Annotated in this window: 54 protein-coding genes and 1 tRNA gene (1 of these 55 cut by a window edge); 17 read left to right on the forward strand and 38 right to left on the reverse strand. The window is 63.4% G+C overall.

Annotated elements, in window-relative coordinates; translation table 11 throughout:
* The 7 genes from FDP28_RS16260 to FDP28_RS20850 all read right to left on the reverse strand — a co-directional run.
* Positions 1–344, reverse strand: partial view of a peptidoglycan D,D-transpeptidase FtsI family protein gene (locus tag FDP28_RS16260; protein WP_144662579.1) — the start only. 1453 nt of this gene lie to the left of the window's left edge; the window shows 344 of its 1797 coding nt (coding positions 1–344); its start codon is at positions 342–344; its stop codon lies beyond the left edge, outside the window.
* A 42-nt stretch (positions 345–386) separates the two neighbouring features.
* The gene (gene ftsL / locus FDP28_RS16265; protein WP_144662580.1) at positions 387–1049 is read right to left on the reverse strand and encodes a cell division protein FtsL; all 663 of its coding nucleotides are present in this window, start codon (positions 1047–1049) and stop codon (positions 387–389) included.
* Positions 1046–2074: a 16S rRNA (cytosine(1402)-N(4))-methyltransferase RsmH gene (rsmH, locus tag FDP28_RS16270; RefSeq protein ID WP_186313660.1), complete on the reverse strand. Its 1029-nt coding sequence runs from the start codon at positions 2072–2074 to the stop codon at positions 1046–1048. Before rsmH ends, ftsL begins: the two co-directional genes overlap by 4 nt.
* Positions 2075–2208: 134 nt before the next feature.
* Entirely contained in the window at positions 2209–2640 is a 432-nt protein-coding gene (gene mraZ / locus FDP28_RS16275; RefSeq protein WP_018779285.1) for a division/cell wall cluster transcriptional repressor MraZ, read from the reverse strand.
* Positions 2641–3102: 462 nt separating this feature from the next.
* Positions 3103–3471, reverse strand: coding sequence for a DUF3040 domain-containing protein (locus FDP28_RS16280; RefSeq protein ID WP_144662582.1), 369 nt, complete (start codon positions 3469–3471; stop codon positions 3103–3105).
* A 251-nt stretch (positions 3472–3722) separates the two neighbouring features.
* Positions 3723–4985, reverse strand: coding sequence for a DNA polymerase IV (dinB, locus tag FDP28_RS16285; protein WP_144662583.1), 1263 nt, complete (start codon positions 4983–4985; stop codon positions 3723–3725).
* Positions 4986–5077: 92 nt separating this feature from the next.
* Entirely contained in the window at positions 5078–5347 is a 270-nt protein-coding gene (locus tag FDP28_RS20850; RefSeq protein ID WP_260842504.1) for a hypothetical protein, read from the reverse strand.
* On the opposite strand from FDP28_RS20850, the gene FDP28_RS20855 reads away from it, so the two are divergent.
* Positions 5346–5636, forward strand: a complete 291-nt coding sequence (locus tag FDP28_RS20855) for a hypothetical protein (RefSeq protein WP_260842505.1) — start codon at positions 5346–5348, stop codon at positions 5634–5636. The genes FDP28_RS20850 and FDP28_RS20855 overlap by 2 nt on opposite strands.
* Positions 5633–6727 carry a polyprenyl synthetase family protein gene (locus tag FDP28_RS16295; RefSeq protein ID WP_144662585.1) on the forward strand — a complete coding sequence of 365 codons (1095 nt, stop codon included), beginning with the start codon at positions 5633–5635 and terminating at the stop codon, positions 6725–6727. Before FDP28_RS20855 ends, FDP28_RS16295 begins: the two co-directional genes overlap by 4 nt.
* A gap of 121 nt (positions 6728–6848) precedes the next feature.
* On the opposite strand, the gene FDP28_RS16300 is transcribed toward FDP28_RS16295, so the two are convergent.
* On the reverse strand, positions 6849–7202 hold the full coding sequence (locus FDP28_RS16300; protein ID WP_144662586.1) for an Rv2175c family DNA-binding protein: 354 nt from the start codon (positions 7200–7202) through the stop codon (positions 6849–6851).
* Between the two features lie 257 nt (positions 7203–7459).
* Between FDP28_RS16300 and FDP28_RS16305 the strand changes: the two genes are divergently transcribed.
* Together FDP28_RS16305 and pknB are read left to right on the forward strand one after the other, a co-directional pair.
* Positions 7460–8797, forward strand: a complete 1338-nt coding sequence (locus FDP28_RS16305) for a lytic transglycosylase domain-containing protein (RefSeq protein ID WP_144662587.1) — start codon at positions 7460–7462, stop codon at positions 8795–8797.
* A 90-nt stretch (positions 8798–8887) separates the two neighbouring features.
* On the forward strand, positions 8888–10927 hold the full coding sequence (gene pknB / locus FDP28_RS16310; RefSeq protein ID WP_144662630.1) for a Stk1 family PASTA domain-containing Ser/Thr kinase: 2040 nt from the start codon (positions 8888–8890) through the stop codon (positions 10925–10927).
* An 86-nt stretch (positions 10928–11013) separates the two neighbouring features.
* Here the strand turns inward: pknB and FDP28_RS16315 are convergent, their stop codons facing one another.
* Both FDP28_RS16315 and FDP28_RS16320 read right to left on the reverse strand, forming a co-directional pair.
* On the reverse strand, positions 11014–12417 hold the full coding sequence (locus FDP28_RS16315) for a class II 3-deoxy-7-phosphoheptulonate synthase (RefSeq protein ID WP_144662588.1): 1404 nt from the start codon (positions 12415–12417) through the stop codon (positions 11014–11016).
* Between the two features lie 83 nt (positions 12418–12500).
* Complete coding sequence (locus tag FDP28_RS16320; protein ID WP_144662631.1) at positions 12501–13274, reverse strand: lysophospholipid acyltransferase family protein; 774 nt, start codon at positions 13272–13274, stop codon at positions 12501–12503.
* A 110-nt stretch (positions 13275–13384) separates the two neighbouring features.
* Between FDP28_RS16320 and FDP28_RS16325 the strand changes: the two genes are divergently transcribed.
* Genes FDP28_RS16325 through FDP28_RS16335 form a run of 3 tightly spaced genes read left to right on the forward strand, consistent with a single transcriptional unit; the run spans position 13385 to position 15469 of the window.
* Positions 13385–14170, forward strand: a complete 786-nt coding sequence (locus tag FDP28_RS16325) for an alpha/beta hydrolase (RefSeq protein WP_144662589.1) — start codon at positions 13385–13387, stop codon at positions 14168–14170.
* The gene (locus FDP28_RS16330; RefSeq protein WP_144662590.1) at positions 14167–14970 is read left to right on the forward strand and encodes an alpha/beta hydrolase; all 804 of its coding nucleotides are present in this window, start codon (positions 14167–14169) and stop codon (positions 14968–14970) included. Before FDP28_RS16325 ends, FDP28_RS16330 begins: the two co-directional genes overlap by 4 nt.
* Positions 14957–15469, forward strand: a complete 513-nt coding sequence (locus tag FDP28_RS16335) for a hypothetical protein (protein WP_144662591.1) — start codon at positions 14957–14959, stop codon at positions 15467–15469. The genes FDP28_RS16330 and FDP28_RS16335 overlap by 14 nt, the downstream gene beginning before the upstream one ends.
* A gap of 30 nt (positions 15470–15499) precedes the next feature.
* Here the strand turns inward: FDP28_RS16335 and FDP28_RS16340 are convergent, their stop codons facing one another.
* Entirely contained in the window at positions 15500–16558 is a 1059-nt protein-coding gene (locus tag FDP28_RS16340) for an ROK family protein (RefSeq protein ID WP_144662592.1), read from the reverse strand.
* A 187-nt stretch (positions 16559–16745) separates the two neighbouring features.
* On the opposite strand from FDP28_RS16340, the gene FDP28_RS16345 reads away from it, so the two are divergent.
* On the forward strand, positions 16746–18560 hold the full coding sequence (locus tag FDP28_RS16345; protein WP_144662593.1) for an AMP-dependent synthetase/ligase: 1815 nt from the start codon (positions 16746–16748) through the stop codon (positions 18558–18560).
* An 87-nt stretch (positions 18561–18647) separates the two neighbouring features.
* Here the strand turns inward: FDP28_RS16345 and FDP28_RS16350 are convergent, their stop codons facing one another.
* Positions 18648–22043: a pyruvate carboxylase gene (locus tag FDP28_RS16350; protein WP_144662594.1), complete on the reverse strand. Its 3396-nt coding sequence runs from the start codon at positions 22041–22043 to the stop codon at positions 18648–18650.
* 301 nt (positions 22044–22344) lie between these two features.
* Between FDP28_RS16350 and FDP28_RS16355 the strand changes: the two genes are divergently transcribed.
* On the forward strand, positions 22345–23154 hold the full coding sequence (locus FDP28_RS16355) for a ParA family protein (protein ID WP_144662595.1): 810 nt from the start codon (positions 22345–22347) through the stop codon (positions 23152–23154).
* A gap of 85 nt (positions 23155–23239) precedes the next feature.
* Here FDP28_RS16355 and FDP28_RS16360 read toward each other — a convergent pair whose 3' ends face one another.
* From FDP28_RS16360 to FDP28_RS16385, 6 genes are all read right to left on the reverse strand, one after another.
* A complete protein-coding gene (locus FDP28_RS16360; RefSeq protein WP_011774391.1) occupies positions 23240–23833 on the reverse strand; it encodes a MerR family transcriptional regulator in 594 nt (197 codons plus the stop codon).
* Between the two features lie 234 nt (positions 23834–24067).
* Entirely contained in the window at positions 24068–24571 is a 504-nt protein-coding gene (locus FDP28_RS16365; RefSeq protein WP_144662596.1) for a bifunctional nuclease family protein, read from the reverse strand.
* A complete protein-coding gene (ftsR, locus tag FDP28_RS16370) occupies positions 24571–25287 on the reverse strand; it encodes a transcriptional regulator FtsR (protein WP_144662632.1) in 717 nt (238 codons plus the stop codon). Before ftsR ends, FDP28_RS16365 begins: the two co-directional genes overlap by 1 nt.
* Before the next feature lie 20 nt (positions 25288–25307).
* Entirely contained in the window at positions 25308–25784 is a 477-nt protein-coding gene (locus FDP28_RS16375) for an FHA domain-containing protein (RefSeq protein WP_144662597.1), read from the reverse strand.
* A 138-nt stretch (positions 25785–25922) separates the two neighbouring features.
* Positions 25923–26309, reverse strand: coding sequence for a glycine cleavage system protein GcvH (gcvH, locus tag FDP28_RS16380; RefSeq protein WP_144662598.1), 387 nt, complete (start codon positions 26307–26309; stop codon positions 25923–25925).
* Positions 26310–26516: 207 nt separating this feature from the next.
* Positions 26517–27725 (reverse strand): MFS transporter, encoded by a 1209-nt coding sequence (locus tag FDP28_RS16385; RefSeq protein WP_144662599.1) that lies wholly within the window; start codon positions 27723–27725, stop codon positions 26517–26519.
* A 172-nt stretch (positions 27726–27897) separates the two neighbouring features.
* On the opposite strand from FDP28_RS16385, the gene FDP28_RS16390 reads away from it, so the two are divergent.
* Complete coding sequence (locus tag FDP28_RS16390; RefSeq protein ID WP_144662633.1) at positions 27898–28344, forward strand: MarR family winged helix-turn-helix transcriptional regulator; 447 nt, start codon at positions 27898–27900, stop codon at positions 28342–28344.
* Positions 28345–28459: 115 nt separating this feature from the next.
* Here FDP28_RS16390 and FDP28_RS16395 read toward each other — a convergent pair.
* From FDP28_RS16395 to FDP28_RS16440, 10 genes are all read right to left on the reverse strand, one after another.
* Positions 28460–28536 (reverse strand) — tRNA-Pro (locus tag FDP28_RS16395).
* Positions 28537–28677: 141 nt separating this feature from the next.
* Positions 28678–30228 carry a ribosome biogenesis GTPase Der gene (der, locus tag FDP28_RS16400; RefSeq protein WP_144662600.1) on the reverse strand — a complete coding sequence of 517 codons (1551 nt, stop codon included), beginning with the start codon at positions 30226–30228 and terminating at the stop codon, positions 28678–28680.
* 10 nt (positions 30229–30238) lie between these two features.
* Positions 30239–30973, reverse strand: coding sequence for a lysophospholipid acyltransferase family protein (locus FDP28_RS16405; RefSeq protein WP_186313661.1), 735 nt, complete (start codon positions 30971–30973; stop codon positions 30239–30241).
* On the reverse strand, positions 30963–31676 hold the full coding sequence (gene cmk / locus FDP28_RS16410) for a (d)CMP kinase (protein ID WP_144662601.1): 714 nt from the start codon (positions 31674–31676) through the stop codon (positions 30963–30965). Before cmk ends, FDP28_RS16405 begins: the two co-directional genes overlap by 11 nt.
* Positions 31676–32782 carry a prephenate dehydrogenase gene (locus FDP28_RS16415; RefSeq protein WP_144662602.1) on the reverse strand — a complete coding sequence of 369 codons (1107 nt, stop codon included), beginning with the start codon at positions 32780–32782 and terminating at the stop codon, positions 31676–31678. Before FDP28_RS16415 ends, cmk begins: the two co-directional genes overlap by 1 nt.
* A gap of 3 nt (positions 32783–32785) precedes the next feature.
* Positions 32786–33991, reverse strand: a complete 1206-nt coding sequence (locus FDP28_RS16420) for a pseudouridine synthase (RefSeq protein ID WP_144662603.1) — start codon at positions 33989–33991, stop codon at positions 32786–32788.
* A gap of 150 nt (positions 33992–34141) precedes the next feature.
* Positions 34142–34798, reverse strand: a complete 657-nt coding sequence (scpB, locus tag FDP28_RS16425) for an SMC-Scp complex subunit ScpB (RefSeq protein ID WP_144662604.1) — start codon at positions 34796–34798, stop codon at positions 34142–34144.
* Entirely contained in the window at positions 34791–35675 is an 885-nt protein-coding gene (locus FDP28_RS16430) for a segregation and condensation protein A (protein ID WP_144662605.1), read from the reverse strand. Before FDP28_RS16430 ends, scpB begins: the two co-directional genes overlap by 8 nt.
* 6 nt (positions 35676–35681) lie before the next feature.
* Positions 35682–36581 (reverse strand): ParA family protein, encoded by a 900-nt coding sequence (locus tag FDP28_RS16435; RefSeq protein ID WP_144662635.1) that lies wholly within the window; start codon positions 36579–36581, stop codon positions 35682–35684.
* 254 nt (positions 36582–36835) lie between these two features.
* A complete protein-coding gene (locus FDP28_RS16440) occupies positions 36836–38182 on the reverse strand; it encodes a cation:dicarboxylate symporter family transporter (protein WP_144662606.1) in 1347 nt (448 codons plus the stop codon).
* A gap of 138 nt (positions 38183–38320) precedes the next feature.
* Between FDP28_RS16440 and FDP28_RS16445 the strand changes: the two genes are divergently transcribed.
* The 6 genes from FDP28_RS16445 to FDP28_RS16470 all read left to right on the forward strand — a co-directional run bounded on the left by FDP28_RS16445 (position 38321) and on the right by FDP28_RS16470 (position 45048).
* The gene (locus tag FDP28_RS16445) at positions 38321–39967 is read left to right on the forward strand and encodes a sensor histidine kinase (RefSeq protein ID WP_144662636.1); all 1647 of its coding nucleotides are present in this window, start codon (positions 38321–38323) and stop codon (positions 39965–39967) included.
* Positions 39964–40677 (forward strand): response regulator, encoded by a 714-nt coding sequence (locus FDP28_RS16450; protein WP_144662607.1) that lies wholly within the window; start codon positions 39964–39966, stop codon positions 40675–40677. The genes FDP28_RS16445 and FDP28_RS16450 overlap by 4 nt, the downstream gene beginning before the upstream one ends.
* A gap of 77 nt (positions 40678–40754) precedes the next feature.
* Entirely contained in the window at positions 40755–41393 is a 639-nt protein-coding gene (locus FDP28_RS16455) for a GntR family transcriptional regulator (RefSeq protein WP_144662608.1), read from the forward strand.
* Between the two features lie 10 nt (positions 41394–41403).
* The gene (locus tag FDP28_RS16460; protein ID WP_144662609.1) at positions 41404–42924 is read left to right on the forward strand and encodes an MmgE/PrpD family protein; all 1521 of its coding nucleotides are present in this window, start codon (positions 41404–41406) and stop codon (positions 42922–42924) included.
* Positions 42925–43830 (forward strand): methylisocitrate lyase, encoded by a 906-nt coding sequence (gene prpB, locus FDP28_RS16465; protein WP_144662610.1) that lies wholly within the window; start codon positions 42925–42927, stop codon positions 43828–43830. It abuts the gene before it with no gap.
* 78 nt (positions 43831–43908) lie between these two features.
* Positions 43909–45048 (forward strand): bifunctional 2-methylcitrate synthase/citrate synthase, encoded by a 1140-nt coding sequence (locus FDP28_RS16470; RefSeq protein ID WP_144662611.1) that lies wholly within the window; start codon positions 43909–43911, stop codon positions 45046–45048.
* Between the two features lie 69 nt (positions 45049–45117).
* On the opposite strand, the gene FDP28_RS16475 is transcribed toward FDP28_RS16470, so the two are convergent.
* Positions 45118–45615, reverse strand: coding sequence for an 8-oxo-dGTP diphosphatase (locus FDP28_RS16475; protein WP_144662612.1), 498 nt, complete (start codon positions 45613–45615; stop codon positions 45118–45120).
* Between the two features lie 56 nt (positions 45616–45671).
* Here FDP28_RS16475 and FDP28_RS16480 point away from each other — a divergent pair, with 56 nt between their 5' ends.
* A complete protein-coding gene (locus tag FDP28_RS16480; protein ID WP_144662613.1) occupies positions 45672–46376 on the forward strand; it encodes a hypothetical protein in 705 nt (234 codons plus the stop codon).
* A 16-nt stretch (positions 46377–46392) separates the two neighbouring features.
* On the opposite strand, the gene xerD is transcribed toward FDP28_RS16480, so the two are convergent.
* The 9 genes from xerD to FDP28_RS16525 form a co-directional block, all read right to left on the reverse strand.
* Positions 46393–47382 carry a site-specific tyrosine recombinase XerD gene (gene xerD / locus FDP28_RS16485; RefSeq protein ID WP_144662614.1) on the reverse strand — a complete coding sequence of 330 codons (990 nt, stop codon included), beginning with the start codon at positions 47380–47382 and terminating at the stop codon, positions 46393–46395.
* The gene (locus FDP28_RS16490; protein WP_144662615.1) at positions 47355–48017 is read right to left on the reverse strand and encodes an NUDIX domain-containing protein; all 663 of its coding nucleotides are present in this window, start codon (positions 48015–48017) and stop codon (positions 47355–47357) included. Before FDP28_RS16490 ends, xerD begins: the two co-directional genes overlap by 28 nt.
* 29 nt (positions 48018–48046) lie before the next feature.
* Positions 48047–49792, reverse strand: coding sequence for a CTP synthase (locus FDP28_RS16495; protein WP_144662616.1), 1746 nt, complete (start codon positions 49790–49792; stop codon positions 48047–48049).
* Between the two features lie 144 nt (positions 49793–49936).
* Positions 49937–51676, reverse strand: a complete 1740-nt coding sequence (recN, locus tag FDP28_RS16500; RefSeq protein ID WP_144662617.1) for a DNA repair protein RecN — start codon at positions 51674–51676, stop codon at positions 49937–49939.
* 3 nt (positions 51677–51679) lie between these two features.
* On the reverse strand, positions 51680–52711 hold the full coding sequence (locus FDP28_RS16505; protein ID WP_144662618.1) for an NAD kinase: 1032 nt from the start codon (positions 52709–52711) through the stop codon (positions 51680–51682).
* Positions 52712–52724: 13 nt separating this feature from the next.
* Positions 52725–53537, reverse strand: a complete 813-nt coding sequence (locus tag FDP28_RS16510) for a TlyA family RNA methyltransferase (RefSeq protein ID WP_144662619.1) — start codon at positions 53535–53537, stop codon at positions 52725–52727.
* Positions 53538–53540: 3 nt separating this feature from the next.
* On the reverse strand, positions 53541–53786 hold the full coding sequence (locus FDP28_RS16515) for a hypothetical protein (protein WP_144662620.1): 246 nt from the start codon (positions 53784–53786) through the stop codon (positions 53541–53543).
* 9 nt (positions 53787–53795) lie between these two features.
* Positions 53796–54782, reverse strand: coding sequence for an HAD-IIA family hydrolase (locus tag FDP28_RS16520; protein WP_144662621.1), 987 nt, complete (start codon positions 54780–54782; stop codon positions 53796–53798).
* Positions 54775–56412: a hypothetical protein gene (locus FDP28_RS16525; protein WP_144662622.1), complete on the reverse strand. Its 1638-nt coding sequence runs from the start codon at positions 56410–56412 to the stop codon at positions 54775–54777. The genes FDP28_RS16520 and FDP28_RS16525 overlap by 8 nt, the downstream gene beginning before the upstream one ends.
* Between the last annotated feature and the right edge of the window lie 410 nt (positions 56413–56822).

Below are 56822 nucleotides of genomic sequence, written 5' to 3' on the forward strand. Positions count from 1 at the left end.
CTGGTGATTTCGTCGAGCTTTTCCGTTTTCTCGTTGTACCGGTGGAACGTGGCGGTATTGGTGTTGACCGTCTGGTCCACCACGATGTTGTACCTGATGACACTGCTTGCCAGGACGGTGCCGTTCGCATCCAGGATCTGACCCCGCTCGGCCGGGAGGACCTGGGGGGTCAGCCGCTTGGCGAGGGCAGCTTCGGCCATCCCGCCCATGTCCAGGCCCTGGACCATGAACAACTTGCCACCTACCACCAGCAGCAGGCTCAACATGATGCCGAGCCCGACCCGCAGCCGCCTACGTGCCACCGGCGTCTTCGTTTTTTTCGATGTGCCGGGGTTCTGAGCCACGTTTCTTCCTTGCTGCTGGCCTTGGTTCAGTGGACGGATGGACTATTGCCCGGGTGTCTTCTGTTGGGGGGCCGGGACCGACCCTCCATGAAGATCCACCGGCGGTGTCGCTGCCGGGGATGCCGGTGCAGCCGGCGTGGTTGCCTGCGCTGCCGGCGCTGCGGGTGTAACTGGCTTGAGGTTCTCCAGAGGATCCTTGGTGGTCACCGAGGGAACAACGTCAAGGACGCCTCCCACGGCGGGTGGAGCCAGAACAGCACCAGGGTTCTCGCCCTTGACTGCGGGAGTCGCCTTACCGGTCACTGTCATCGTGTTCAGGTCAATCTGGCCTTTGACGGTGGAAGGTACCATTCCCAATTCTGTAGCCTTGGCTGCCAGATTCTGGGGAGCTTCGTAGTTCTGCTTCTTCTGTGTCAGGTCCTGGTTTTCCTTGTTGAGCGTCGCGGCCTGTGCTTTGAGCTGCACCAACTGGTACTGCGCCGTGGACACAGAGATGTTCAGGACAAGGACCGTCAGGAGTGCCGCGGCCATGGCGACGAAGCACAGAACCACAAAAGGGGTCCTGCGCCGACCCGGGGCGCTGCGTACCACGGACAGCGGCGTGCGCGTCCTGCGTGCGCCATCAGGTTTGCCAGCGGGAGCCGGAAGGGCGCGGGCGGTGTTGCCCACCACGGAGGGCAAAGTCCTCGCTGCGGCGTTGCTCATGCGTCTCTCCTCGGTTTGATGCGTTCGACGGCCCTCAGGCGAGCGGAGGCTGCCCGGGGGTTCTCGGCGATTTCGGCCGCCGTGGGCACTTCCGTCCCTTTGGTGATGGTCTTCAGTTCAGCTTTGTGTTCTTCCAGCTCCACGGGGAACCCGAGCGGGGCCGAGGATTTGGAGCCCTTTTGGAACACGGATTTCACGATCTTGTCTTCCAGGGAGTGGTAAGACATGACCACGATGCGTCCGCCCAGGGCCGTGGAAGCTACTGCGGCCGGTACTGCTCGCTCCAGGACATCGAGTTCTTCGTTGACCTCGATGCGCAGGGCCTGGAACGTGCGCTTGGCCGGGTGTCCGCCGCTCTTTGCCGCAGCCGCCGGGACTACGCTGCGGATCTGTTCCACGAGCTCACCGGTAGTCGCAAACGGTTTCTCAACCCTGGCGTTGACGATCCTGTTGGCGATCCGTCCTGCGAACTTTTCCTCACCCCATTTGCGGATGATGCGGACCAGGTCTTCCTCGCTGTACGTGTTCACGACGTCGGCGGCAGTCTGCCCACGGCTCGTGTCCATGCGCATGTCCAGGGGAGCGTCGTAGGAGTAGGCGAAACCACGCTCGCGTTCATCCAGCTGCAAGGAAGAAACCCCGAGGTCCATCAGGATTCCATGGACCTCCGGGATGCCGAGGTCAGCCAGCACGTCCTCGATTTCGTCATACACGGCGTGAACCAAGTCTGTGCGCTGCGAAAAGGGTTCCAAGCGGGCGCCGGCCAGAGACAATGCTTCCTCATCCCGGTCGATGCCGACCAGGTGGAGATCGGGGAAGCGCTGCAGCATCGCTTCGGAGTGCCCTCCCATGCCGAGAGTGGCATCAATGGCAACGGGAGTCTCTCCACGACTCCTTGCGGCTTCAAAACCGGGAGCGAGCAGGTTGATGCAGCGGTCTTTCAGGACGGGCACGTGACGCTCAGATGTGGGCTTTGCCGCGTCCTGCTCTTCCACGCTGCCTCCTCTTTCCTCAGTTACGTGCATGGTGATTCTTGAATCGGATCCCCATCCGCGCCTATCGTCCGGCCGGCCTGGCTCAGGGGAAGTTGAGCCAGGAAGACTGTTCGATGGGCGGCTGGAGATCCCATTCAAGAAGCGATGGTGCTTCCTCTGACCGGTCAGATAAACCCGGGCAGATTGTCGTCATCCGTTTCCGAGAAGGCTGCTTCCTTCTCGTTGAGGTACTCATTCCAAGCGTCGGCATCCCAGATCTCGGCCCGGGTTCCGGCACCAATTACCGCCAGTTCCCTCCCCAAGCCTGCATATGCACGGAGCGCCGGCGGAATCGTCACACGCCCCTGCTTATCAGGTACTTCATCAGAGGCTCCGGACAGAAAGACCCGGATGTAGTCACGTGCCTGCTTGGAGGACAATGGCGCCTCCCGCATCGACTCGTGAATACGTTCGAATTCCTTCTGACTGAAGACGTAGATGCAGCGCTCCTGGCCCCTTGTGAGAACCAAGCCCTCTGCCAGCTCCTCGCGGAACTTGGCGGGAAGTATGATCCGGCCCTTTTCATCCAGACGAGGCGAGTGAGTGCCCAGAAACACTGGCCCCACCGCCCCTCAGACAAGGTGCCCGCACATACCCAACACTGCCACTACCCTCTTATGCGCTCCACTTTACTCCACAACGCACCACAGTCAACGCAAACATGGGCGTTTCTCCACCACATTGACATTCAGCAAGGGCGGATTGACGCGGATGTGCCCGGGTGGAGCGATGTGGAGGCCCCTACGGTCGGGGGCGCCGCCGCCGTCGAATCCTGCCCGGAAAAGGGCGCCGGAAACAGCCGGGAACCGGAATCGTGCGCTTATCGGGAGGAAAGTGGAGACAGTGGTGGGAAGTGGAGGGATGGAAGCCCTGCCCTTAACAGCAAAAGGACCCGCGGAAACGGGCCCTTTGATTAAGGAGGTCAGTATTTAGGTGTTCAGGAGCAATTCAGGGCACGCCTGATGACGGCTGACAACTCATGCGGCGTCCACTCCCCTGGTCAGGAGCGCTTTGCTCCGTCAGTGGTCGTCGCGGCGCCGTTCATCCCAGCGCTCTTCGAGGCTGCTCATGAATGTGCTCTTGGGCTTGGACTTCGCAGGTTTTCCCTTGCCGGCTTTTCCGAAAGCCGATCCTCGCAACGTTGCGAAGTACACACCAGCACCCATGACAATGAAGCCGAGGACACCCACTGGAATCGCCTGCAGCGAAACGCCAACGAGCAGGAGAAGAATGCCGGCAATCGCGCCAAGGACGCCAATGATGACGTGCCGGGTTGACCAGCTGCGGATGGGATCCGAGCCCATGGTGTTGGCAAACTTCGGATCGTCCTCGTGAAGTTGCTTTTCGAGTTGCTCAAGCAGCTTCTGTTCGTGCTCCGAGAGGGGCATCGCGACCTCCTTTAGTCAGCCAGCGTCTGGACACAACGCCTTCTGTGCGTCTGCTTACCCCAACGATCGGACCAAGAATTTCGTTCCCAAAATACCCTCTTGGTTCAGCGGGCATCCCAGGGCCGACTGTTCAGGAAACAGTTTGTCCAGACGATCTAAATCTCTGTAATAAATAGGATAGTTTGTCGCGGGCTGTTCTGAAAGACGCCCAGGACCATGCGGGACCAAGGTCACAGTGAGCGTCGCAGGGGTCAACGATCAGAGGCAGGCTTGCCCGGTTCCAGGAGCCGGGCAGGAAGCAGTGTCTTGGATCCAAACCGCTGTGAAACCCGGTCCAAGGCCTGCTCGGCCGCACGCCAGTTGTCATCCCGGCGGTCCAGGCTCAATTGCATCGACGTCTGGCCGGCCGGTTCCAGTTGCTCGGCCCTGACACCCACCAGGCGGACGCTCATGGCACGGGTGCCAAGTGACTCCAGGAGTTGCACCGCCACCTGGTAGATCAGCTGGGCACTGTCGACGGGGGTGTGCAACGTCCGACTGCGCGAGACGGTGGAGAAATCGGCGTAGCGCAGTTTCAAGGCAACAGTCCGGGCAAGCATGCCGGAGCTCCGAAGCCGGCTGGCAGTGCGGTGGGACAACCGCAACAGCTCCCTGTGCAGCAAGGCATCATCGGCTGTGTCAACGGAAAAGGTCTCTTCCGCGCCAATGCTCTTCTCAAGCCGGGTGGGTGTTACAGGCCGGGGGTCGATACCCATCGAAAGCCGGTGCACGTGTTCGCCACTTGCACCAAGGACCTTCTTTAGTGAGGACAAAGGAGTGGCAGCGACGTCGGCAACCGTTCGGATCCCCATGCGCGCCAGGACCTCACCGGTCTTGCCGCCTACGCCCCACAGCGCACTGACGGGAAGGCTGTGAAGGTACGCAAGGGTATCGTCGGCGTCAATCTGCAGGATGCCATCGGGTTTGCACCGGGTGGAGGCGATCTTGGCCACGAATTTGCTGCCGGCAATCCCGACCGAAGCGGTGATCCCCAACTCCGAGTGGACCCGTCGCCTGATCAGCTGGCCGATGTCCAACGGCGAACCCAACCGGCGGATAGCCCCACCGACATCCAGGAACGCTTCATCCACGCTGAGGGGCTCCACCAGGTCCGTGATGGAGGCGAAGATCTCCATGAGCTGCCCCGAGACCTCGTAGTACACGCTGTGCCGGGGATTGATGACTACGGCAGCGGGGCACCGCCGCATCGCAATGGACATCGGCATGGCGGATTTTACCCCTGTGGCACGCGCTTCGTAGGAAGCGGACAGAACCACGGAACGCTCGGCGGGGAATCCCACAATCACTGGCTTGCCGCGCAACTCAGGCCTGCTCCGGAGTTCCACGGAAACAAAGAAGGCGTCCATGTCCACATGCAGGATGCTGGTTCGCCGCATTTCCCGCAGGGCATCTCCAGCACTGCGGGCTGGACTCTGGCCGGCGCTTGACTCGCTGCCGGGTGCTTCCTGCCTCACAACGGCAATACTATGCCCGGGCACTGACTAAACTGGAGGCAATGTCCGGCTCAGCCCCAGGAAGGATACCCTGTGAAGCTCTTTGGAACTCCTCAGTCGCGAGGGTTTGCCCTGCTCGCAGTCAGTGTCGCAGTGGCGGCCTCCGCATGCACGCCATCACCCGGCAGTTCGGCCGCACCATCGCCCACCGGCACTTCCTCGTCCACCTCTGCGCCGTCACCGTCCGCCACTGCCTCCCAGGCCAGCAGCACCGCTTCTCCTGAGACGACCGGTTTCACGGAGTCCAGCACTCCCGACCCGAATGCCACGGCCACGGTCAACGCACTGGTTCCCGGATTCCCCGAGCAGCTGATTCCCGTCATGCCCAAGACGTCGGTACGATCCAGCAGCTTCGACAAGAATGCCTCCCTCGCGACAGTGGCGCTTGTCGGAACAATCAAAGCGCCTCCGCAGGGTGTGGTGGACTACTACAAGACCTCCCTGGAAGCCCAGGGCTTCAAGCTGGTCCCCGGGCCCGAAGCGGTGGGAAATGTCACGTCGTTGGACTTCATCCGCGGTGACGGGGAGACAGTGAACGTTTCCATCACGCAGAAGGAAGGCGTCTCAACCTTCACCATCGGCGCCAACGTGGCGGCCGGGTCCATCAAGTGACGCCTGATTCTCTCGTGGCCTCCGAACAGGCCCGTTTCATCGATGGCGTCTCCGCCAGGCTCAACGGCTTCCTTGCGGAGCAGCGGGACGTCATGGCCACGGTTTCACCGGATGTCGCCCCCCTCATCGGCTCCATATCCACCCTGGTCACAGGGGGCAAACGGCTAAGGGCCCTGATGTGTTACTGGGGCTGGCGCGGCGCCGGTGGGCTCGCAGACGACGCCGACATCGTCACCGCTGGCTGCGCCCTGGAACTCTTCCAGGCAGCAGCCCTGATCCACGACGACATCATCGACCGCTCCGATACCCGCCGGGGCGGCCCCAGCGTGCATAAGCGCTTCAGCCACCTCCATGAAAGCAATGGATGGGCCCTGGACAGCGAGCACTTTGGCGACGCCGCCGCCATCTTGACCGGTGACCTCTGCCTCTCGTTCAGCGAAGAAGCGTTCACTGACATCGGATCCCGTGCAGCCTCGGGCAGCCCGGCCCGCCGGATCTTCAACGTGATGCGGGCTGAGGTCATGGCCGGTCAATACCTTGACATCCTTGAGGAGGTGGCTGGCCCGGTCCGTGACCACGCCGGCTCCGTGGACAGGGCCAGGTCCATCATTCGCTACAAGTCTGCCAAGTACTCCACAGAGCATCCGCTCGCCTTGGGCGGCGCTCTGGCCGGCGCTCCCAGCGATCTGCTCAAGGCCTACTCGAGCTTTTCGCTGCCCCTCGGCGAGGCCTTCCAGATGCGAGACGACGTCCTGGGAGTCTTCGGCGACCCCGCAACAACCGGCAAGCCTGCCGGCGACGACCTGCGGGAAGGCAAACGCACAGTGCTCGTGGGTTTTGCCCTGAACCAGGCCACGGCATCGGAGGCCGCCCTTCTGGACCGCATGCTGGGAAACCCTGATCTCGGAGCGGAGGACGTCGAGCGGATCCGTCACCTGATGGTCGAGTGCGGCGCCTTGGACGCCACCGAAGCCCTGATTGCGCAGCTGAGCACGGATGCCTTTGTAGCCCTGGAACGGCTGCCTTTGGATGAGGTTCCACTTTTGGCACTGGGACAGCTTGCTGAAGCGGCGGTCAGCCGCGCTGCCTGAGACGGAAGCCGGCTTCTGCCGGGCGGTCCGGGCAAGGCAATGACAAGACGACGACGGCGGTTGGGGACCGCCGTCGTCGTCGTTTTATGTCTTTGTTTTTTCCTGAACCACGCAGACGCAATTACCAGGCCAGGGACTGGGCGCGGCGCCTGATCTCTGTTTTGCGGCCTTCACGCAGGGCGTCGATGGGGCGTCCGCGCAGGGATTCATCGGGAGTAAACAGCCAGATGATCAATTCTTCGTCGTTATAGCCGGCGTCGCTGAGCACCGCGATGGTGCCCTTAAGACTGTCGACAACGTGCCCGTCTTGTATAAACAGGGCGGGGATGGAGCGGATATTCCGTTCCCCCTGCCTGATGGCGACAATCGCGCGCTCATCCAACAGTCCGTGGACTTTGGTGATGGAAACGTCCAGCAGCTCGGCAACATCCGGAAGCGGCAACCACTCGGAAACAAGGCTTTCTACATTACTCACGGATCAAGGTTGCCACGCCGCCCCGCCCCGCGCCTAGCCGGGGATCCAACGGCCCGATCCGAACGCGCCCGAATCCCCCAATTCCGGCATCGATAAATGGATTCGGCAATCTTCCTTGACTCGATTTGTTGTGTCGGGTCAATAAGTGTGAGAGATTCACACTGATCACACTTGCACCATTGATAACATCAGTAACATTGGCAACACTGACAACAGCGTTAACAATCAACCCCGCTGTTTGAGATGAGGACTCTTTCATGACGACGACCCGCTCGCCGAAACGAACCATGAGCATGCCCGTTATCGCGGCAACCACGGCTGCGCTTCCCGCCGTGGTTTTGTCGTCGCTCGCGCTGGCTCAACCGTCCGTCGCAGCGCCCGCACCCCAACCCCGCAAGCTTCCCGCCACCTTGGTTGCTGCCATGGAGGCGCAGGCTGCGGCAGCGGGTACCGTGATCCCCGCCCAGGCGGTTCCCGCTACCCTCCCAGCGGCACTCCGCCCCCTGGCACCTGCGGTGCCGGCCAGCTACACCGTGGTCCGCGGCGATACCATCAGTGCGATCGCCCGACGGTTCAATCTGGATACTTCCGCAGTACTCCAGCTGAACAACCTGACCCCCACGACGCTCATCTATCCCGGGCAGAGCATCAAGCTCAGCGGCACGGCACCGGCGGCCCCCGCGCCCAGCGCCCCGGCGGCATCCGGCTCCACCAGCACCGCCACCGTGTACACCGTGGTCTCCGGAGATACGCTCGGTGGCATCGCGGCCAAGCACGGGGTTCCCTTGTCGAGCATTTTCAGCTGGAACAACCTCAACGGAAGCTCCATCATCTACCCCGGCCAAAAGATCAAGGTCAGCGGCGGATCAGCGCCGTCAGCACCTGCAACGCCTGCCCCGGCGCCAGCACCTGCGCCTGCTCCCCTGGCGAGCACGGGCTCCTATACCATCAAGGCCGGCGACACCCTCAGCTCCATCGCGTCGCGGTTGGGTGTCTCGCTGTCCGCACTCATGTCGGCCAATAACGTGACCGCAAGCACGGTCATCTACCCGGGCCAGAAACTGACCATCCCGGGTAACAGCCTGCAGCCCGCAGGCGACACAAAACCCCTGGTTCCCAGCACTTTCCTTGGCTTCACCTATCCCCCGGCCGTTGTCAGCTCTGCCAACGAGAACAAGGCACTGCTCAACGCTTCCCCCGTACCGAGCCGCGCTGAAATGAAGACCATCGTGGCAGATACTGCACGGCGGATGGGGGTCAGCCCGTCACTGGCACTGGCCTTTGCCGAACAGGAATCCGGATTCGACCAGCGGGCCGTTTCCCCGGCCAACGCCATCGGTACCATGCAGGTCATTCCGTCATCGGGCCAGTGGGCCTCCGATCTGGTCGGGCGAAAGCTGAACCTGTTGGATCCCTACGACAACGCCACGGCAGGCGTCGCGATCATCCGGGCACTGGTGGCCACGAGCAAGGATCTGGATACTGCCATTGCCGGCTACTACCAAGGCCAGTACTCGGTGAGCAAGTACGGCATGTACGAGGACACCAAGCGGTACGTCGAGTCCATCAAGGCACGTCAGCGCACGTTCGGCTAGGCCTGTCCCGTACCTCGGAAGGGGCCCGCATCCCCAGGGGATTCGGGCCCCTTCCGCAGTCTCGATTAGGATCGTAGGGTGCAAGAACCAATGCAGGACCACCTCATCGGGACCACCGTGGACGGGCGCTACGTGGTCCGATCCCGCCTGGCAAAGGGCGGGATGTCCACCGTCTACCTGGCAACGGACAGGCGCCTGGAACGCGATGTGGCACTGAAGGTCCTGCACCCGCACCTTGCCAACGATCAAACGTTCCTGGAACGGCTCAGCCGCGAAGCAAAAGCCGCAGCGAGCCTCTCCCACCCCCATATTGTTGGCGTCCTCGACCAGGGCGAGGACGGCCACATTGCCTACCTCGTCATGGAGTACGTGAAGGGACACACCCTCCGTGATGTCCTGAACAAACAAGGAGCCCTGCCTCCACGCCTGGCTCTGGCTCTCATTGATCCGGTGATCGAAGGCCTGGCCGCCGCCCACAACTCCGGGCTGATTCACCGCGACATCAAACCTGAGAACGTGCTTATCGCGGACGACGGCCGGATCAAGGTGGGCGACTTTGGCCTGGCCAGGGCAATCTCGGCAAACACCAGCACCGGCGCCCTGATAGGGACCGTGGCCTACCTGGCTCCCGAGCTCGTCCTTGGTCAGCCGGCCGATGCCCGCAGCGACATCTATTCGGCCGGAATCATGCTCTACGAAATGCTGACGGGCAAACAACCGTACAGCGGCGATTCCCCGATCCAGGTGGCGTACCAGCATGTGAACTCAGCTGTTGGCCATCCCTCGGAAGCCGTCCCAGGCCTTGCTGAAGACCTGGACGAACTCGTTCAGTGGTGCACCGCCGTCGATGCCGAAAAGCGGCCAGTTGATGGTTCCGCCTTGCTGACGGAACTGCGCCACATCCGCACGACGCTCAGCGACGAGCAACTTGACCACCGCCAGCAGCCGGCCGCCACGAGCCTTTCCCACGCATCCACGGCCGCCACCGTTGCCCAAAATCCTTTCAGCAATGCCACCGAGGCGATAGCGACCACCGCTTCCCCCACGGAGTTCATTTCCCACCAGAGCAACCCGACCACCATCATGGCCGCCGGTGCTCCCTCCTTCCAGGCGCCTGCCGGCGCCGCAGGAGTGGACGGCCGTCCACCCGGCAAAAGGGACCTGAAGCGGATCGAACGGCAGCAGGCCAAGGACCGTGCCCGGGCGGCGGCAACTCCCGTGCGGCCGCTCAGGGAAGGCAACCCCCGCCGTCGTGGTCTCATCTGGACCGTGGTGATCGTTATTCTTGCGCTGTTGGCGGCCAGTGCGGGCTGGTTCTTCGGCATGGGACCGGGCGCGCCGGGAACCGTCCCGGATGTCAAGAACAAGACGGTCGCCGAAGCCCAGCAGCTGCTCCGGACCGCGGGCTTCCAGTCTGAACCCCAGGACGTTTTCGACGACGACGTCCTCGCCGGGCTCGCCGTGGGCACCAAACCGGAATCGGGCGCCGAAGTCCGGAAGTTTCAGCCCATCACGCTTTTCGTGTCCAAGGGAGCCCAGCTGTTCCCCCTCCCGGACCTCACCGGCGGCACCCTCGATCAGGCCAAAACTGCACTGAATGGAGCACAAATGGCCCTCGGCAATGTCACCCAGGCGTTCGATGAGAAGGTTCCGGCGGGGGTCGTCATCGCCCAGGACCCCGCCAAAGGCAAGGAAGTCCGCCACGGAACACCCGTTGCCTTGGTGGTTTCCAAGGGGCCCCAGCCCATACCGGTCCCTGATGTGCGTGGGCTGGCGCAGGACGCGGCCGTCAAGGCCATCCAGGACGCCGGGCTGAAGGCTGTCATCGCTCCCGAGACTGTCAACGACAAGAGCGTCCCGAAGGGATCGGTGGTCTCACAGGCCCCGGCCAACGGCACGCTCATCAAGGGTGAGACGGTGACGTTGACGGTCTCGAAGGGACCAAAGATGGTCAAGGTCCCAAGCTTCATAGGCAAGCAGGCAACGGAAGCCAAGAGAGAGCTTGAGAAGCTGGGGTTCAAGGTAGAGATCAACAATATCTTGGGAGGCTACTTCGGAAGCGTCCGGGCCCAGAGCCCCGCCAACACCGAAGCTCCGGAAGGCTCGGTAGTTACGCTCACCGTGGTGTAGGTCAGCGAAACACGCAGCAACCATAAGGACGCGGCCCGGGGAAACCCGGACCGCGCCCTTCATGCTGTGTGTTCGGGGCGGAGCACCTACCGCTTGGAAAGGGCTCCGGCTACCAGGAAGGCCATCTCCAGCGACTGCATGTGGTTCAGGCGCGGATCGCACACGGACTCGTAGCGGTCCAGGAATGCGTCCTGGTCGATCGGGTCGGCACCGCCGAGGCATTCCGCGACGTCGTCGCCGGTCATCTCCACGTGCAGGCCGCCCGGGACTGTACCCAGCGAGTGGTGCACTTCGAAGAAGCCACGGACTTCGTCAATGACGTCATCGAAGTTACGGGTCTTGTAGCCGTTCGGCGAGGTCACCGTGTTCCCGTGCATGGGGTCCGTCACCCAAAGGACCTGGGCGCCGGAGGCCGTGACGCGCTCGACGACGGCGGGCAGCTTCTCGCGGATGTTCTTCGCGCCCATACGGGTAATGAAGGTCAGGCGGCCGGGTTCGCGGTTCGGGTCCAGCTTGTCGATGAGGCGCAAAGCGTCGTCGCCGCTGGTCGTCGGGCCCAGCTTGACGCCGATGGGGTTGCGCACACGGGAGAGGAAGTCGACGTGGGCGTGATCCAACTCGCGCGTCCGCTCGCCGATCCACAGGAAGTGGGCCGAAGTGTCGTAAGGCAAGCCGGTGCGGGAGTCGATGCGTGTCAAGGCACGCTCGTAATCCAGCAGCAACGCTTCGTGGCTGGCAAAGAATTCGACGCGCTTGAGCGCCTCGAAGTCGGCGCCGCAAGAGTCCATGAACTTGATGGCGCGGTCAATGTCCCGGGCCAGGGACTCGTAACGCGCGTGGGCCGGGTTCTCGGTGAAGCCCTTGTTCCACTGGTGGACCAGGCGGAGGTCGGCGAAACCACCCTGCGTGAAGGCGCGGATCAGGTTCAAGGTGGAGGCAGAGGTGTGGTACGCCTGCAACATCCGGCCGGCGTCGTGGGCGCGGGATTCAGGGGTGAAGTCGTATCCGTTGACGATGTCGCCGCGGTACGCCGGCAGGGTCACGCCGTCGCGGGTCTCATCATTGGACGAACGCGGCTTGGCGAACTGTCCGGCCATGCGGCCCATCTTGATCACGGGCATGGCGGCGCCGTACGTCAGCACGACTGCCATCTGCAGGATGGTCTTGACGCGAGCACTGATCTTGTCGGCCGTGGCGGCCTCGAACGTTTCCGCGCAGTCACCACCTTGGAGCAGGAATGCCTTGCCCTGGGCCGCAGCAGCCAGGCGCTCCCTGAGGACATCGACCTCTCCGGCAAAAACCAGCGGCGGAACGATCGAAAGTTCCTTGACCGAGGCCTTGAAAACCTCGGCATCCGACCACGTCGGCTGCTGCGAAATCGGCAGGTCACGCCATGCGTCGAGCCCGGGATAGTTCGCAGCTCCGCTTTGGGCGGTGCTGGCGAGTGGATCTGCGGTGGGAAGTGCGGTGTTTGCGGTAAGCTCAGTCACCCTTCAAGAGTAGTGGCCCGGGGCAGGGTTGAGGCACTGGCGGCGTAACTGATGCTGCCGTTTGCGTCACAGTATCCGTGCACTCACTGGCCTTCGGCGCGGGGCTCGTCCCTGTCCTCCGCGATGTCGTTCGCAGCGTCTTCTTTCCCCTCAAGCTTGTGGAGGGGCTCCGGGCCCTTGCCGGCCAACCTGGCCTTGACCACGGCGGCATATTCGTCAACGTATTCCTGGCCGGAGAGACGCATCAGTTCATACATGATCTCGTCCGTAACCGCCCTCTGGACGGCACGGTCCTCTTCCATTCCGTAATAGCGGCTGAAGTCCAGCGGCTGTCCGAAGATGATGCCGATCCGGCGGATGTTAGGGAGCCTTTTGCCGATAGGTTGGACTTTTTCGGTCCCGATCATGGCAACGGGGACCACCGGGACGCGGGTCTGCAGTGCCAGCCTGGCAACGCCCACTTTGCCACGGTAGAGCTTGGCATCTGGGCTCCGCGTGCCCTCGGGGTAGATTCCCAGGAGACCACCGGAGGTGCGCACGTCCTTGCCGGCCTGCAGCGACATCTCTGAGGCCGCCCCTCCGGAACGGTCCATGGGGAGCTGATTGCTCAGCCTGAAGAACAGCGCTGTGAGCCGGCCTTTCAGCCCTTTGCCCGTGAAGTATTCCGACTTGGCCAGGAAAATCACCGGACGACGGACCATCAAGGGAAGAAAAATGGAGTCCGAGAAGGACAGATGATTCGATGCCAGGATTGCCGCCCCATTCTCGGGAACATTGTCCAGGCCTTTGACCCAGGGACGGAACAGGAGCTTGAGGATTGGACCCAGAAAGATCCTCTTCATGACCCAATAGAACACGCTTGTCCTCTCACGGCCGTTGGCTGGCATGCTTCCGGCACCACCGGCCGGCACTCAACTGCAACCCTACTCCAGTGAGAAATATCCGGAACAGTGACACGATGGAACGCATGACGGAACGCAAACCTCCAGCAGCGACCGCTTTCCACTACGCCGGACACGGTCCGAACGCCTCCACAGGAGTGGCCATCTGTCACGGCTTCACGGGCAGCCCTTTGAGCATGCTTCCATGGGCTGAGTATCTGGCCGCGCAGGGTTTTGCTGTGACACTTCCCCTCCTGCCAGGTCACGGCACCAGCTGGCAGGATCTGGCCACAACCCGGTGGCAGGACTGGTACAACGCGTTCGAAGACAGCTACCTGGAACTCGCGGGCACCACGGAAACCTGCTTCGTTGCCGGACTGTCGATGGGCGGAGCCGTGGTCCTCCGGCTGGCGTCCCTTCACGACGTACCCGGTGTGGTGCTGGTCAATCCGGGCCTGAGTTTCTACGACCGGCGCGTGAAGTACGTCGGTGCTTTGAAATACGTCATGCGGACCACCGAGCCCATCGTTGAAGACTCCGCAGCACCGGTGCTGACCGAAGACGGCGACTACTCCAAGACACCCCTCAAAGCCGTGCATGAGCTCAAGAAACTGTTCCGCTCGGCCACCCGGGGACTGCCGCATGTGAAGGCACCGACCCTGGTTTTCAAGTCGACGGTGGATGGCGTAATTCCCCCCAGCTCGGTCGATACCATCCGCAAGCACATTGACTCGACGCGCCTGAAAGTTGTGACGCTTCCGCACAGCGGGCACGTGGCCATCCTGGATGTTGACGCGCCGACCATTTTCGAAGAATCCGCGGCATTTTTCCGCCAACATGCCCATCACAGAGTAGCCTCGGAGTCATCATGAAAATGCTCCCGGATTTCTCACCGTTCCTTAGCAACTGGAGCGGAACTGGACCCCGCGTTGGTGTGGTCATGTCGCATGGCTTCACCGGAAGCCCCCACAGCGTGAGGCCCTGGGCTGAGCATCTGGCCGCTGCCGGTTACGCCGTGCGGCTTCCGCTGCTGCCCGGGCACGGCACTACTTGGCAGGATATGGCCAAGCGCTCGTGGCAGGAATGGCACCGCGCGGTCGATGACGCCTACCTTGAATTGGCGGCCGAATGCGAGTACGTCTTCGCTGCGGGACTGTCCATGGGCGGCACCTTGGCCTTGCGGATAGCAGCCACGCGGCCCGTTGCGGGGACAGTGGTGGTCAATCCCGGACTTGTGCTGGACGATCCACGGGCCGTCATTGTTGCCGCGCTCAAGTACGTGGTGAAGACGACTCCAGCCATCGCAAACGACATCCTCAAACCGGACCAGGACGAAGGCGCCTACGCTCGAACCCCCGTCGCCGCGGCCCACGAGCTCAAGAAGATGTACAAGAACACCGCCATGATCCTGCCGCGCATCACGGCACCAGTGCGGGTCTACAAGTCGACAGTGGACAACGTCATTTCCAACCTCAGCCTGGAATTCCTGCGCTCCCGCGTGCAGGCCCCGGTGGAGATCAACTACCTCCACAACAGCCACCACGTCGCTACGCTGGACAATGACGCGCCTGAAATCTTCTCCGGTACTGTCGACTTCATCCACCAGACCGTAGCGGCGTTGGCCGGGCACGGGTCCTCCCCCGATAAGGATGCAGCCCATGAACAGGCCTGATCCCAACTCAGCCGACCAGAGCGCCAACAAGGACGACGACGCCGTATGGCAGGACCTGGTAGCCCGGCTGGAAGCGACGCAATCCGCTCCCGACAAACCGGAACCGGAATCCGGCCAGCCGAATGCCGGGGTCAGGAAGAGCTTCAGCGACTTCGACCCACTGGGCCTGTCGGCGCCATCGACAGTGCCTTCACCTGATGCCGCCGGCGACGAACAGGGCCGCGCGCTGGGCCCGCGTGACTTTGAGGTGGACGACGACGAAGAACCGTTCGTCCCCGAGGAGCCGCCGAGCCTTGCCGGTACCGAACCCTTGACGATGTTGGCATGGGTTGGTGCTGTGGGTGGTCCCATAGCCCTGCTCTTCACCGCCATGTTCTGGCGTTCAGCTCCGCTTGCAGCCATCCTCGGGATCGTTGCCGCCTTTGTGGCGTCGGTAGTCTTCCTCATCATGAGGCTTCCGCAGGAGAAGAATGAGGACGACGACGGCGCCCGCATCTAAGTGCCGGCGTCCAGGACGCCTCGGCTGGCCTTAGCTGTGCGTCCTCCCGCTGACACGCGACAGGTCCGCGGCACCAATCATGCCGGCCCGAGGGCCCAAGGCAGCCAGTTCAATCCTTGCCATGGGCCGGAATCCTCGCCCTGTGAGGTTTTTGGCAAAGGAGTCGCGGGCAGGTCCTGCCAACAGTTCTCCTGCATCGCATAGCCCGCCGCCGATCACGAACATGCCCGGGTCCAAGGCAGCGGCGAGGTTGGCAAGGCCCAGGCCCAGCCATTCACCTTGGTCCGCGAGCAGCTCCCGGGACGTGACATCGCCGGCAAGGGCGAGGGCTGTGACAGCAGCCCCCGTAATGCTCTCCGCGGCACCTCCGGCACGTTCGAGCAAAGCCCGGCCCTCGGGTGAATTGGTCCTGACGAGCTGCCGGGCTTCACGGCCCAGCGCATTCCCGGAAGCGTACTGTTCCCAGCATCCACGGTTGCCGCATTCACAGCGGTGACCCCCAGGGAAGATGATCTGGTGACCGAATTCGCCGGCCACACCGTAGCGGCCCCGCTCCACCCGGCCATCCATCACCATGGCACCACCAATGCCCGTACCCAAGGTGATGCACACGAGGCGGCTCTCGCCGTGTCCTGCCCCGAAGCGCCATTCCGCCCACGCCGCGGCATCGGCGTCGTTCGTCAGAAGGACCGGACGCCTGAGCAGTTTCTGCAGGCTGGCCCTCAGGGGCTCATTGCGCCAGGCGAGGTGCGGGCTGAACAGCACCGTACCGCCGTCGAGGTCCATCCAACCGGCGGCGCCAATGCCCACCGAAGCGACGCGGTGACTGGCGCTGAGTTCGTCCACGAGCTCCACGATGGTCTGTTCCACGGCCCGCGGATCGGCCCCGGGAGTGGACCTCCGGGCTTCGGCAAGGACCCTGCCCTCGGCATCGACCACGCCGGCCGCCACTTTGGTGCCCCCGATGTCGATCCCGATGGCCAGTCCCCTGCGGCCGAGGTGGCTTCGCCGGGCAGCCCATGGAACGTCCTTCCATGCGGCGGCCGGGGGCCTGGAGTTTACGCGGGTGCTGGAGGGGAATGCGGGCATCCCCTCATACTATTCCGCCAGCTGCTGCGCCCCGGCATCGAGGGCGCCGGAAGTCCCCGAGTTGCTTGAAATGATGCTGAATCCGTAAAGTTACTCGCGAGTAGGTGAAATAGAACACACCTCTGCGAGCGGGCATACTAGAGTGAAAAGAAGCCCCTCGCGGCCCGTGGATATCAAAGGAGCTACCGTGCGTGAAATCAGTGTTCCTCCCCTCGTGAACATCTCCCCTGAAACCAACATCACGGACTTCGTGCTTCGGGAGGCGGGAAAGGCTTCCAACCCACCGCTGTTCTCCAAACTGGACAGCAGCGGCCAGTGGAAGGACATTCGGGCCACAGAGTTCCTCGAAGACGTCCGTGCGCTGGCAAAAGGCCTCATCGCCAGCGGTGTCGGCCAGGGCGACCGGGTGGGCATCATGTCCAGGACGCGCTACGAATGGTCCCTGGTGGACTTCGCGATCTGGTTTGCCGGAGCCGTGTCCGTCCCCATCTACGAAACGTCATCGCCGTCGCAGGTTGCTTGGAACCTCGGAGACTCGGGCGCTGTAGCCGCGTTCGGCGAGTCCGCCCACCATGAGGACATCATCCGGCAGGCCGTCGTCGCGGAGGACATTGCCTCCGTCGCCAACGTGTGGCAGCTCGAAGGCGCCGGCCTCGATGCCCTGCGCGCCGCCGGCGCGGGGGTTCCCGACGACGAACTTGAGTCCCGCCGCTCCGCTGCCGGCCTGCGGGATGTGGCCACCATCATCTACACCTCCGGCACCACAGGCAGGCCGAAGGGTTGCGAGCTGACGCACGGCAACTTCGTGGAGCTGTCCGAGAATGCGCGGGCCTCCCTGCCGGAGATCATCAACGAGTCCGGCAAGACCATCATGTTCCTGCCGCTGGCCCACGTTTTTGCCCGCTTCATCTCCGTCCTGGCTGTGGCCGGGGGTGTCCAGGTGGCCCACACCCCGGATATCAAGAACCTGCTGGGCGACCTCCAGAGCTTCCAGCCCACGTTCATCCTCGCAGTCCCGCGTGTCTTCGAGAAGGTGTACAACTCCGCATTGACGAAGGCCGAAGATGGCGGCAAGGGCGCCATCTTCCACCGGGCCGTGGACACGGCGATCGCATACTCCAAGGCACGCCAGGACGGACGCCTCGGCCTCGGGCTGAAGATCAAGCACGCTGTGTTCGACAAACTGGTGTACGGAAAGCTCCGGGCGGCCATGGGTGGACATGTCGCCCATGCGGTATCCGGTGGCGGTCCCCTGGGCGAACGCCTGGGCCACTTCTTCCAGGGCATCGGGTTGCAGATCCTTGAGGGCTACGGACTGACCGAAACCACGGCTCCCATTTCCGTCAACACGCCCTCCATGATCAGGATCGGAACCGTAGGGGCTCCCCTGCCGGGGAACTCGGTCAAGATTGCGGACGACGGCGAAATCCTCGCCAAGGGCGTCTGCGTCATGCGCGGCTACTACAAGCGCCCGGACCTCACCGAAGAGACGTTCACGGAGGATGGCTGGTTCCGCACCGGTGACATCGGCGAACTGGACAGCAACGGCTTCCTGAAGATCACCGGCCGCAAGAAGGAGATCATCGTTACGGCCGGCGGCAAGAATGTGGTGCCCGCCCTGCTGGAGGACCAAATCCGCTCCGATGCCCTGGTCTCACAGGTCCTGGTGGTAGGCGACAACCGTCCGTTCATCGGCGCGCTGGTCACGCTGGATGAAGAAGCTTTGCCCGGCTGGCTGGAACGACACGGGCTGCCTTCGAGCACCACCCTGGAAGAGGCCAGCGGGCACGCTGTCGTGAAGGCCGCCGTGCAGGAGCTGATCAGCAAGGCAAACCAGTCGGTGTCCCAGGCCGAGGCCATCAAGTCCTTCCGTGTTGTTCCGGCGGACTTCACCGAGGCCTCCGGTCACCTCACACCGTCCCTTAAGGTCAAGCGGGCCCAGGTCATGAAGGACTTTGACGCAGTCATCGAGGAAATGTATTCCGCTCCCCGGGCGTCGTAGCCAGCATCGCCGGAACCAAGGCAGGAAAACAAAAGGGAACCCCTCCCGGACTCAGTCCGGGAGGGGTTCCCTTTGCGGTGCTTGTCGCTAGCTGACGACCAGCAACAAGTCCCCGCCCTGCACCTGCTCCACCGCCGAGATGGCCAGGCGCGAAACCGTCCCGGCCACCGGCGTCGTAATGGAAGCTTCCATCTTCATCGCCTCGATGGTGGCCACGGTGTCGCCGGCCTTGACGGTGTCACCCGCCTTGACGGTGACGGTCACGGCGCCGGCGAACGGCGCGGCAACCTGCCCCGGCTGGGCGGGGTCGGCCTTCTCGGCCGCCTTGACGTTGCTCACGACAGAACGGTCACGGACGACGACGGGGCGGGACTGCCCGTTCAGCGTACACATCACCGTGCGCATGCCCTTTTCATCGGCTTCGGAGACAGCTTCCAGCTGCGCGATGAGCCGGACGCCCTTCTCAAGCTCAATGACGTGCTCGGCACCGCGCTGCAAACCGTAAAGGTAGTCGCGGGTGTCAAGCACCGAGATGTTTCCGTAGGTCTCAACGCTCTTCTGGTAGTCCTTGGTAGGCCCGGCGAACAGCAGGCGGTTCAGCGTCTGCTGGCGAGTCTTGGAATCGGCCTTCAGGGCTGCGCTGTCCTCGGCGCTGATGTCCACATCGCGCACCTTCACACTGCGGCCCTGCAGGGCCTTGGTGCGGAACGGCTCGGGCCAGCCGCCGGGAGGGTCACCAAGTTCGCCCGAGAGGAAGCCGATGACGGAGTCCGGGATGTCGTAGTTTTGCGGATTCTCGTTGAAGTCCGCCGGGTCGGCATTCAGGCCCACAAGGTGCAGGGCGAGGTCACCGACCACTTTGGAGGAAGGCGTCACCTTGACCAGGTGGCCAAGGATCCGGTCGGCAGCTGTGTACATGTCCTCGATGGCCTCAAACTGCTCACCCAGGCCCAATGCGATGGCCTGCTGGCGGAGGTTTGAAAGCTGACCACCGGGGATTTCGTGCTGGTAGACACGTCCTGTTGGACCCGGAAGGCCCGACTCGAACGGGGCGTAGACACGACGCACTGCTTCCCAGTAGGGCTCAAGGGCACCGACGTTCTTTAGGCTAAAGCCTGTGTCGCGAGGGGTGTTGGCCAGTGCCGCGACCAGGGCCGAAGCGGCCGGCTGGCTCGTTGTGCCTGCCAACGAAGCTGCCGCGACGTCCACGGCGTCCACCCCGGCGTCCACGGCGGCGAGGAGCGTGGCGAGCTGGCCTCCGGCGGTATCGTGCGTGTGCAAGTGGACCGGAAGGTCGAACCGCTCGCGCAGGGCGGAAACCAACTTGGCGGCCGCTGCCGGCCGAAGCAGGCCGGCCATGTCCTTGATAGCCAGGATGTGTGCGCCCGCGTCAACGATCTTCTGTGCCAGGTCCAGGTAGTAGTCGAGGGTGTAGAGCTTCTCCTCAGGATCGAGCAGGTTGCCTGTGTAGCACAGGGCCACCTCTGCCACGGCCGTGCCAGTGGCCCGTACCGCACGGATGGCGGGGGCCATCTGGTTCACGTCGTTGAGCGCGTCGAAGATACGGAAGATGTCGATGCCGGTGGCCGCCGCCTCGTTAACGAAGGCCTCCGTCACTTCTTCCGGGTACGGCGTGTACCCCACGGTGTTGCGCCCGCGAAGGAGCATCTGGATACAGGTGTTCGGCAAGGCCTGGCGCAAAGCAGCCAAGCGGTCCCAGGGGTCCTCGCCAAGGAAGCGGAGCGCGACGTCGTACGTCGCTCCACCCCAGGCTTCAACGGAAAGCAGCTCGGGCATCAGCGCCGTCACAGCCGGGCCAGCGGCCACGAGGTCACGGGTGCGGACACGGGTTGCCAGGAGCGACTGGTGGGCATCGCGGAACGTGGTGTCCGTGACTGCCAGGGCGTTCTGCTCACGCAAGGCCTTGGCAAAGCCCTCCGGACCGAGCTCCTGCAAACGCTGGCGCGAGCCCGAGGTGGGGACGGGCCCGTCGATTACCGGCAGCTTGCTGGCGGGATCCGTGTGGACGGTCAGTTCGCCGTTGGGCTTGTTCACAGTCACGTCGGCGAGCCAGGTCAGGAGCTTGGTGCCGCGGTCTGCAGAGATGTGGGACTTGAGCAGCTCGGGGCGCTTATCGATAAAGTCCGTGGCGACATTGCCGGCGTTGAAGTCCGGATCTGCAAGAACAGCCTGCAGGAACGGGATGTTGGTGGAGACGCCGCGAATACGGAACTCAGCAAGGCCACGGCGGGCACGGGCAACGGCAGCGGGGTAATCACGGCCGCGGCAGGTCAGCTTCACGAGCATCGAGTCAAAGTGGGGGCTGATCTCGGCACCTGAGTAGACGGTACCGCCGTCGAGCCTTACACCGGCACCGCCGGCAGAACGGTAACCGGTGATCTTGCCAACGTCCGGGCGGAAGCCGTTCGCGGGGTCCTCGGTGGTGATGCGGCACTGCAGCGCGGCGCCCTTGATGGACACGGTCTCCTGGCTCAATCCCAGATCTGCCAGGGTCTCCCCCGAGGCAATGCGCATCTGGGCCTGCACCAAGTCGACGTCGGTGATTTCCTCGGTGACAGTGTGCTCCACCTGGATACGGGGGTTCATTTCGATGAAGACGTGCTGGCCGGCACGCTCACCTTCAGTATCGACGAGGAACTCGACCGTTCCGGCATTGACGTAGTTCAGTGCTTTGGCGAATGCTACGGCGTCGCGGTAGAGCGCCTGGCGGATGTTCTCGTCCAGGTTCGGCGCCGGGGCAATCTCCACGACTTTCTGGTGGCGGCGCTGCAGCGAACAGTCACGTTCGAACAGATGCATGACGTTGCCTTCGGCATCGGCAAGGATCTGCACTTCGATGTGGCGGGGGCGAAGCACGGCTTGCTCAAGGAACATCGTGGGGTCGCCAAAGGCGGCGTCCGCTTCGCGCATGGCCGACTGCAGGGCTTCGGGCAGCGCTTCGCGCGTCTCCACGCGGCGCATGCCGCGTCCGCCACCACCGGCTACTGCCTTGGCGAAGATGGGGAAGCCGATCTCTTCCGCCGCCGCGATGAGTTCGTCCAGGTCCTTGGACGGCTTGCTGGACTTCAGGACGGGAACGCCGGCCTTCCGGGCAGCCTCCAGGGCGGCAACCTTGTTACCTGCCAGTTCCAGCACTTCCGCAGGAGGACCCACGAAGGTGATGCCCTCCGCTTTCGCGGCGCGGGCGAGATCCGGGTTCTCGGACAGGAACCCGTAGCCGGGGTAAATGGCGTCTGCGCCGGCTTCCTTGGCGACGCGGACAACCTCCTCGACGTCCAGGTAGGCACGGACGGGGTGGCCCACCTCGCCGATCAGGTAAGCTTCGTCGGCTTTCTGCCGGTGGATCGAGTTACGGTCCTCATGCGGGAAGACGGCTACGGTCTTGGCGCCCAGTTCATAACCAGCGCGAAACGCCCTGATCGCGATTTCTCCGCGATTGGCCACCAGAATTTTCGAAAACATACTTCTCCTGCATCATTGCGGGTGGATCGGTCGGTGGTCACAGTGTGTAGTGCCGCCAGCATCAAACACAAATCTTTGTGGCAACCATCACAATGGATTCGTCATCTGGACGGTATATGCGTGCGCGCGAAGCGACGCCGTGCTATTACCTCCTCTATTCCCCGGGCCGGGCGCGTAGAAAGCGGGATTCCGCGCCGAAGCACCATATGATGTTGTGGGGGCTTCGGCAAGCCCCGGCTCCTGGGATTCCGGAGCCGAAGGAGCGCGATACGGCAACCGGCGTTAGGTTTTGGGTTTTCAAGTGCAAGTAGTCAGCATCAGCAGCCTCAAAGGTGGAGTGGGAAAGACGTCCGTGACCACCGGTCTGGCGTCCGCGGCCCTCGCAGCCGGCATCCCTACTTTGGTGGTGGACCTTGATCCCCATGCCGACGCCACGACGGCGCTTGGAGTTCAGCCGGGCGGACAGCAGGACATCGGCCGAATGCTGAAAAGCCCCCGGCGCGCCAAGCTCCAGGACAACGTGGCCGGCAGCAGCTGGGTTTCCAACGGCTCCAGCGACGGCACGTTGGATGTCGCCGTAGGATCTGCCTTCACCGGGATCTACGACCGGCCGGACCTTGGCCGCCGCGACCTCCGCAGGCTGTCAGCCGTTCTGGCCGGCGCCACCAACTACGACTTGGTTCTGGTGGACTGCCCTCCGTCGTTGAATGGACTGACGCGCATGGCCTGGAGCGCCAGTGACCGCGTGGTCCTCGTGGCCGAACCGGGCCTTTTCTCCGTGGCGGGTACGGAACGGACGATGAGGGCAATTCAATTGTTCCGCCAGGAATTCGCTCCCAACCTGGCCCCGGCAGGCATTGTCGCCAACCGCGTCCGCAGCGGATCGGCCGAGCACACCTTCCGCTTGGCCGAAATGGAATCCATGTTCGGAGAGCTGTTGCTGAGTCCGCACATCCCCGAACAAGCCAACTGGCAGCAGATCCAGGGTGCGGCCCACTCGGTCCACCACTGGCCCGGAGACTCAGCCAAGAACGCCGCCAAACTTTTCGACGCCCTCCTTGAGAGCCTCCTTGAGGGACAAGGCTCCGTCAGGGACCGCCGCCAACGCTGACCGGCACCGGAATTTCATGCCACTACAAAAGAAAGCCTCGTCCCGGCAGGGACGAGGCTTTCTTCACGTTTGAGGGGGCGGATGCCTAACCGATACGGCGTGCGACGCGGCGCTTGCTCAACTCGTCGTCGGGAAAGGACTGCTCCGCGGCATGCTCACTCGGCAGGGCGGCCAGGCTGCCCTCGACTTCGCGCCATACGCGCCCCACGGCTATGCCGAAGACGCCTTGCCCGCCTTGTACGAGGTCAATGACCTCGTCCGCAGACGTACATTCGTACACGCTGGCGCCATCGCTCATCAAAGTGATCTGCGCAAGGTCTTCGACTCCACGCTCGCGGAGGTGTTCAACCGCGGTTCGAATCTGCTGGAGGGAGACACCGGTATCAAGGAGGCGCTTGACCACTTTCAGGACCAGGATGTCCCGGAATCCGTAAAGCCGTTGCGATCCTGAGCCCGCCGCTCCGCGGACCGCCGGCTCGACGAGACCCGTTCGTGCCCAGTAGTCGAGTTGGCGGTACGTGATACCTGCCGCCTTGCAGGCGGTCGGGCCGCGGTAGCCCGCGTCCTCGTCCAACACGGGAAGATCTTCTGTGAAGAGTAGACCTTGGGCGCCGGATGCGGGCGCAGCAATGCCGGCAGAGGACTGCTTCAGCTCGCCTGCTTCGCCTTTCGGACTCACGTGACCTCCTTGTTGTCAGCTCCCTTGGGGACGGTGCATACCCTGATACAACGACGAAATGCAGCAGTGTAATTCCCGCAAGTCGGCACCTTCCAGTGTGACTTGCGCGGGCAGTGTATGCAACGGGAACTTGATACTTCGACGTTAGGCCCACGAAGGGCCGAGGTCAAAGACCCCGGCCCCAAAATCCTGTCGTGTCGAAAGTTTCACCCTCAACTTTAGGTTGAGGGTGTCTCAACCTTCAAAATCTTCAGGCTCAACGTCGTCCAGGAACTCGCGGAACCGGCGCATTTCACGCTCTTCCTCCACGGTGGGATCAGGCTCGGAGTCTTCGCCCTCATCATGTTCGGTGATCCGGACGCCTGCCTCTTCCATGACCGCATCCGCACACCAAATACGGCACTTTGCCCGCAAAGCCAGGGCAAGGGCGTCCGACGCCCTCGAACTGACTACCGTGCCGTCGTCGAACTGGAGCTGCCCGTAAAAGATGTTGTCCTCTACGGCCACAATGTTCACGCTGATGATTGTGTGGCCCAGGGATTCCACGACATCGATCAGGAGATCATGCGTCATGGGCCTCGGCGGGACCACACCCTGCTGGGCAAGGGCGATGGCACTGGCTTCGGGTGTGCCGATCCAGATCGGCACGTGCCGTTCACCGTTGAGCTCCCGCAGAAGCACCAAGGGTTGGTTCGACGGCAGTTCAATCCGTACTCCGACGATTTCAACTTCTATCATCAGCTGTCCATCCGCGAGATTCGGTCGTGGACCAGGGCCCTGTGCAGGGTAAGGCAGAGATCGCTGATCTCGCGCGCAGCCTCGGCAGCCCGGGCCTGCGATGCCGCATCACGCCGGGACGTCAAAGGCGCGACCGCTCTTTCCACCAAGCCGAACTCCCGTTCAGCCGCAGCCTGGAAAGGACGAAGATGCCGGGGCTCCAGGCCGTGCCCTTCCAATTGGACACAGGCCCTGGCCACTTGCAGCGCGTGCTCATCGAACTTGCCACCGACATGGGAGATCAAGCCGAAGCTCAGGAGTGATTCCAGCAGGGGCACGCTGGCGCCGGACTCTGCGCGCAGTTGCTCCTCCGTGAGGGCACGGGCACGGCCCTGCACTTCTGCCGCCATCTCCGTAGAGACCACCCTCGGCGAGACCGTAACACCCGGCGGGAGGTTTTCCGGCCGTTCGCCCCGGTCAATCGCGTCAAGGTAGTCCTTGATCACTTTGAGGGGCAGGTACTGGTCACGCTGGAGGGCAAGCACAAATCGGAGGCGCTCGACATCGCTGTCCGCGTACTGCCTGTAGCCGGCAGGGGTCCTCTTTGGATTGATGAGTCCTTTTTCCTCAAGGAAACGGATTTTGGACGCGGTCATCCCGGGGAAATCATCGCTGAGCTGCGCCAGGACTTCCCCGATGTTCAGGACCTGCGGTCCACGACGGTCAGGCTGGGCAATAGCCACAGGCAGGTTCCCCGTCAGACTTGGCCTGCAGGGCGGACAGGGCTGATGTAGTAGGTCAACCGGAACTTGCCGATCTGGACCTCGTTGCCGCTCTTGAGCTGCACACGGTCAACACGGTCGTGGTTGACGTAGGTGCCGTTGAGGCTGCCCATGTCCACCAGTTCGAAACCGGACGCCGTGCGGATGAACTGCACGTGCTTGCGGGAGACCGTGACATCGTCAAGGAAAATGTCCGCGTCAGGATGCCGGCCAGCAGTGGTGGTGTCGGCATCGAGCAGGAAGCGCGCTCCGGCATTGGGACCGCTGTGGGCAATGAGAAGAGCCGAGTTCGGCGGGAGGGCGTCCACGGATGCACGCTCTTCAGGAGCCAACTTGGGGGCAATGCTTGGCTCGTCCCATGTTGGCGTGATGCTGATCGAGGTGGTCTCCGACGTCGGCTGTTCCTCCGCGCCGTTCCCGACATTGGCTTGGTTCTTGTCGCCGCCAACCATGGAATTTCCTCCTCATCCGCTGGCAGTCCCAGACCCTGCCAGCCACTTCCGCATCCCGGTACCGCCGGGCAAATCGGTTGCTGGCCCGTCCGCCCTCTTTCCCTGAGATGGGAAAACAGCCGGGCGGGCCAGATAACTTTAGCCTACCTGTTGTTCGTACTCCGATGCACTGAGCAGGGAATCCACTGCGTCAGGTTCTGCAAGCTTTACTTCAATAAGCCAGCCTTCGCCGTACGGGTCCGAGTTGATCAGTGCGGGATCCGTGTCCAGGGCATCATTGCGATTGATGACCTCACCGGTAACCGGAGCGTAGATATCACTGACGCTCTTGGTGGATTCGACCTCCCCGACAACCTCGTTGCCGGTGACTTTGGTGCCCGGTTCCGGCATCTGTGCGTACACCACATCACCCAACGCGTCCTGCGCGAAATCGGTAATGCCAATCCGCACAACGCCATCGGCATCCGGAGCGGTGACCCACTCGTGCTCTGCGGTGTAGGAAAGTTCTTCTGGAATATTGCTCACGGGTGGCCTTTCATCGGGACAATGACGAACCTCGACGGCGGCCTGCACAGCTGACCACCGCTGAAAGTATATGCATATTTCCCCCGCGTCCGATGGGGATTTTCCATGATTGCGCCGAACACAAAGTGCAGAGCCCGGCCCCGGCGCCAGAACGCCGAGAAGCCCGTCGCGGGTGATCCGGGACGGGCTTCTTATGTAATCCGCGCGTTAGGCGACCGTGGCCCCGCGGGGTTCGCGTTCGACGTCGGACGATGACTTGGGTGCCGCCGCTCCCCCGCGCTTGGCTGCTGCAGCTGCTGCCAGCATGACCAGAAGGGCGGCAACGGTGATCGCGGCACCGGCCCAAATGGGCGAGGTGTAGCCGAGACCGGCGGAGATTGTGACACCGCCAAGCCAGGCACCCAGCGCATTGCCAAGGTTGAATGCGCCGATGTTCGCACCCGATGCCAGCGTGGGCGCAGTGGCAGCAAAATGCATGACACGCATTTGGAGACCCGGAACGGTCGCGAACCCGAAGCCGCCCATCAGTGCCAGGGAGACCAACGTGGCAATGCTGCTGGAGGCTGTCAGGGCGAAGAAGACCAGGACCACAGCCAGTCCGGCAAGGATGAGGATGAGCGACTTGTCCAAGGCCTTGTCAGCGGCCTTGCCACCCAGGAAGTTGCCTGCGAACAGACCACCACCGAAGAGCACCAACAGCCACGGCACCGCACTGGATTCGAATCCGGAGACCTCTGTGAGCGTGAAGGCGATGTAGGTGAACGCTCCAAACATGCCACCGAATCCAAGAATGGTCACAATGATGGAAAGCCACACCTGGCCGGAGGTGAAGGCGCCAAGTTCGCTGCGAAGACCCTTCGCGGGCCCGGCGCTGTCCCTGGGAACCATGAGTGCGATTCCCAGCAGCGCTACCACGCCAATGGCGGTGATGGCCCAGAACGTCGAACGCCAGCCGAAGTTCTGCCCCAGCAGAGTCCCGAAGGGAACGCCCAGGACGTTGGCAGCAGTCAGTCCAGTGAACATGATCGCGATGGCGCCAGCCTTTTTGTGGGCAGGTACGAGGCTTGCGGCCACCACTGAGCCGATGCCGAAGAAGGCGCCGTGGCACAGGGCCGCCACGATCCGTCCGATCAGCATGGCCGGGTAGGAATCGGCTATTGCTGAGAGGAAGTTGCCTGCAATGAACAATACGAGCAAGCCCATGAGTACGGGCTTGCGTGGAAGCCGGGTCACGGCGGCCGTCACCAAAAGGGCGCCAACCGTGACGCTGAGGGCGTAGCCGGAGATGAACCAGCCAGCCGAAGCCTCACTGACCTGGAAGTCGGCGGCAACTTCCGGCAAGAGGCCCATGATCACGAATTCGGTCAGTCCGATACCGAATCCGCCGAGGGCAAGGGCAATCAACCCTGCGGGCATGTGGAACTCCTTCATAAGGTGGTTCCCCTGGGGAAGTGGAAGTGCGCCGCCGGGAACCGTAGAATAATAGTTGCAGACGCTCTATATATAGTTGCACACGCTAGGTACTTGCGCAAGCAACTACTTTTGGATGCGTCGCGACCGACTCAACCAAGGCAGGAGCACAGCAGACATGGGCATCAAGGATGACGCCGTAGAAGTACGGGCACAGGGCTGGCGTACCCTTGCCGCCCTGCACGGGAGCATCGAGGCGGAACTGGAGAAGGCACTCCAGTCCTCCAATGACCTCTCGGTTGTGGAGTACACCGTCCTGGATGCCCTGAGCCGCCAGGATGGTTGGCACATGCGGATGCAGCAACTCGCCCGCGCCACTGCACTCTCCAGCAGCGCCACAACCCGTCTGGTCAACCGACTGGAAGATCGCGGGCTGCTGACCCGCATTCTGTGCGCCGATGACCGGCGCGGGATCTACACGGAGCTGACATCGGCCGGGCAAAAGCTCCTGGAAGCCGCCAAGCCCGTCCATGACGAAACCCTGGCCACAGCCCTGGAGGCCGCTGAGGCTGTACCCGAACTTGAGCCACTGGTGAGGGCGCTCGGGGCGCTCCAAAAGGTTTAGCCGCCCCCGGGCTTGTTCGTGCGAGCCCGCCCTGCAGGGCGGGCCTGCCGAACAGGCCCGCGACTTTAACGACCAAAGGCCGGAATCACGTGTTTCCACGTAATTCCGGCCTTTTTGGTCGGGCTGACAGGATTTGAACCTGCGACCCCTTGACCCCCAGTCAAGTGCGCTACCAAGCTGCGCTACAGCCCGCTGGTTCCACCGTTCTCCGCCCAGGCATTTCTCCGAAGAGTCCCACCTAAGCAGTCCGGCCGAACCACCTCCAAAAGCTTACACGAAGTTGGAGGTCGAAGACGCCATCACAGCCAAAGTCGGCTGTGATGCGCGTCTCACTTAGCGCTTCTTGCCCCGCTTCTCGCGTACGCGCATGCTGACTTCGATGGGCGTGCCCTCGAAGCCAAACGTTTCGCGGAGGCGGCGGGTGATGAAGCGACGGTATCCCGGGTCCAGGAAGCCGGTGGTGAACAGCACGAACTTCGGCGGACGGCTTGAAGCCTGGGTGCCGAAGAGAATACGCGGCTGCTTTCCACCACGGACGGGGTGCGGGTGGGCTGCCACCAGTTCACCCAGGAATGCGTTGAGGCGTCCCGTGGGGATGCGGCGGTCCCAGCTCTCCAAGGCTGTGTCCAGCGCGGGAACAAGGCGGTCCTTGTGCCAGCCGGTCTTGGCCGAGATGTTCACGCGCGGTGCCCACTCGACGTGCGCAAGGTCCTGCTCGATTTCGCGCTCGAGGTACCGGCGGCGTTCGTCGTCCAGCAGGTCCCACTTGTTGAACGCCAGCACCAACGCGCGGCCGGACTCAATGGCCAACTGTAGGATGCGGACATCCTGCTCGCTGAGGACTTCGTCGACAGCAAGAAGAACGACGGCGACCTCCGCCTTTTCGAGCGCGGCCTGCGTGCGCAAGGATGCGTAGAAGTCCGCACCCTGGGCCATGTGCTGGCGGCGGCGGATACCTGCGGTGTCCACGAAGCGCCAGGTGCGCCCGCCGAGCTCGATGAACTCGTCTACGGGGTCGCGCGTGGTGCCGGCCAGCGGGTCCACGACAACGCGTTCGGATCCGGCGAGCTTGTTCAGCAACGAGGACTTGCCCACGTTCGGTCGTCCGATCAAGGCGATCCTGCGCGGACCGCCTGAGCGCTCCACGCCTTCAACGAGGGAGTACTCGGGAAGGGTATCCATGACGTGGTCGAGGAGGTCGGCAACGCCACGGCCGTGAAGGGCAGATACCGGGTACGGTTCACCGAAACCCAGACCCCACAGCGCGGCGGAATCTGCTTCCTGTGCAAAGTCGTCCACCTTGTTGGCGACCATGATGACGGGCTTCTTGCTCTTGCGGAGCATCTTCATGACGCCTTCATCGGTGGCAGTAGCACCAACAGCGGAGTCCACCACGAAGAGAACGGCGTCAGCGAGCTCAACGGCCATCTCGGCCTGTTCTGCTACCCGGGCATGGATTCCCTTGGCGTCGTGTTCCCATCCCCCGGTGTCCACGAGGGTGAAGTTACGGCCGTTCCAGCGGGCCGAGTACATCACGCGGTCGCGGGTCACGCCGGGGGTGTCCTCGACCACGGCTTCGCGGCGGCCAAGGATCCGGTTGACCAAGGTGGACTTGCCCACGTTCGGACGCCCGATAATGGCCAGGACGGGGTCCAGCTTGAGGGGACCTTCCTCGCCTTCGTCGCCGTACTCACCGCTGAGCAGCGCGGCATCTTCGTCGTCGAGTTCGTAGTCGTCCAGGCCAGCCCGGAGGGTGGCGGCACGCAGCTCCGCCTCGTCGTCGTCCAGGGCAGCCAGGTTTTCCGCCACCTGGTCGGTGCCGGTGGGCGTGTATTCGTCGTCGCCGGCTCCGTGAAGTCCGGATTTTTGAGTCGTATCGCTCATTGCACTTTCCTTAGTGGTGGTCTGCCGGCGTCCCGGCTACTTCTGATGGGCGGTGCTGCCGCGTGGGCGTCGCGGGCACAGGCTCCGCGGGTAGGGACTGGCCCGTGGCCCGAATGGCGTCCTGGACGTGTCCGGCCAGGGCTTCGCGGATTTCCGCGGCCGCCCTGTCCATTGAAACACGCCCCGGTTCGCCCTTCCGGCGCTTCACCGTGATGGGTTCGCCGAAGCTGACATGGAGCTTGCGGCGTAGTTTGGGGATATGGTCGCGGTGCTCGTCCCCCTGCCGGGTTCCAAGGATCGCGACCGGAATGACTGTGGCTCCGGAGTTGATGGCGAGCCAGGCAACACCGTTGCTGATGCTTTCCGCGGCACCGCTCCCCCGGGTTCCTTCAGGAAGAATCCCGACGCAACGGCCGTCGTCGAGCAATTGCTTGCCGATGTGCAGGGCAGTGCGGTCACCGGTCCGGTCCACTGGAATCTGACCCGAGCCCGTGAGGACCTTGCCCAGGAAGCCCGTAAACATCTCTTTCTTGACCAGGATGTGCATGGGCCGCGGCGCGGCCCCGAACATCACGGGACCGTCCAGGAAACTGATGTGGTTCGCGGCGAAAACCACCGGTCCCGCTGCGGGTACGTTGCTCTTGCCCGACACCACGGTCCGGTATAGGACGTGGTCCAGGATCCACCCCACCGGGCGGCTCCACAGGCGCGTCCATGCGGCTGGCAGCTGGGTTTCAGTCGCCATAGATGACCTTGCTGACGATCGCCAGGGCGGTGTCCACCGTTTCCTCGAAATCGAGGTCCGAGGAATCGAGGGTTACCACGCCATCGGCGGCCTGGGTGAAGTTCACCACCGTTGAGTCCTTGGCGTCGCGCTGGATCACCTGGGCAGCAAGCTGTTCCTTGCTCTGGGTGCCGCCCAACTGGATACCACGACGCCGGAGCCTGGCTTCCTCGCTGGCGGTCAGGAGCATGCGGACCTCGGCGTTGGGCGCGACGACGGTGGTGATGTCGCGTCCTTCGACCACCATGCGGTGGTGGTGCTGGTCAATCAGCTCGCGCTGGCGGCGGATCAGTTCGGTACGTGCCCCCAGCGTGGTGGCCACGGCACTGACGGACGAGGAAATCAGGGGTTCCCGGATCTCGTCGGTGATGTCCGTTCCATCCACGGCCACGTATTCCTTGGCAGCGCTGGTGCTGACCTCCAAGGGTATGGTCTTGGATGCGTGCTCCACAGCAGCGCCGTCGTGAAGGTCCACTCCGGTCTTCAGGCAGTACCACGTCAAGGCCCGATACATTGCGCCCGTGTCCAAGTAGGCCAGCTTCAAGCGTCGGGCAACTTCCTTGCTGACACTCGATTTTCCAGAGCCTGAAGGGCCGTCGATCGCGATCACCAAGGGCTTGCCGGGGCGTGCGACCGTCTCGGGGCCGAAGAATTCACGTGTCATTACTGGAGTACCCGCCATCCACGGTCAGTCAAAGCTTCAACAAGGAGGTCATGCTTGCTGGGAAGCACGGAAAGCTCCACCATGCCCACGTTCTGTCCCGACGAATGGTCGAGCCGCAGGTCTTCGAGGTTCACACCGATCTCGCCGATCTCCGTGAGCAGCTGCGCGATTTGCCCGGGCTTGTCGTCCACCAGGATAGTGAGCCACGAGTAAGCCTGCGGCGGACCGCCGTGTTTGCCCGGGATTCTGGCCTGGCCGGCATTGCCTTCACTGATCAGCTGGGCAAGGTCCAGCCGTGCACCCGGTGCCGACGGCGCTTCCAGCGTGCCGATGAGGCGGTTCAGGTCCTCACGGACACCGTGCAGGATGGACACTACTTTGTCTGCGTTGCCGCCGAGGATCTGCACCCAAAGGGTGGGATCACTGGCGGCGATGCGGGTAGTGTCCCGGAGGCCGTTGCCTGCCAGCGAAAGAGCATGCAACGGCGTACCCTGCAGCCGGCTGGCCAACAGCGATGACATGATCTGCGGCAAGTGCGAGACCAAGGCAACAGCTTCATCGTGCTCGTCCGCGGTGAACTGGGAAACTATCGCCCCGAGGTCTCCGGCCAGCGAACGGGCCACCTGGGCGGCAGCATCCGAGGTCTCCTCCGCAGGGCAGATGACCCACGGCATGGACGTGAAGAGTTCACCCCTGGCCGCGACCGGCCCGGACTTCTCCCGCCCTGCCATGGGGTGAGTCCCCACGTACCGGGCGAGGTCCACTCCACGCTCGCGCAATTGGGCCAGGATTGTCGCTTTGACGCTGGCAATGTCGACCACGACGGCGGCCGGGTAGTCGGACAAGGCCTTCTGCACGACGTCGGCCGTTACGTCCGGCGGGGCAGCAACGACTACCAGCTGGGGTTCTTCGCCCAACTCCGCCAAGGGGCGGCCTGCCCCGATGTCCACCGCGACGGCCTGGTTGGTGGGCGAGGGGTCGAACAGAAAGACCGGAACCCCGCGGCCGCGCAGTCCAAGGCCGATGCTGGCACCCAGCAGGCCTGTGCCGAGAACGACGACCGGGCCATCAAGGTGGCCCCGGCCGTGCGTACCGAATGCAGACATGCCCTAGAGCCCCACCGATGCCAAGAGGTGACCGACTTCCTGCCTGCCGAGGTTGCGGATGCTTCCCTGGCGCTGGTCACCCAGGCCAATGGGGCCAACCTTGACGCGGACAAGCCGTTCAACCGGGAACCCGACGGCGTCGAACATGCGGCGCACGATCCGGTTTTTACCGGAGTGCAGGACAACCTCGATCAGGACGTGGCCGGGGGTGGAATCGACCAGGCGGAAGGAGTCAACGGCTGCCACGCCGTCTTCCAGCTCGATGCCGCTCTTCAGCTTGGCGCCTACGCCCTGCGGGAACGGGCCACGGACCTGGACCAGGTACGTCTTGGGTACCTCGTAGGACGGATGCGTCAAACGGTTGGCGAGTTCGCCGTCGTTCGTCAGCAGCAGCAGTCCCTCGGTGGCGACGTCAAGGCGTCCGACGTGGAACAGGCGTTCGCCCTTGTTTTTGTTGTTCTTGAGGAAGTCGCTGATGCACGGGCGGCCTTCGGGGTCCTCCATGGTGGAAACGACGCCCTTGGGCTTGTTGAACACCATGTAGACCAGGGTCTCGTCCAGCTGGATCCGGATGCCATCAACGTGGATCACGGCAGTGGTTGGATCCACCCGCATTCCGAGCTCCGTGGTGACAACACCGTCCACCTCAACGCGGCCTTCGAGGATCATTTCTTCGCACACACGGCGGGAAGCAACGCCGGCCTGGGCCATGACCTTCTGCAGGCGGACGCCGTCGGCGTCGTGAAGTTCGGACTGCGGAACGTCCTGGCGCGGCCCGCGGCTGCGTGACGGCTTCCGGACAGGGCCGAGGTTCTGACCGAAACGCTCGCTGCCGAAGGCCTTTGATCCGAACTGCTTGGCTTGCTTCGGTTTGGGCTTCAGGGCGCCGGGCGTACCCGGAGCCTTGCCGAAGCCTGGCTTGTTGGAACCCGGCTTGCGGAACGGCTTGGCAGAACGTGCCGCCTGGCCGCGGTTGTAGTCGTCGGCCGTTGTGGGGTTGTCGGGATCGAAGGGCGCGGCTTCGCGGGGCTTCGACGCTTTGAAGGGGCGCCCCTCCCCCTGGGTGAAGTTGCGCTTGCCGGCGCCGGCGCTGCGGCCGGAAAAGCCGCCGCCGCTGGAGCGGCCTGTACCGCCCTGGCCTGCATTGCGTCCGGAGCTGTTGCGTCCCGAACCGTTACGTGGTGAACTCTGGCGTCCCGCCTGTGTCATGACCCGTCCTTGTGTAGTGATGGCCGGCATTCCGTGCTTCAATCAACACTAGCCAGCCGGGCAGACATCGTCTGCCCCTTGTCGCTGTGCACCTTGAAGGTGCCCTTAATCAGTATGAAGTTGTATCGAACAGCCTGCTGGAGCACGCGGCTACATCCGGCTGGCGTCGTAATACTCGTCAATTCCTTCCAGGCCTGGAAGGTGCGGCGAGAGCTGTGGCAGTTCAGCCACCGATCCAATGCCCATGCGTTCGAGGAAATACGAGGTGGTCCGATACAGGACAGCCCCTGATTCGGGGTCCGTTCCGGAGTCCTCGATCAAACCCCTCTGGGTGAGGGTCCTGACCACAGAATCGACATTGACACCGCGAATGGCGGAAACCCGGGCCCTGGAGACCGGTTGCCGGTAAGCAATGACCGCCAGGGTTTCAAGCGCCGCCTGGGTAAGCCTGGTAGTTTGCCCTTCGAGGACGAACCTTCCCACGACGTCGGCGAAATCCGAACGTGAATAGATCCGCCACCCGCCGGCGACGTTCCGCAATTCAAAACCCCGGGGTGCAGTGCTGGAACCGGCAAAGCCGACAGCATCCACGTCCGGGGCTTTAACAGTATAGCCGCTATACTCCCGCTGCAGCTCATGCAGCAAATCCTCGACGACGGCGACTGTAACGTTAAGCCCGGCGGCCAGCTCTTCGGACGTGGCGGGCTGGTCGATGACCATGAGGACCGCTTCCAAGGCAGCCCGGGCACCGCCAGGCAGCTCTTCCAGCTCTGCAAGCCCGTCCTGGACTCCTGGTTCTTCATTCATTAATGCCAGCCTCGTATTCTTCGCTCAGGCTTGAGCTGTCCCATCCAGCGTCTTCGCCCGTCCAACGCACCATCAACTCACCCAGTGGCTCGGGCTGTTCGAACGCCACCACCCGGTCGCGGAACATTTCCAGCAGGGCCAGGAACCGTGCCACCACCACCAAAGTGGTTCCGGCATCTGCGGTCAATGCCTGGAAGGACAGGGGCGCTCCAAGCCTCAGCCGGTGTCCCATGATTCTTGCCTGCTCCTTGACGCTGACAGGTGGGGCGTGAAGGTGGCCCAGGCCCACTTCGGCAGGAGGCTCGTCTTTGGGCTTGAGTGCTTTCGCCGCCAGCTCACCGAATTGCTCGGGCGTGTGCCGCCACACGAGCTCGGGGAGCATCGCTGCGAAGTGTGCTTCAAGGGCCACTTGCCTCGGGTATCTCCGGCCTTCCTGTTCCAGGGTTTCGCCCATGATTGCGGCCACTTGCTTGAACGCTTTGTACTGCAGGAGGCGGGCGAACAGGAGGTCCCTTGCCTCCAGGAGCGCTATGTCCTCGGCGTCCTCCACCTCTCCAGCGGGCAAGAGGCGGGCAGCCTTCAGGTCAAGCAACGTCGCGGCAATCACCAGGAATTCGCTGGCCTCATCGAGGGCCCAATCCTCCCCCAGTTCCTGGAGGCGGCGGATGTACTTGATGAACTCATCGGTGACGGTGGCCAACGCCACTTCCGTGACGTCCAGCTTGTGCTTGGAAATCAGGCCAAGAAGGAGGTCGAACGGGCCGGTGAAGTTGGCCAGCCGGACCTCAAAGCCCGCCTTGGGCGCCTCGGAGGTTCCGGCGTCGGGAGTTTCCGCCCCGGCCGCCGCGTCACGAGCCGGGGCAACAGACAGTCCCACTGTCCGTTAGGGCGCGCCGCCGCGCGAGATGAGTTCCTTGGCCAGACGGCGGTAGGCATCGGCACCGATGTGGTTGCCCGCGTAGCTGGTGATCGGCTCTGCGGCGACCGTGGCGTCCGCGAACTTGATGGAGCGCTTGATGACTGTCTCGAAGACCTTGTCACCGAAAGCTTCCACCAGGCGGGAGATGACTTCGCGGCTGTGGAGGGTCCGGGCGTCGTACATGGTGGCCAGAACGCCATCGACCTGCAGGCGCGGGTTCAGTCGGTCCTGGACTTTCTCGATGGTTTCCACCAGCAGGGCCACGGCACGCAGGGCGAAGAACTCGCAGATCAACGGGATGATGACGCCATGGGCTGCCGTGAGCGCGTTGACGGTCAACAGGCCCAACGACGGCTGGCAGTCAATGAGGACGACGTCGTAATCGTCTTCGACGTTCTTGAGTGCGCGATCCAGGACCTGCTCCCGGGCGACCTCGTTGACGAGTTGCACTTCAGCCGCGGAGAGGTCGATGTTGGCCGGAAGGAGATCCACGCCTTCGACTCCGGTTTGCTGGATGGCATCGCGGATGTTCACCTTGCGGTCCATCAGGACGTTGTAGACGGTGAGGTCGAGTTCGTGCGGGTTGGCTCCAAGCCCTGCCGACAAAGCACCCTGCGGATCAAAGTCCACCAGCAGGACACGGCGGCCATACTCTGCGAGCGCAGCCGCGAGGTTGATGGTGGACGTTGTCTTACCGACACCACCTTTTTGGTTGACCATGGCGATGACCCGCGCCGGACCATGGGAGGCGAGCGGGGCAGGTTCCGGGAATTCGCGGTGAGGGCGGCCCGTGGGCCCCATGACGGCGTCTTCCAGATCGAGCCCAGCGCCTTCCAGCGTAGCTGTTCCCCGTTCGATGCTCACGTATCTAACCACTCTTTCGACGACGATCTTCCCTGCCACTGCGCCCCCGGGCTGCAGCATTACTACTCCTTCAGGCTACAGGTCCCGACACGGTTATTCGGGGAACTTGACATTGTCCCTTGTTTGAGCCTTGACCCTCTAGTTGAGGTCGAAGGTTCCGCCACGTTCTTGTGCCGGGAAAAGAAAACGGCGAAGGCCGGCACACTGGGAGGTGCCGGCCTTTGCCGCGGAAGGAGACTGTGATGCAGGCGTCGCTAGACGGTCGCCTTCGCACGGGTTTCAGTCTCGACGTCGGCCTCCGGCTCGCTGCCGTGGGCGATCATCGTCTGCTCGTCGAACGGCTCGCTTCCGGACAGGACGCGCTCAACCTGGCCGTTGTCGATTTCCTTGACCCAGGTACCGATGAGCACCGTGGCCACGGCGTTGCCGGTGAAGTTGGTCAGGGCCCGGGCTTCGGACATGAAGCGGTCAATTCCCACGATCATGCCCACGCCACCGAGGAGTTCGGGCTTGTGTGCCTGCAGACCTGCGGCGAGGGTGGCCAGACCTGCACCCGTGACGCCTGCGGCGCCCTTGGAAGCGATGATCATGAACACCAGCAGGGAGATCTGCGCACCCAGGTCCAGCGGGGTGCCCATGGCGTTGGCCACGAACAGGGATGCCATGGTCAGGTAGATGGCCGTGCCGTCCAGGTTGAAGGAGTAGCCCGTGGGAACCGTAACGCCTACGACCGGCTTGGAGACGCCCAGGTGTTCCATCTTGGCGATCAGGCGCGGAAGTGCTGCTTCGGAGGAGGAGGTGGAGAAGATCAACAGGTATTCGCGTGCCAGGTACTTCATGAGGCGGAAGATGTTGACGCCGGCCACTGCGCGGAGCAGGGTTCCGAGGATCACCACGATGAAGAGGGCACAGGTGATGTAGAAGGCCACCATCAGGGTGAACATGCTCAGGATTGCCTGGGCGCCGGTTGCACCCACGACGGCGGCGATGGCACCGAAGGCACCGACCGGGGCAAGCCACATGATCATGATCAGGATGCGGAAGACCAGGCGCTGGCCGTGGCCGATGGCGTTCAGGATGGGCTGGCCCTGCTTGCCCATCTTCTGGAGGGCGAATCCGACCAGGATGGCTGCGAGCAGCGTGGGCAGGACGGGGATGTCACCGGGGATGATGCCGAGGAGGAAGTCCACGGTGCTGTCCGTGGCCGCCTTCTTGTTGGGATCGTACGGGGTCAGCTTCAGGCCTTCACCGGGGTGGATAAGGTTACCGACCACCAGGCCGATGGCGAGCGCGAACGTGGACATGGCCACGAAGTAGCCCAGGGCCAGGCCTCCGACCTTGCCAACCGTAGCGGCCTTGGCGATTGAACCGATGCCCAGCACGATCGTGCAGAAGATCACCGGGGCAATCATCATCTTGATGAGTTTGATGAAACCGTCCCCCAACGGTTTCAGTGACTTTCCGACCTCCGGGAACAAGAGTCCGACGACAGCGCCGAGCACGACGGCCAGGATGACCGCGATGTACAGGTAATGCGACTTGTCGAGTCCCTTGCGTCCACTTTTGGCAGCTACTGCCGACTCTCCTCGTTGAGAGGTCATGGGATTCTCCTTCTGGATACTGTGTAAGGCGCTGCGGTCCTGCACTGATGTCCAATCCGCTGCCCTTGTGTGATATCCATCATTGAGCCGTGGGTGACATACATCACCGTTGCGGTCATATTGGTCATGGAGGTCCTTGTGTTTCACAGCTGGAGCATTGCCCGACGTTTGTTTGTGGCAAACCTGCTGTTCGTCCTGGTGATGACGGCGGTGTTCGGGACCTTTTCCGTGGTTGAGGCCAGGGACAGGGCCTACGACAACGCGGGCGGGCGAATGCTGGCCCTTGCCACGTCCATCGCGAACAACCCTTTGGTGCTCGACGCGGCTTCCACCGCCAACCCTTCGGAAGTCCTTCAGCCCTATGCGTTGAAGGTCATGCACGACGCCGATGCCGACTTCATCACGATCATGGCACCGGACCGCACCCGCTGGACCCACCCCCGGGCCGAGGAACTGGGCAAGCCCTACATCGGAACCATCGAGCCTGCGTTGCGGGGTGAGACGTTCACGGAAGTCACGGCCGGAACGCTGGGCCCTTCGGTCCGCACGATTGCACCCGTCAGGGCTGCGGATGGTTCCATCAAAGCTTTGGTCGCCGCCGGAGTCACGGTCCGTACTGTCGATACCGACGTGGCCGACCGGCTGGGCGTCATTGGTGGCATCGCCTTGGTGGTGTTGGCCTTTGGGTCTTTTGCTGCCTGGCTGCTGGGACGCTACCTGCGTTCGGTCACCCGCGGTTGGGGGCCGGAGCAACTGGCGCAACTCTTCGCCTACTACGAATCGGTGCTGCACTCGGTCCGTGAAGGTGTGATCCTCATCGACACCCGCGGCAAAGCCGTGATGTACAACGACCAAGCGGCGGAACTGCTGGGATTGGAACCCTCCGACGCCGACCGCTCACCCGAGGCCGCCCCGAAGCTGGCTGAGCTTCCCTTCGACGGCAGCCTGCGGGCACTCTTTGAATCCGGCAGGCCCGCGCACGACGAGATCCACCTCACCGGATCCCGTATTTTGGTGGTCAACCAGGCCCCTGCCATCGGCCCGGTTCCGGCCCGCGGCCGGCAGAAACCGGCGGTCTACGGCACCGTGGCGACCATCAGGGACCGCACGGAAATCGAGTCCCTCGGCACCGAACTGCAGACAATGAAAACACTCTCGGATGCCCTGCGTGCCCAGACCCACGAACATGCCAACCGGCTGCACATGATCGTTTCGTTGCTGGAACTGGGCCGCACCCCGCAGGCCCTGGACTTTGCCACCAAGGACCTGGAGCTGAGCCAGCAACTCACCGATGACATGGTGGCGTCGGTGGACGAACCCGTGATGAGCGCGTTGGTGATGGGCAAGGCAGCCGAAGCGCACGAGCGTGGCGTGGAACTGGTGGTCCGAACCTCGGGCAGCGGCGGCGTCCGGGGGCTGGAGATCCAGGATCTGGTCACCATCCTGGGAAACCTGCTGGACAACGCGATCGACGCCGCGGCCACCGGAGATTTCCCGAGGCAGGTTGAGTTGGAGGTCGACGCCGGTGCTGCCGCCGTCGAATTCACGGTCCGCGATTCGGGCGGAGGCATCGATCCGGCGTCGATCGACGACGTACTGCAGTACGGATTCAGCACCAAGTCCCCCGATGGTACCGCCGGCGGTGCCCATGGCCGGGGCGTTGGCCTGGCCTTGGTGCGGCAGGCCGTCCAGCGACTCAACGGTACGATGACCATCAGCAATCCCGGCGGCGCGCAGTTCCATGTTGTGCTGCCCGCGCCCGTTCCGGAGGAAGAGAAAGCATGACAGAGATCCGCGTCCTGGTTGTCGAGGACGAGCCCATAGCATCGGATGCACATTCGGTCTACGTGGGCCGTTTGGACGGTTTCACCCTGGTGGGAACAGCGCCGGATGGACAATCGGCGCTGCGGATCCTCGGCGAGTTCGCGGCCTCGGGCTCCCCTGTTGACCTGGTCCTGCTGGACATGAACCTTCCGGACTTGCACGGCCTTGATGTCGCACGCCGGATGCGCTCTGCGGGCGTCTTTGCCGACATCATCGCCATCACCGCTGTGCGCGAACTGAACATCGTCCGCAGCGCCGTCTCGATCGGCGTCGTGCAGTACCTCATCAAGCCCTTCACGTACGCAACGTTTGCCGACAAGCTCCGCAGCTACAGGACCTTCCGGGAACAACTGGCAGGTTCACTGTCCGGGATCTCCAAGGCCGGCGCGTCGCAAAGCGATGTGGACCAGGCGTTCGCCAGCCTCCGCGCTCCCACGGAACTACCGCTGCCCAAAGGCCTTTCCGGTTCTACGCTGGAAGCAGTGAAGGACCTCGTGCGGGCGCGGCAGGATGCTGTCTCCGCCAGCGAAGTCATGGACGCACTGGGCATGTCCAGGGTGACGGCCCGGCGCTACCTGGAGTACCTTGCCGACGCCGGAACAGTAACCAGGGCGCCTCGCTACGGCACTCCCGGGCGGCCGGAGAACGAGTACGGCTGGAACCGGAACTGATGCGGCGAATGTATACACAAACCCGCAAGAATTGGTAAACACTGGCCTCAAGCAGGCTCTGTGTATACACTGATGGCATGCGCGCCAGTGATCGGGCTTACACGGCCCTTCGTGAGGACATCCTTGAATGGCGCCTGCCACCGGGTACGGTCCTCGCCGAAGTGGAACAATCGGAACGGCTTGGAGTCTCACGAACCCCGGTCCGTGAGGCACTGGGCCGACTCACCGCTGAAGGCCTGACGGCGGCGGGCGGCCGGGGCGTCGTCGTCACCGATATCTCACTGGACAGCATCGACGAACTGTTCGAACTGCGCGAAACCCTGGAAGTCAGGGCCGCTTCCCTCGCGGCACAGCGCGGCGAACCGGGCATCTTTGCCCGCTTGCAGGCGCAACTGCTGCAGGCCCCCGGACTGATCAACGACGACGACCCCGCCCGCCATGAGTACTACGACCTCGTGGGACGGCTGGACGAGGCCATCGACGCCGCCGTCTCCAATACCTACCTCGCCAACGCCATGCGTGGCCTGCGGGTCCACTTGGTCCGCGTCCGCCGTATGGCCGCCGACGATTCAGCCAGGCTCCACGCTGCCGCCGCTGAGCATGCCGCCATCGCCGAGGCCATCGCCGCGGGCAATCCGCGACTCGCCGAAGCCGCCACGATGGTTCACCTGCACCGAAGCCTGACCCACCTCAAAGCCACCCACACCCCTGCCTAGAAGGAGCACCATGGTCAAGAACAACCACGTCCGCGTCTACAAGAGCGAAGAAAACCTGCCCCGCGAGGAGCAGTTGGCCCACAAGATCGCCGAGGTCGCCGCCGACCCCGTAGCAGTGACGGCCGAGGTCACCGACATGGTGATCAACCGGATCATCGACAACGCCTCCGTGGCCATCGCCTCGTTGAACCGGGCACCGATCGTTGCGGCCCGGGCCCAGGCCCTCACCCACGCCCCGAGCGCCAACGGCAAGGGCGCCAAGGTGTTCGGTATCAGCGAGCAGGTCTCCCCGGAATGGGCCGCGTGGGCAAACGGTGTGGCCGTGCGCGAACTCGATTACCACGACACCTTCCTGGCTGCGGACTACTCCCACCCGGGCGACAACATCCCGCCGATCCTGGCCGTCGCCCAGCACGTCGGTTCCAACGGTGCCGACCTCGTCCGGGCCATCGCTACCGGCTACGAGATCCAGGTGAACCTGGTCAAGGCCATCTGCCTGCACAAGCACAAGATCGACCACGTGGCCCACCTTGGCCCCTCGGCAGCTGCCGGCATCGGCACCCTCCTTGGATTGGACGTCGAAACGATCTTCCAGTCCGTCGGCCAGGCCCTGCACACCACCACCGCCACCCGGCAGTCCCGCAAGGGCGAGATCTCCACCTGGAAGGCCCACGCTCCGGCGTTCGCAGGCAAGATGGCCGTCGAAGCCGTGGACCGTGCCATGCGTGGACAGACTTCCCCGGTGCCGATCTATGAAGGCGAAGACGGGGTCATCGCCTGGATGCTGGACGGTCCCGAGGCTTCCTACGAGGTGCCGCTGCCGCTTCCCGGTGAGGCCAAGCGCGCGATCCTGGACACCTACACCAAGGAGCACTCCGCCGAATACCAGGCGCAGGCGTGGATCGACCTCGCCCGCAAGCTCCACCGCGAGCACCCCGAAACCGCGGACCCGGCCAACGTGGCCTCGGTGCTGATCAAGACCAGCCACCACACGCACTACGTGATCGGTTCCGGCGCCAACGATCCCCAGAAGTACTCACCCACCGCCTCCCGGGAAACCCTGGACCACTCCATCCCCTACATCTTCACCGTCGCCCTGCAGGATGGCGCCTGGCACCACGTGGACTCCTACGCTCCCGAACGCGCTGCCCGCCCGGACACCGTGGCACTCTGGCACAGGGTCACCACGGTCGAAGACCCGGAGTGGACCCGCCGCTACCACTCGCTGGACATCGCGGAGAAGGCGTTCGGTGGTTCCGTGGAGATCACGCTCACGGACGGCACTGTCATCACCGATGAGATCGCAGTAGCAGACGCGCACCCCCTCGGTGCCCGACCCTTCGCCCGCGAGCAGTACATCAACAAGTTCCGCACGCTGGCCGCCGGTTTGGTTGAGGAGGCCGAAATCGAAAGGTTCCTCGCCGCCGTCGAGCGCGTCACCGAACTCGGCGCCGGTGAACTGGACCAGCTCAACATCACCGCGGCACCGGGTGTCATTGACCTTCAGGCAGCTCCGAAGGGACTGTTCTAAATGCTGTACTCCGCAACCACGCCCGAGCAGAAAAGGCTGCGCCTGAGGGAGCTGCTCAGCTCCGGAACCGTGCAGCAGTTTCCCGGTGCGTTCAACCCGCTCTCGGCCCGGCTGATTGAGGAGAAGGGCTTCGCCGGTGTCTACATCTCCGGCGCAGTCCTGGCCAACGATCTCGGCCTGCCCGACATCGGCCTGACCACGCTCACCGAGGTGGCCACCCGCGCCGGGCAGATCGCCCGCATGACCGAGCTGCCCTCGATCGTGGACGCCGACACCGGATTCGGCGAGCCAATGAACGTGGCACGCACCATCCAGGAACTCGAGAACGCGGGCCTGGCCGGGTGCCATATCGAGGACCAATTCAACCCCAAGCGCTGCGGACACCTGGACGGCAAGAACGTCGTCGACGTCGACACCGCGGCCAAGCGCATCCGCGCAGCAGCCGACGCGCGGCGGGACCCGAACTTCCTCATCATGGCCCGCACCGACATCCGCGCCGTCGATGGCCTGCAGGCCGCCCAGGAGCGCGCGAAAGCACTGGTGGACGCCGGCGCGGACGCGGTCTTCCCGGAAGCCATGCGTGACTTGAGCGAGTTCCAAGCCATCCGCGACGCCGTGGACGTACCGATCCTGGCCAACATGACCGAGTTCGGCAAAAGCGACCTCTTCACGGTGGACCAGCTCCAGAGTGTTGGCGTGAACATGGTCATCTACCCTGTCACGCTCCTCCGCATTGCCATGGGCGCTGCAGAGCGTACTCTGGAATCGATCAAGGCTGAGGGGACCCAGGAAGCGCACGTGGCCAAGATGCTCACGCGTGCGCGCCTCTACGAACTCGTCGACTACGAGGCATACAACCAATTCGATACCGGCGTTTTCAACTTCCAGGTTCCTGGCGTCCGCTAGGTTCCGGATTCATCAAGGGGAACGCGGGTCCGCCGAAAATTCCAGGGCGCACCCGCACTACGAACGAAGGAGTTCAACATGGCAGATGTTGACATCAAAAAGGGCCTTGCCGGAGTCGTGGTGGACTACACCGCCGTCTCGAAGGTCAATCCGGAGACCAACTCCCTGCTGTACCGCGGGTACCCGGTTCAGGAACTGGCCGCCAAATGCAGTTTCGAAGAGGTGGCCTACCTGCTGTGGAACGGGGAGCTGCCGGATGGGAAGCAGCTGGAAGAATTCACTGCCCGCGAGCGCGCGGGCCGCGCCCTGGATCCGGTCGTGAAGCAAGTGGTTGACGCCCTGCCCACCACCGCCCACCCCATGGATGTTTGCCGGACCGCCGCTTCCGTGCTCGGTGCCCGGCATGAATTGGCAGAGGACTCCTCGCCTGAGGCCAACATGAAGAAGGCCATCGATCTCTGGGCGGCCATGCCCGCCGTAGTGGCGTACGACCAGCGCCGCCGTCGCGGACAGGAGCCTGTGGAACCCCGCGACGACCTTGGGTACTCGGCCAACTTCCTCTGGATGACGTTCGGCGAAGAGCCCGTGGACGAGGTCGTGGAGGCTTTCAACGTCTCGATGATCCTCTACGCCGAGCACTCGTTCAATGCCTCGACGTTCACCGCCCGGGTTGTCACCTCCACCCTTGCGGACCTCCATTCAGCCGTTACCGCCGCCATCGGAGCGCTGAAGGGTCCCTTGCACGGTGGTGCCAACGAGGCCGTCATGCACACGTTTGACGAGATCGGCATCCGCACCGAGGAATCGCTTGAAGAAGCAGCTTCCCGGGCCAAGACGTGGATGGAAGATGCCCTGGCCCACAAGAAGAAGGTCATGGGCTTCGGGCACCGCGTCTACAAGCACGGTGATTCGCGCGTCCCCACCATGAAGGCCGCCCTGGACAAGATGATCGCCCACTACGGGCGGCCGGAACTCCTGGGCCTCTACAACGGTTTGGAACAGGCCATGGACGAGGCCAAGGCCATCAAGCCGAACCTTGACTATCCGGCAGGGCCCACCTACCACCTCATGGGCTTCGACACGCAGACGTTCACCCCGCTGTTCGTCGCCAGCCGCATCACCGGCTGGACAGCCCACGTCATGGAGCAGCTCGCCTCGAACTCGCTGATCCGCCCGCTGAGCGAATACAACGGTCCGGAAGAGCGGCACGTGCCCTAAGGCTTCGTCCACCTAGAAACCACGACGGCGGGCTGGTCACCGACAGGCGACGAGCCCGCCGTCGTTGATTCAGCGCCCAGGTTCCACCCACTCCACTGTGTGCACGTCCGCCACGTTCTCGTTGTCCGCGGCCAGGTCCACCCGCACGGCAATACGCCTGCCGGAGATCATGGCCGGCAACCAATGCTCGGCATCTGCCCACATCCGCTCCACCGGCAGTTGGTGGACGGGGAACCAGGCCGGCGCGATCTCCTCGCTTTCGGACGGTTCCCCGACCCACGAACGCGTCAGGAACACCGTGGTGGCCATGTTCCATTCGGGCCTGGCCGGAAACACGAAGTCGACTGTCCCAGCGGGCACCAGGTCAGCTTCCTCCACCACGACGTTGATTTCCTCCATGACCTCCCGGCATGCCGCCTCGGAGGCAGTCTCCCCTAGCTCCACATGTCCGCCGACGCCCACAACTTTGCCCCGCCCAAACCCGGTCTTCTTGGTTCCGAGAAGGACGTGTTCGCCGTCGGATCCGGTCCGGAGCAGGAAGCACAAGGTCACATGGGCTGCTGTCATGCTGCCTACCTTAACCTGATCTCCCTTGCCGCAGCGGCCATTGCTACAGTGACCCCATGAGCGAAGCCGGGGGTGACGCGGGCGCCAGTGTGGCAGCTCCCGCCAAGAGCACTAAGGATCAGGACAGTTGGCTGCCGCGATGGCTTGTAGCGCATCCGCTCTACGCGGGATGGGCCTGGACCCTGCTGTGGGCGGGCCTCATCGTCCTTGACGAAGTGGTCGATGTGGCCGGATGGACCTGGTACTTGCTGGTCCTGATGGCGGCGCTGCCCACCCTGATTTCCACCCTGTTGGTGTTGCACGCGACGCCACGAAGCCACCTCCGTGCGGTTGACGCGACGGTATTGGGCCACTTCTTTGTTCGTTTCCTGGCCCTGGTGGCCGCATTCATGGTGTGGGCGGCTTCGGTTGTGATGAGCGCGTCCATCTCCACCACGGTCCAGTCGGTGGTCGGTGATTCGGAAAAGGAAGTCACCGCCTTGGGCTTCAACCTCATGGTGGCGGCCGTACCCTTGGTGCTCTCCGTTTTGTGGATGGCCTTCATTGTGCGTTGTGCGTGGTTCCTGCGGCGTTTGCGCGGCTGGCGCCAAGTGCCGGTCAAAACACGCGTCCCGAAAAAGTTCCTGCGTGCCCGGCCACGGCTCAAACGCGTGGTGGTGGGCCTGGCGCACCCTGGACTCTTGCTGGTGGCCGGATTGGGAACGTCGCTGCTGGCGGTGTCCGTGGACGCGGTCGAATTGACCTTGAACGTTCTGGACTAGCTCTGAGAAGCGGCGACTAGCCCAACGCCCGGGGATGGGCTGCCGCATAAACCTCACGCAGAGTGTCGGCGGTTACCAGCGTGTACACCTGGGTGGTGGTCACAGAGGCGTGACCAAGCAGTTCCTGCACTACCCTGACGTCCGCTCCACCTTCGAGCAAGTGGGTGGCGAAGGAATGCCGCAGGGTGTGTGGTGAGACATCCTTGGTGATGTTCGCCCGCTCCGCGGCCGTCTTCAGGATGGTCCAGGCGCTCTGCCTGCTGATGCGGCCGCCGCGGGCGTTGAGGAACAGCGCCGGCGTTCCCTTCCCTTTGGACGCCAACAGAGGGCGGCCCCGCACCACATAAGACCCGACGGCGCGTGCACCATAGGAGCCCAACGGCACCAACCGTTCCTTGGACCCTTTTCCGAACAGCCTGACGATCGCCGGTCCGGCTCCCGGATCAGCCAAGGAAACATCGTCCACATCCAAGCCCACGGCCTCGCTGATGCGGGCGCCGGTGGAGTAAAGGAACTCAAGCAGGGCCCGGTCCCGCAGTCCCGTGGCAGTATCCGAACCCGCAGCTTCCAGGATGCGTGTCACTTCACCTACGCTGATGGCTTTCGGAAGCCGCTTGCCCGGCATGGGCGGGTGGACATCGCTGGCGGGGTCCGCCGTCGTCGTCCCTTCCAACGCCCAAAACTTGTGGAGTCCGCGGACGGCAACCACAGTGCGCGCCGCCGAGCGGACGCCCAGGGCCGCACCGCCGTCGGACCCATCGGACAAGGCTTGGACAAAGTCCGTCACATGGTGCCGTGTAATGTCCCCGGGCTGCTCGGCGCCCCGGGCCGCCAGGAAGTTGGCATAGCGTGCCAGGTCGCGGCGGTACGCTGCCAAGGTGTTGGCCGCGAGGCCCCGTTCGACCCCTACGTGCTGCAGGTAGTCGGTTACGGCACGGTCAATTCCGTTGGGCGGCCGGGTCGCGGCCTCTGCCACGCTCAGCGCTGGCTCGGGTGAGCCGGCCACGGCGCGTTCGCAGGGCGGAGACTTGTGAAGCCATCGGCCTTGGCAGCTGCGGCCGCCAGGATGCCCAGGACTGCGGAGGGGTTGTGCAGACGGCCTTCCAGAACTGCCTTGACGGCTTCGTCGAGCGGGACCCAGTGAAGTTCGATCTCCGCTTCTTCGTCCGTGCGGACATGGCGGTCAGCTTCGGGAACATCCTTGAGCCCACGGGCAAGGTAGATGCGGACGGCCTCACTCGAGGAACCGGGCGAATTGAAGAAGTCCACCAGGACATTCCACGTGGCTGCCACAAGGTCAGCTTCCTCGGCGAGCTCCCGGGCCGCGCCGACGACGAAGTCCTCGCCCTCCACGTCCAGCAGACCAGCGGGAATCTCCCACAGGTCCATGCCAACGGGGTGGCGGTACTGCTTCAGCAACAGGATTTCCCCGTCAACGTTCATGGGGAGCACGGCTACCGCGCCAGGGTGGTCAATGTAGTCACGCACCAGGGTGTCCGTGCCTTCGCTGAGCTGGAACGAGTCACTGACAACGTCCCAGATCCGGCCTTCGTACACCTTGCTGGTAGACAAAAGACGGCGCGGGCTCGGCATGTCCGAAACCTGCCTTGATGTGCGGGGGGTTTCAGAAATACCGGGCATCGCGCCGTCCTTCGTTAGTGCTTGCGTTCTTACTTCGCTGCTACCGTGCGGGCACCGGTCTTGGTCGCCACCGGGCTGCCTTCCCGGCGTTCCAGGGCAGCCTTGACCAAACCTGCGAACAGCGGGTGCGGGCGCGTGGGGCGGGAGCTGAGCTCCGGGTGCGCCTGCGTTGCCACGTAGTACGGGTGGACTTCGCGCGGAAGCTCCACGAACTCCACCAGCTTGCCGTCAGGAGAGGTACCCGAGAAGACCAGGCCCTCGGCTGCGATCTGCTCGCGGTACTTGTTGTTGACCTCGTAACGGTGGCGGTGACGCTCGCTGACCGTGGTGGTGCCGTAGGTTTCGGCGATGACCGAACCCTCGTCGAGCTTGGCTTCGTAGAGGCCCAGGCGCATGGTGCCGCCCAGGTCTCCCTTGCCCTCGACGATCTCCAGCTGCTCTTCCATGGTGGCGATGACCGGGTACTTGGAGTCCGGCTCGAACTCGCTGGAGGAAGCACCTTCCAAGCCAACGACGTTGCGTGCGTACTCGATCACCATGCACTGCAGGCCAAGGCACAGGCCAAGGACGGGGAGCTTGGATTCACGGGCAAACTTCAAAGCGCCCAGCTTGCCTTCGAGGCCACGGATACCGAAGCCACCGGGAACACAGATGGCGTCGACGCCGGACAGGGACTTCTTGGCCCCTTCCAGGGTTTCGCACTCATCCGAGGGGACCCAGCGGATCTTGACCTTGGCCTCGTTGGCGAAGCCGCCTGCACGAAGGGCCTCAGTCACGGAGAGGTATGCGTCCGGAAGGTCGATGTACTTGCCCACCAGGGCAATCTCAACATGGTGCTTCGGGTTGTGGACGGCTTCAAGCAGCTTGTCCCACTTGGTCCAGTCGACGTCCTTGAACGGCAGATCCAATGCACGCACGATGTAGGAGTCCAGGCCCTGGGAATGCAGGGTCTTGGGAATGTCGTAAATGCTGGGTGCGTCGGCTGCGTTGACCACGGCGTCGATGTCGACGTCGCACATGCGGCCAATCTTCTCGCGCATGGCCTCAGGCACTTCGCGGTCCGAACGGATCACGATGGCCTCAGGCTGGATACCGATCGAGCGCAGCGCAGCCACGGAGTGCTGGGTCGGCTTGGTCTTCAGTTCCTGGGAAGGACCGATGTACGGAACCAAGGAAACGTGCAGGAAGAAGACGTTGTTGCGGCCGACGTCCTGACGGACCTGGCGAGCCGATTCGAGGAACGGCTGGGACTCGATGTCACCTACGGTGCCGCCGATTTCAGTGATGATGACGTCCGGCGCGTTCTTGCCTTCGGCGGGCAGACGCATGCGGCGCTTGATTTCATCGGTGATGTGAGGGATGACCTGCACGGTGTCACCGAGGTATTCGCCGCGGCGTTCCTTGGCGATGACGGTGGAGTACACCTGGCCCGTTGTCACGTTGGCCGAACCTTCAAGGTTCTCATCGAGGAAGCGTTCGTAGTGTCCGATGTCGAGGTCGGTTTCGGCGCCGTCATCCGTCACGAATACTTCACCGTGCTGGAAGGGGTTCATCGTGCCCGGATCCACGTTCAGATATGGATCGAGCTTCTGCATAGTTACAGACAGACCGCGTGCCCGCAGGAGATGGCCGAGGCTGGAAGCCGTCAGACCCTTACCGAGCGAGGACGCCACACCACCGGTGACGAAGATGTGTTTGGTCGTCTTGGACGAGCCCGGGAACCGGGAATTTACACGGGAATTTGATCGCTGCACCACGGAATTCGAGCTTATCATCAATTACGCCTTCCAAGCGTCTTGTTCGGATTCCCCAAATGGTCAATAGTTGCCCAGGACCGCGATCCAATCAAGAGCATGGCGGCCAAAAAGCATTGATGTGATGGTGCTCCCATTTTCACCTTCCGCCTCACAGCGCCAGGTTCAGGCCCGCTGGGGCAGGAGCTTTGCGTCGTCCAACAACTCCTGCGCGTGGGCCTGGGCGGATTCCGAGTCCTCCTGCCCTGCCAGCATTCGTGCCAGTTCCTTGACTCGTTCGTCCTCGCTGAGCAGCTGCACATCGCTGGAGGTGAAACCCGTGGCCGTCTTACCGTCGGAACCGCGCACCGACGTCTTGGTGACACGGATGTGCTGATCGGCGAACGCAGCAACCTGGGGCAAGTGGGTGACCACCAGCACCTGGACGTGGCGTGCCAGCATGGCCAGGCGACGTCCGATTTCGACGGCGGCACGCCCGCCCACACCGGCGTCCACTTCGTCGAAGACAAACGTGGGAACGGGATCCACCGCAGCGAGGACAACTTCGATGGCGAGCATAACCCTGGACAGTTCACCTCCCGAAGCTCCCTTGCCCAGGGGGCGCGCGGGAGCGCCGGAGTGCGGCTGGAGGAGGAAGGCGATCTCGTCGGTCCCCCACGGCCCCAGGACATCGCTGCTTTCCACCTCAATCACCAAGGTGGCATCAGCCATGGCCAGGGCCTTCAGCTCGGCACTGACGCGCCCTGACAGGTCCTTGGCCGCCTTTGAACGCGCCTTGCTGATGGCCGCGGCCAGTTTGCGCAGCGTCACCTCCGTAGAGGCCACCTCGGCGTCCAAGGATTCGATCCGGCTCGAATCGTCCTGCAGTTCATCCAGCCTTTTCCGCGCCGTGGCCGCCCACTCCAGCACCTCGTCAATGCTGGGAGCGTACTTGCGGATGAGCTTGGCGAGGGCAGCCCTGCGCTCCTCGATTTCGGACAGCCGTTCCGGGCCCTCGGTGTCCAGCGCGGCCTGGTAGCTGGAGAGCTCAGCAGCAATGTCGTTGAGGAGGAACCCCACTTCAGCCAACCTGGCCGCAGCGGCTCCGAGGGTTTCATCGTGCTCGGCCACATGCTCAAGCGTCCTCTTCGCTGCGTCCACCATGGACGTGGCATCGCCGGATTCGCCGAATTCCTCGGCGATCAGGGACTCATGCGCCGACGCCGCGGCAATCCGCAGTTCCTCGACATTGGCGAGTTTAACCGCCTCCGCCTTGAGGGTCTCGTCCTCGCCCGGCTGGGGATCGATCTCATCGATCTCCGTCAAGGCGGCGTCCAGCGACTCTGCCTCACGCAGCCGCTCGCGTGCCTCAGTCCGCAGGGTCTCAAGTTCGGTTTGGATCGCCTTCCAATGCCGGTAAAGATCCTGGTACTCCCCCAGCGACTTGGCCAAGGTTCCCCCTGCGAAGCGATCCAGTGCGTGACGCTGTGCAGCGGCGCCTTTCAAACGAATCTGGTCCGTCTGTCCGTGAACCACCACGAGGCTCTCGCCCAGTTCTGCAAGGACACCTACCGGTGCGGTTCTGCCACCGACGTAAGCACGGCTGCGGCCGTCCGCGCCGACGGTACGGGCAAGCAAGAGCTCCGCTACGCCGTCGTATTCTTCGGCGTCGCCGCCTGCTTCGCGGGTGCGTTCCACTGCGCTGTGGGCGGGATCAAGCTTCAGAACCGCCTCGGCAGACGCGGACTTGGCACCGTTGCGCACGGCACCGGCGTCCGAACGGGCACCCAGGAGAAGCCCGACGGCGGTGACCACCATGGTCTTGCCGGCGCCGGTTTCGCCGGTGACGACGCTAAGGCCCGGGCCCAAGGGCAGGGCGGCGTCGGTGATGACGCCGAGGTCACGGATTCGGAGTTCTTCAAGCATGCTTCACTTCGCATTCGTGGGATCGGAGGGGTCACCGTCCCGGGGAGCATTGACATCCCGCGGGCTCGGCAAAGGCGCCGGTGACAGGGTTCTGATGACCGGGATGGGACCCGTGTGGACTTCGCCCCGGCGTGGTGCCGGGCCGCGCCATCCGTGGATGGGGAGTTCGAATTTGCGGACCAGCCTGGCTGAGAACGGGGTCTTGTGGGTCCGGGCGAGCCGCACCGGCGTTGCGGAGCGGGTCACCTCCACCCGCGCACCGGGAGGCAGATCCACTGACCGCCGGCCGTCGCACCAAAGAACGCCTTGGGCATCGGTCCGGTTCATGATTTCTACCGCAAGCTTGGAGCGCGGAGAAACCACCAACGGCTTGGCAAAGAGCGCATGCGCGCTGATGGGGACTATCACCAGGGCCTCAACCTCAGGCCACACCACGGGTCCGCCCGAGGAAAAAGCGTAGGCCGTGGACCCCGTAGGCGTAGCCATCACCACGCCATCGCAGCCGAAGGAGGTCAACGGACGTTCATCGACTTCGGTGACGACCTCCAGCATCCGCTCCCGGTTGGCTTTCTCGATGGCGGCCTCGTTCAACGCCCACGTGTGCCAGATCTTCTGGCCCTTGATCCACACCTGGACGTCGATGGTCATGCGTTCTTCCACCGTGTATTGGCGGCTCGCGATCCATTCCACCGTCTGGGCGAGGTCGGCCCGCTCGCTTTCGGCCAGGAAGCCAACGTGGCCCAAGTTGACTCCGAGCAGCGGTACATCTACCTCGCGGACCAGTTCCGCAGCACGCAGGATAGTGCCGTCACCGCCGAGGACCATGACCAATTCCACGTCCTCCAAGCTGACGTGGTCGTTCAAAATCTCAATAGGGGTGTCCAAAGCGCCGAAAAAGCGTTCGATATCGGCAAGTTCAGACTTCTGCAGCACAGGAACCAAACCTGACGAGTGCAATTGCGTACAGGCATCCCATGCAGCGCGGAGCGATTCCTCCCGCCCAGTGTGGGCAAGGACAAGTACACGCCTGCTCATCGGGTTCTGCTTTCTAGTGGTTTGGCCAGAGGTTCTTCAACAAGGCAGCTACGTGCTGGTCCCGCTCTTCGATCTTAGGCAACTCAGCCGACATCCGGCGCGTCATCCACAGGAAGTATTCAACATTTCCGTCCTGGCCAGGCAGCGGGCTGGCAGCCAGGCCCCGAAGATCCAGCCCCGATTCAACCGCAGCATGGGCAACCTGGGCAACCGCCCGGCGTCGTTCATGCTCGGAGGACACCACGCCGCTCCGGCTCAACCGCTCCTTGCCAACCTCGAACTGTGGCTTGACCATCAGGAGCAGATCCCCGCCGGGTTCCGTGCAGGCGGCCAGGGGTTCCAGCACCAAAGTCAGCGAGATGAAAGACAAATCCGCCACCGTTAGCCGGGCCGGGCCACCGATCTGCTCCGGAGTCATATACCGGACGTTGAGTCCTTCGTGGACCTCAACCCTGGGATCCTCCCGCAGCTGGGGAACCAGCTGTCCGTGACCAACATCCACCGCAACAACGCACGCCGCGCCCTGGCGGACGAGCACGTCGGTAAAACCGCCCGTGGAGGCACCGGCGTCGAGGCACCGCTTGCCGGTAACCACGACGGCGGGAAAGGCCTCAAGTGCGCCGGCCAGCTTATGACCGGCGCGGCTGACGTAAATATCCTCAAGATGCGCTTGGACGATCAGCTCGGTATCGCCATCGACCTGGAGTGCCGGTTTTGCAAGGACAGAGCCGCTGGATGTGACCTTGCCATCACTGATCAGTTTCGCGGCATGGGTCCGGGACCTCGCCAATCCTCGGGTGACCAGTTCCTGGTCGAGTCGTGCCATGGATCAGTTGCTGCCTTCCGGACGGTGGGTGCTGGCGTGGTTGCTTGGGAGGCCTGGCTCGGAATCCAAGGCCTCCAACAACGAATCATGGATCCGCGTGTACAGCTCCCCGTGCTCCTCCAGCGGAGCATCGGGCACACTGTCCAGGAGGCCGATAGCCTTGTCCACCATGGCATCACCTGTAGCATTGGCCGGCTCCGGCCATTGCACCTGGCTGTCGTCCGGCTCCGGTGCGGGAATTTCGGTCATCGCACCAGTCTAGTGAGTACGCCACTCCACCTGCGGGGCCGTCGCTTCCGCAGCATCGGGAACGGCAGCCCACCATGCGGCGCAGGCCGCACGCCAAGCGTCGAGGTCATCCTCATGCCCGATCACGGTCACCGTGCCGTCCACAACGGAAGCCGAAGCAGCACCGCAACGGAAGGTGCCGCCGTCGTCCGTGATGGCCGGATAAGGGACGTACAGTCCCTCCAGGTCCGCGAGCAGGTAGTCAGGGCGTTCATCGGTGCGCGCAGCAAGGATGGTACTGGTGGTATCAACGCCGGTGAGCACGGCCGCCGTCGCGAATCCTGCGCGGTTGCCACCGAGGATGTCGGTGTCGAGGCGGTCACCGACCACCAGCGGACGTTCGGCGTTAAGCCGCTTGGCTGCTGCGTGGAACAGGGGCGCCTCCGGCTTCCCGGCGACGAGGGGGGCCTTTCCGGTAGCCGCTGCCACGGCTGCCACGAGCGTCCCATTGCCCGGCGCGATGCCTCGTGCCTGCGGAATGGACATGTCGGTGTTGGTGGCAAACCACGTGGCACCTCCCGCGACAACGTACGCGGCTTCCGCGAGATCCTTCCAGCCAATCTCTGGATTGAATCCCTGAACGACTGCAACAGGGGCCTCAGCTGCGCTGCGGACGGGCTTGAGTCCCACAAGTTCGATCTCGTGGGCCAAGGCCGCGCTGCCCGTGATCAGCACATGCGATCCCGCCGGCAGCATGGAAGCAAGGAGCTCCCCTGCCGCCTGCGACGAACTCACCACTTGATGGTCCTCTGCCGGCGCGCCCAACTCACGCAGGTGCGCGGCCACCTGGGCAGGAGTCCGGGAAGCGTTGTTGGTGACGTACCCCAGGCCAACGCCTACGCTTTCGAGGCGTTGCAACGACTCCACGGCCCCCGGGATGGCGTGCGGTCCCGCGTACACCACGCCATCAAGGTCGGAGAGGACGGCATCAAAGGAAGAGATCAGCGAATCAGCCATGCTGGGAGTCAGTGCCCTCGTTACCTGCTTCTGCTTCGTCGGACTCATCGTCGTCCTCGGCAGAATCGATATCAGACTCAGCGTCATCGGACTCGAAGTAGTCCGACTCGGCGTCATCGAGTTCAACCTCGTCATGGGCCACGTCAGCCGCGGCAGCTTCCGCGATGACCGTTTCGGCTTCAGGCTGCACGACGTCGGTCTCCGGGGCCGAGTTCTGGAAGCGCGGCTTACGCGCGGCTTCTTCTTCCTGCTCGTCCCAGCCGAGGTCAAGAATTTCAGGTTCAGCGAAGTCCCCGACGCCCAGCGCGTTCTCAGCGACCACGGCCTGGCGGGCCCACTTGTCGGCCTCTTCCGTCCGCCCAACAGCGTTCAATGCCTCGGCGTAAGCGCGGAAGAGGCGGGGGCTGTAGGAGAAAGCACGGTTGATATCCAGTTGCGGGATCTCAAGCTCGCTGACGGCAGCATCGAGCTGGTCAAGGTCCGCACGGGCACCGGAAGCCACGATCGCCAGCTCCACCTTGCCCGGGGCATCGAGATCCTGGGCTTCAGGCGAACGCACCATGTCCAAAGCCCGGTCCGGGCGGCCCAGGCCACGCTCGCAGTCGGCCATGACCGGCAAGTGGACGTTGGATCCACTGATGCGGCGGTAGGTCCGGAACTCACGCAGTGCCTCGCCGTAGTGGCCGGCAGCGTAGGCGGTGAGACCCACTGCCTCGCGGACCGCGGAGAGACGGCCTCCACGACGACTGGCAGCCAAGGCGTGCTGGAACGCCAGTTCGGGTTCAATGTCGATCAGGCGGCCAGCCATGACCAGATGCTTGGCAACCCAGCCGGCGCTCTGCTCTTCAAGGGTCTTGATCTGGTGGCCCGTGGCACGGTCCAGTTCCTTACCTGTGACATCCTCGTCAATCTCGGGAGAACGTTCGCGGTCGGGACGGTTCGAGCTACGGATGTCCTTGGCGTTGGGAACGCGGGCAGGCCGTTCTTCCCAGGAGTTGCCGCGGTCATTGCTGAACGAGCGGCGCTCACCATCACGTGCCGGACGATCGCCGCGATCGCCGAAAGGCTTACGGTCGTTGTTGAAGGGCCTGCGGTCGTTGCTGTCACGGCGGGGGCCATCGAAGTTCCGCGGACCACGCTCGGGACGGTCACCGAAAGGCCTACGGTCGCCGCGGTCACTGCGGTCACTGCTGAACGAGCGACGCTCACCATCACGTGCCGGACGATCACCACGGTCACCGAAAGGCTTACGGTCGTTGTTGAAGGACCTGCGGTCTCCGCGGTCATTGCTGAACGAGCGGCGCTCACCATCACGTGCCGGACGATCACCACGGTCACCGAAGGGCTTGCGATCGTTGTTGTCGCGGCGAGGGCCATCGAAGTTACGGGCGCCGCGCTCGGGACGGTCACCGAAAGGCTTGCGATCGCCGCGGTCACTACGGTCACTGCCGAACGAGCGGCGCTCACCGTCGCGGGAGGGACGATCATTGCCATCCCGGTTTTCCCTGGAACGGAAACCCCTCGGGTCCCCTCCGGAATTGTTGTTGGCGCGGAACGAACCGCGGCCGTCCCTGTTGCCGCCAAAGTTTCCGCGATTGCCGCCGCGATTACCGCCGTTGTGCTCAGCCATGGTGGATTCCTCCTGTTGCGAGCCGACCACTGGCGCGTGCGTAGTCGCTCATAACCCTTATTTCGTTGTCACGCCGCCGGCAGCACTGAACCACCGACTCGTATGTCTTATGCAATTCTATTCGACGCCACCAGAGCCACTGAACCCGGGAGGCGGCTTTCGGGCATCCCGTGGCAAGTCTCACAAGGGCCTGGGCCCCTTGCTCGTTCGCTTCCAGGACTTGTTGTTAAAGGTGAAGGGCCCCAACCGTCGTGGCGGAGGCTGCCCTTATTGCATGGTGTGTGTGGTTGTTAAAGGCGAAAGGCCCCAACCGTCGTGGTTGGGGCCTTTCTGAATGGTTGTCCGGCGGTGTCCTACTCTCCCACACCCTCCCGGGTGCAGTACCATCGGCGCTGTGGGTCTTAGCTTCC

The organism is Paenarthrobacter nicotinovorans, from assembly GCF_007670255.1.
GTDB lineage: Bacteria > Actinomycetota > Actinomycetes > Actinomycetales > Micrococcaceae > Arthrobacter > Arthrobacter nicotinovorans_B.

Coding starts and splice junctions, on each gene's coding strand:
- FDP28_RS16305 (WP_144662587.1), top strand. CDS start 7,460: ATGACGACGACCCGCTCGCCGAAACGAACCATGAGCATGCCCGTTATC.
- FDP28_RS16495 (WP_144662616.1), bottom strand. CDS start 49,792: ATGATAAGCTCGAATTCCGTGGTGCAGCGATCAAATTCCCGTGTAAAT.
- cmk (WP_144662601.1), bottom strand. CDS start 31,676: ATGACACGTGAATTCTTCGGCCCCGAGACGGTCGCACGCCCCGGCAAG.
- FDP28_RS20855 (WP_260842505.1), top strand. CDS start 5,346: ATGCCCAAGACGTCGGTACGATCCAGCAGCTTCGACAAGAATGCCTCC.
- FDP28_RS16385 (WP_144662599.1), bottom strand. CDS start 27,725: ATGCCCGCAGGGTTGATTGCCCTTGCCCTCGGCGGATTCGGTATCGGA.
- der (WP_144662600.1), bottom strand. CDS start 30,228: ATGAGCGATACGACTCAAAAATCCGGACTTCACGGAGCCGGCGACGAC.
- FDP28_RS16455 (WP_144662608.1), top strand. CDS start 40,755: ATGCGCGCCAGTGATCGGGCTTACACGGCCCTTCGTGAGGACATCCTT.
- FDP28_RS16390 (WP_144662633.1), top strand. CDS start 27,898: ATGGGCATCAAGGATGACGCCGTAGAAGTACGGGCACAGGGCTGGCGT.
- FDP28_RS16350 (WP_144662594.1), bottom strand. CDS start 22,043: ATGTTTTCGAAAATTCTGGTGGCCAATCGCGGAGAAATCGCGATCAGG.
- FDP28_RS16405 (WP_186313661.1), bottom strand. CDS start 30,973: ATGGCGACTGAAACCCAGCTGCCAGCCGCATGGACGCGCCTGTGGAGC.
- FDP28_RS16420 (WP_144662603.1), bottom strand. CDS start 33,991: ATGACACAGGCGGGACGCCAGAGTTCACCACGTAACGGTTCGGGACGC.
- FDP28_RS16510 (WP_144662619.1), bottom strand. CDS start 53,537: ATGGCACGACTCGACCAGGAACTGGTCACCCGAGGATTGGCGAGGTCC.
- FDP28_RS16335 (WP_144662591.1), top strand. CDS start 14,957: ATGAACAGGCCTGATCCCAACTCAGCCGACCAGAGCGCCAACAAGGAC.
- rsmH (WP_186313660.1), bottom strand. CDS start 2,074: ATGCACGTAACTGAGGAAAGAGGAGGCAGCGTGGAAGAGCAGGACGCG.
- FDP28_RS20850 (WP_260842504.1), bottom strand. CDS start 5,347: ATGACGGGAATCAGCTGCTCGGGGAATCCGGGAACCAGTGCGTTGACC.
- FDP28_RS16450 (WP_144662607.1), top strand. CDS start 39,964: ATGACAGAGATCCGCGTCCTGGTTGTCGAGGACGAGCCCATAGCATCG.
- FDP28_RS16475 (WP_144662612.1), bottom strand. CDS start 45,615: ATGACAGCAGCCCATGTGACCTTGTGCTTCCTGCTCCGGACCGGATCC.
- FDP28_RS16480 (WP_144662613.1), top strand. CDS start 45,672: ATGAGCGAAGCCGGGGGTGACGCGGGCGCCAGTGTGGCAGCTCCCGCC.
- FDP28_RS16505 (WP_144662618.1), bottom strand. CDS start 52,711: ATGAGCAGGCGTGTACTTGTCCTTGCCCACACTGGGCGGGAGGAATCG.
- FDP28_RS16520 (WP_144662621.1), bottom strand. CDS start 54,782: ATGGCTGATTCGCTGATCTCTTCCTTTGATGCCGTCCTCTCCGACCTT.
- ftsL (WP_144662580.1), bottom strand. CDS start 1,049: ATGAGCAACGCCGCAGCGAGGACTTTGCCCTCCGTGGTGGGCAACACC.
- FDP28_RS16460 (WP_144662609.1), top strand. CDS start 41,404: ATGGTCAAGAACAACCACGTCCGCGTCTACAAGAGCGAAGAAAACCTG.
- FDP28_RS16365 (WP_144662596.1), bottom strand. CDS start 24,571: ATGATAGAAGTTGAAATCGTCGGAGTACGGATTGAACTGCCGTCGAAC.
- FDP28_RS16515 (WP_144662620.1), bottom strand. CDS start 53,786: ATGACCGAAATTCCCGCACCGGAGCCGGACGACAGCCAGGTGCAATGG.
- recN (WP_144662617.1), bottom strand. CDS start 51,676: ATGCTTGAAGAACTCCGAATCCGTGACCTCGGCGTCATCACCGACGCC.
- FDP28_RS16280 (WP_144662582.1), bottom strand. CDS start 3,471: ATGCCCCTCTCGGAGCACGAACAGAAGCTGCTTGAGCAACTCGAAAAG.
- FDP28_RS16470 (WP_144662611.1), top strand. CDS start 43,909: ATGGCAGATGTTGACATCAAAAAGGGCCTTGCCGGAGTCGTGGTGGAC.
- FDP28_RS16375 (WP_144662597.1), bottom strand. CDS start 25,784: ATGGTTGGCGGCGACAAGAACCAAGCCAATGTCGGGAACGGCGCGGAG.
- pknB (WP_144662630.1), top strand. CDS start 8,888: ATGCAGGACCACCTCATCGGGACCACCGTGGACGGGCGCTACGTGGTC.
- FDP28_RS16340 (WP_144662592.1), bottom strand. CDS start 16,558: ATGCCCGCATTCCCCTCCAGCACCCGCGTAAACTCCAGGCCCCCGGCC.
- FDP28_RS16440 (WP_144662606.1), bottom strand. CDS start 38,182: ATGACCTCTCAACGAGGAGAGTCGGCAGTAGCTGCCAAAAGTGGACGC.
- FDP28_RS16525 (WP_144662622.1), bottom strand. CDS start 56,412: ATGGCTGAGCACAACGGCGGTAATCGCGGCGGCAATCGCGGAAACTTT.
- prpB (WP_144662610.1), top strand. CDS start 42,925: ATGCTGTACTCCGCAACCACGCCCGAGCAGAAAAGGCTGCGCCTGAGG.
- FDP28_RS16330 (WP_144662590.1), top strand. CDS start 14,167: ATGAAAATGCTCCCGGATTTCTCACCGTTCCTTAGCAACTGGAGCGGA.
- FDP28_RS16415 (WP_144662602.1), bottom strand. CDS start 32,782: ATGTCTGCATTCGGTACGCACGGCCGGGGCCACCTTGATGGCCCGGTC.
- scpB (WP_144662604.1), bottom strand. CDS start 34,798: ATGAATGAAGAACCAGGAGTCCAGGACGGGCTTGCAGAGCTGGAAGAG.
- FDP28_RS16325 (WP_144662589.1), top strand. CDS start 13,385: ATGACGGAACGCAAACCTCCAGCAGCGACCGCTTTCCACTACGCCGGA.
- FDP28_RS16490 (WP_144662615.1), bottom strand. CDS start 48,017: ATGCCCGGTATTTCTGAAACCCCCCGCACATCAAGGCAGGTTTCGGAC.